This is a genomic window from Rhizobium glycinendophyticum, assembly GCF_006443685.1.
Classification (GTDB): Bacteria; Pseudomonadota; Alphaproteobacteria; order Rhizobiales; family Rhizobiaceae; genus Allorhizobium; species Allorhizobium glycinendophyticum.
The window spans coordinates 1,405,746-1,461,194 of record NZ_VFYP01000001.1; the positions used below are offsets into that span (position 1 = coordinate 1,405,746).

Sequence of the window (55,449 nt, forward strand, 5' to 3'; positions counted from 1 at the left end):
AGAGAAAGATAGAGGTAGGCGGCGAAATCTCGGTGCTGCATGCGTCAGTCCTGCAATAGGCGACCTTCAGGCCGCGGGCACCTCTGCCGGAAAGGGCTTACTCTGGCATCCGGTAGTCGACGATCTTGCCTTCGCGCACGATGTAGAGCTTGCCCGTTTCCGTCTGCTCCGCGCCGACGAGCGGCAGGAGTTTGGCGGCGACTTCGGACGGATGCGGCAGCGTTTCCGGGTCTTCGCCCGGCATCGCCTGGGCCCGCATGGCGGTGCGGGTGGCGCCCGGATCGACCGAGAGGATGCGCAGCGGCAGGCGCTGGGTTTCGGCAGCCCAGGTGCGGGCCAGCGCCTCAACGGCGGCCTTGGAGGCGGAGTAGGGGCCCCAGAAGGGTTTGCACTTGTGGGCGGCGCCGGAAGACAGGATCAGCACGCGGCCCTGGTCGGACTTGATCAGCAAAGGTTCCAGCGAACGGATCAGCCGCCAGGTGGCGTTGACGTTGATGTTCATCACCTTGTCGAAGACCTTGGCTTCGACATGGCCGATTGGCGAGATGACGCCGAGAACGCCAGCATTGAGCACCGCTATGTCGAGTTTGCCCCAGCGCTCGAAGATGTGACCACCGAGCTGGTCGATCGCCGCCATGTCGGCGAGGTCGAAAGGCACCAGCGTCGCCGATCCGCCGACGGCCTTGATGGCATCGTCGAGATCTTCCAGACCACCCACCGTGCGGGCGCAGGCGATCACATGGGCGCCGGCCTTGGCGAGTTCGATCGCGGTGAAATAGCCGATGCCGCGCGAGGCGCCGGTGACGAGCGCAATCCGGCCCTTGAGGTCGATGGTCATGGAAATTCCTGTCGTATGCTCTTTGGTCGTGGGGCTCAGCCGTTGGCGGCGAGCATGGATTCCTTGCGGCCCGGCTTCTCGCTCTCCTTGTCGACCAGACGGGTCGGATAGTCGCCGGTGAAGTAGTGATCGGTGAATTGCGGATTGGCCGGATCACGCGGCTTGCCGCCGACGGCCTTGTAGAGCCCGTCGATCGACAGGAAGGATAGTGAATCCGCTCCGATAAACTTCGCCATCGCCGCCTCGTCGGCATATTGATTGGCGAGCAATTTGTCGCGGTCGGGCGTGTCGATACCGTAAAAATCCGGATGGAAGATCATCGGGCTGGCAACACGGACATGCACTTCCTTTGCGCCCGCATCGCGGATCATCTGGACGATCTTCAGCGAGGTGGTGCCGCGCACGATGGAATCGTCCACCAGAACGACGCGCTTGCCCTCGATCATGGCCCGGTTGGCAGAATGCTTGAGCTTGACGCCGAAGGCGCGTATCTGCTGGGTCGGCTCGATGAAGGTGCGGCCGACATAATGGTTGCGGATGATGCCGTATTCGAAGGGAATGCCGCTCTGCTGGGCAAAGCCGAGGGCAGCCGGCGTGCCGCCATCGGGAACGGGCACGACGACATCGGCTTCAACGGGTGCTTCGAGCGCCAGATTCATGCCGGCATTCTTGCGGGTGGTGTAGACGTTACGACCAGCCACGACAGAGTCGGGACGGGCGAAATAGACATATTCGAACAGGCAGACTCGCTCCGGCTGCGGACGGGCCGGCATGCGGGATTCGATGGAGATCGAGCCGTCGGCCTGTGTCTCGCAGATGATCACTTCGCCATTTTTTACGTCGCGGACGAACTTGGCGCCGATGATGTCCAGCGCACAGGTCTCCGAACAGAAGATCGGCTTACCGTCGAGGTCGCCCATGACCAGCGGCCGGATGCCGATCGGGTCGCGGGCGGCGATCAGCTTGGTGCGGGTCAGCGCGATCATCGCATAGCCGCCCTCCATCTGGCGGATGGCGTCGATGAAACGGTCGGTGGTTGAGGCGTGGCGCGAGCGGGCGATGAGGTGCAGCACGACTTCGGTGTCCGAGGTCGACTGGCAGATCGCGCCGGTCGCGATGATCTGGCGGCGGAGCGTCAGCCCATTGGTGAAGTTGCCGTTATGGGCAATGGCGATGCCGCCTTCCTCAAGTTCCGCAAACAGCGGCTGCACGTTACGCAGAGCGACTTCGCCCGTCGTCGAGTAGCGGGTGTGGCCGATTGCCTGTGGGCCGGGCAGCTTCGCCAGCGTCACCGGGTTGGTGTAGTGGTCACCGACCAGGCCCATGTGCTTTTCGGTGTAGAACTGCCGCCCGTCGAAGGAGACGATACCGGCCGCTTCCTGGCCGCGATGCTGGAGCGCGTGAAGACCGAGCGCGGTCAGGGTCGCTGCATCCGGATGCCCCAGGATCCCGAAGACCCCGCATTCCTCGTGATACTTGTCGTCATGGCTGCCATACACGACATAAGAAGGGCTGAACTGCTTCATGGCGAGGGCCTTTGCTCCGGGGACAGATGCAACGATACTGGGCTTCTAACGGCTAAGCCGCCGGTCTGTCCCGATCCGGCGGCGTTGATATGGGTGTCGGTTCGCGCGGCGCCAAGGCCGCGCGATGAACAGTGTGTTCTTAAGGTGTCGCAGGCTGTGCCGGGGTGTCGTCGGACGGCGTCTGCTCCGAAGGTGCCTGCTCGGCCGGAGCGTTGTCACCGGCGGCGTCGGCCTGCGGCTCTTCACGGCCGAGAATGCGCTCGCGAATCTGCGGCTCGATGTCATCGGGCAGGACCGCTTCAAGCTTCAGGACCAGCGAATCCAGGAAAGGCTTGGACTTGGCATTGTTGACCCAGTCAGGACGCTGGCGAACGTCGATCAGCCAGTTCCAGAAGGCGACTGCGACGACCAGCAGAAGGAGCCCGCGAGCGGCGCCGAAGAGGAAGCCGAGGGTACGGTCAAGCGCGCCGATGCGGCTGTCGATGATGAAATCCGCGATGCGTGACGTGATGAAGGAGATCACGATCAGTGATACGATGAAGATGATGCCGGCCGAGCCTGCAAGTGCAATGCGATCATCGCTGGTGTAGTTCTTCACGTAAGGCAGGAGCAGCGGGTAAAGGTAGTAGGCGGCGGCAACGGAACCGGCCCAGCTCGCAATGGACAGCACTTCGCGGGAAAAGCCGCGCACCATCGCCAGCACCGCCGAAAACAAGACGACGCCGATGACGATACCGTCGAAAATCGTAATGGGCATAGACACCAACTCCAAGACTTAGCCGGACGGAACCGACCTGATTGTCACCGCGACACCGCCGGAACGCGTGGCTTCACGCGTCGGACCGGATCAACCATCCTCCTGATCCGTTGGCGCTTTCAGCCGGGAACCGGCGATCCGCGCCACAAGATCGGGAAGGCTGTCCACTTCCCTCCATTTGCCCGACGAACCCTTGGGAAGGTCCGGCGACGCAGCCGGCAAGACCGCAGCGGAGAAACCGAGCTTTTCCGCCTCTTTCAGCCTCTGGGCCGTGTGCGACACGGGCCGCACCGCCCCTGACAGGCTGACTTCGCCGAAATAGACGCAATCGGCCGGAAGGGCAATACCGGCGAGCGATGAAACCAGAGCGGAAGCGATGGCCATGTCCGCTGCAGGCTCGCTGATCCGGTAGCCGCCGGCAACATTGAGGTAGACATCATGTTGCCCAAGCCTGACCCCGCAATGCGCCTCCAATACCGCCAATATCATGGCAAGCCGTGACGAATCCCATCCGACAACCGCACGGCGCGGCGTCCCGAGCGAGGTCGCCGCCACCAGCGCCTGCACTTCCACCAGCACGGGACGGGTGCCCTCCATGCCGGCGAAGACAGCAGCACCCGGCGCTTTTTCGTTGCGCTCGCCGAGGAACAGTTCGGATGGATTGGCGACTTCGCGCAACCCCTTGTCCGACATTTCGAAGACGCCGATTTCATCGGTCGGCCCGAAGCGGTTCTTGACCGTGCGCAGGATGCGGTAGTGATGGCCGCGGTCACCCTCGAAATAAAGGACCGCATCGACCATGTGCTCGACGACACGCGGCCCGGCGATCTGGCCTTCCTTGGTGACGTGGCCGACGAGCACCATCGTGGCACCCGTCTGCTTGGCATAGCGGATCATCGCCTGCACGCCGGTGCGTACCTGGGTGACGGTGCCCGGCGCGCTGTCGGCCGTGTCGCTCCACAATGTCTGGATGGAATCGATGATGACCAGATCCGGCCGCTTGCCTTCCGAAATCGTGGCGAGGATGTCTTCGACATTGGTTTCCGCCGCCAGCAGCACGTCGGTATCGGCTGCGCCGAGGCGCTGCGCCCTGAGCCGAACCTGGGCGACCGCTTCTTCGCCCGAGACATAAATGACACGGTGGCCGCGCCGGGCGAGTGCGGCTGCCGCCTGCATCAGCAGCGTCGATTTGCCGATCCCCGGGTCGCCGCCGATCAGGACGGCGGAGCCCCGCACGAAACCGCCGCCGGTTGCCCTGTCGAGCTCGCTCATGCCGGTCGGGATGCGCGGCGCTTCCTCGATTTCCCCGGACAGCGAGGTGAGGGTGACCGGACGCCCCTTCTTCGGCATCTTGCCGGGACCCGAGCCGATCCCGCCCATCGGATCCTCTTCGACGATGGTGTTCCACTCGCCGCAGCCGTCACATTTGCCGGCCCAGCGGGAATGCACCGTGCCACAGTTCTGGCAGACGAATTGGGTTTTGGCTTTGGCCATTGAGTTCTCTGCCTCGTCCGGCGCCACTGACTGCGCCGTATATGATCCTGTTTTGTTCTGGTGTTATAGTCAGCACGTTCCTTGACTGCAAGCGGCACCTCGGCGCAATGCAGCCGGGTCGCCAGCGGCCAAATCTGGGACGGTCGCCGCCAGAAGCGGCCTCCCGTCCAACCCTCCCAGATTTGGCCGAGCGGCAGACGGTTGTCCTTGTTAGAGCGCGGGATGAACGGTGCTGCTGTTTCGATGCGTCCTCGGGGCAGTGACGATTGGCCCGGTTCGCCGACCCAGTGCTCTGATGACCCCGACACATGTCCTATGATTCGTCTGTCCCTGTTATTGATCGGCCGTGAGGCCTTTGCAGAAGAGTGGAGAACGCCGTTGGTGGCTGGTGCTCTGCTCGTGGTTGCTGCCGGCTTCATCACCGTAGACGTCGCCGGCGTGAGCCTGATCCTGCTGAAGGCGGTCGGGGCCTTTGTTGCCTTTCACGGCCTCTCGGGTCTCCGCACGGTCTGGCAGCAGAGGCTTCGGCAGAAGGGTTGTGCGTTGGTGCTGCGGCTCCTCTGCGCGATCGTTGGTCTGGTACTCGCCGCCGCGACGACCACCGATTCCGATTTCCTCCGGATGGCGGTCGCCGTCTTTCTCGGGCTGGATGGCCTGACCCGCATCCCCGTCATCGGCCTGGTGCGCTTCGAGGAATGGCCGGAGGCGGTCGGCATGGTGGCGCTTGAGCTCGTGCTGGCATTGATCCTCGCCACCGCCTGGTTCATTCCGGCGGATCGACACGTCGCGCTGCTTTTCGGCCTTGTTGCGGCAACGGCGGGCGCGACCCTCATGCGCTTTGCCCTGTTCTTGAGAACGACACCCGCCGGTCGATCGATCCATGCGTCGCCGCTCTTCTCCGACCGGGGCTGGAATCAGAGTGCTGTGGCCCGTCGGCAACCGGCGGAGACAAAGAGCCATGGTCACGGCCGCATGCGGGTCTGGATCTGGACCCCGGTGAGCGCAACCGAAGAACGGATTCCGGTTCCATTTATCGATTACTACCTGATGGCCTTCGACCGGCGTGGCAAGCCTTCCGCCGGCCACTCGGCGATCGAGGTCTCTCCCGATCTCTACATCAGCCTGTGGCCGGACAAGGAGATCCCTGCCAAGCTGCACCACTTCCCCAACCTCTTCTTCGCCGGCGAGACCAATGACAAGCCCGGCATGTTCCCCCCGAGTTATGCCTGGGAATGTGAGGACTGGATGCCTGCCGACCGGCATGTGGATTTCCAGCGCTTCAATTATCCGGCGCTATCCGCCTATTGGGAGAATTTCCGCGCTTCGCCGCGCTACAACGCGGGAGACCGCAACTGTGCGATTACCGTGGCCGGCGCCTTGGAGACGGCCATGGAGGGTACGCTGGCAACGGACCGCCCTTGGTGGCGCCTCGTGTCGCTCTTGCTGTCGCCGGCTATCATCCAGGCGGCCTTTCTGCGCTCTCGGGCACGGCATATGTGCTGGACGCCTGGCATGGTCCATGACTACGCCCAGGCCTTTCGCTGCCTCGTCGACGGTGAGGCGCGCGGCGGGATTGAACGCAACGAGGCGCAGAACGACGAGGCGCCCATCCGATCGAGGCCTTCGGTCGGGCGCGTGGCCTGACCTTCCGGCCTTCGATCTCAGTCGTCGCCCTCGATGTAGAGGCGCTCGTAGCGCAGCCCCAGTCCGGTCAGCATTTCATACCCGATCGTTCCGGCCGCCCGTGCCACATCGTCGAGCGGCATGGCCGGCCCGATCAATTCTACATAGTCACCGGCGCGGACGCCGTGCGCAGCGAGGTCGGTCACGTCGAAGATCGTCTGGTCCATGGTGACGCGGCCGACGACGGGGACGGGTTGGCCGGCGATTGCGCCGCGCGCACCGGCAAGGCCGGTCTGCCGCAGCGGAATGCCGGATCCGGAGAGATTGCGCAGATAGCCGTCGGCATAGCCGACGGAGGCGATCGCCAGCCGGCTGTCGCGGGTGAGCCTGTGGCTGGCGCCGTAGCTCACCGTCTCGCCGGCCTTGGCCTCGCGCACCTGGATGATCCGCGCTTCCGCCTTGATGACGCTGCGCATGGGGTTCTTCACGCCGTTGACGGCTTCGCCACCGTATAGGGCGATGCCGGGCCGGGTGAGGTCGAAATGGTAGTCGGCACCGAGGAAGGTGCCGGCAGACGCTGCCAGGCTTGAATCGACACCTTCGAAAGCGGCGCTAACCTGCCGGAAGGATTCGAGTTGTCGCCGGTTCATCGGTGAGGACGGATCGTCTCCACAGGCGAGATGGCTCATGACCAGCACGGGGTCGAGGCTCGCCGGACGTGAGACGTCGTCGGTAAGGGCAATGGCTTCGGCCATCGGCAGGCCGAGGCGATTGAAGCCGGTATCGACATGCAGTGCGCAAGGGTAGGGGCCGCGTTCCGACAGAAGCGCCATCCAGAAGGCGAGCTGCTCTTCCGAGGCGATGACCGGCACCAGATCGTTGTCGAAGAACACATCTTCCTGGCCCGGCCAGATGCCGGACAGAACGAAGATGCGGGCCTCCGGCGCGTAGGGTCTGAGGGTCACGCCTTCCGCCGGCACCGCGACGAAGAAGTCCCGCGCACCCGCCCGGTAGAGCACCTGGCCGACATCCTCGATCCCGAGGCCATAGGCATCGGCCTTGACCACGGCGGCGGCCCGCGCCTTGCCCGAGCGCCGTGCCATCTCGCGCCAATTGTCGGCGATGGCGGAAAGATCCACCGTGAGGCGAAGGGGCGCGGCCAGGAATTCGTCCGGGGCGTCGAGGATGTCGAATCTGTCTGTCATGAGGTCTTTGTATCTGCGGGGGCGTGATCGGTGGAACCTAGCACTTTTCTTCAAGACGAAAATGAGGCCGCCGGATATTATGCTGCTATGCACAGTGTTTCGCAGCAACAGGCGGCCGAAGCCAATCCGGTATCGCTGGTCGAGCGGACGCGCTTCTGGCGCGACGGCCGTTTTCGCGCGATGGAATGCCTGACGGCCTCCTTCATCACCCACGAATTCTCACCGCATTCGCACGATACCTTCTCCATCGGCGCGATCGAGCAGGGCTGCCAGGTGGCGAGCATTCGTGGCACCCGCGAACATACCGGGCCGGGCGCGCTCTACCTGATCAATCCGGGCGAGGTGCATGACGGCCAGCCGGGGCAGCCTGAAGGGTATCGCTACCGCATGATCTATCCGGACACCGAACTTCTGGTCGAGATCATCGAGGATGTGACGGGCAGGGCCTTTCACGGCAGCCCGAGCTTCGGCCGTCAGTTGCTGACGGATCCGGATCTGGCACGCGCCTTCAATCTGGCGCACCGGCGGCTGGAGGAGGAGGGCAGCAGTGCGCTGGAGGGCGAGGAGAGCATGTATTGCGTTCTCGCCACCATGTTCGCCCGCCACGGCAGTGACATCGTCCGCGCGCCCGATCACGGCGAGCCGCTCGCCATGCGCCGGGTGCGCGATTACATCGCCGAACATTTTGCCGAGGAGCTGGGTCTCGAAACCCTGGCCAAGGTCGCAGGTCTCAGCCGCGCCCACATGATCCGGGCCTTCCGCAAGCAGTATTTCATCACGCCGCATGCCTTCCAGACGGATCTGCGTATCCGCCATGCCCGCCATCTCCTGCGCTGCGGTGCGACGCCCTCGGATACGGCACTGGCCTGCGGTTTCGCCGATCAGGCGCATCTGACACGCCAGTTCAAGGCGCGCACTGGCCTGACGCCCGCCGTCTTTCGCGCCGGCTGACATCAGGCACTTTCCTTCAAGACGACGGACCTTTGAGCCGGCTAGATCCTCCGCCAACAGGAGGTCCCATGAAAGACTATGCATTCCGCCGCGAAGCCATTGACGGCTTTCGCGCCATTCTTCCCTTGATCATCGCCGCAGCCCCCATCGGCTTCGTCTTCGGCGCCGTGGCGACCGGCAACGGCTTGTCGCCGCTGGAGACGGTGCTGATGAGCGCGCTGGTCTTTGCCGGCGGTTCGCAATTCGTCGCCATGGATCTGTGGACCCATCCGGCATCTTGGACGGCGCTCGGCTTCGCAGCCCTGCTGGTCAATCTCCGCCACGTGCTGATGGGTGCCTCTCTGGAGCGCAGCCTCGGGCTCTTCCGCCCCTGGCAGAAGCTGCCGACACTCTTCGTCATGGCCGATGAGAATTGGGCCTTGGCGGAGGCGCGGGCGCGGACGACGGTGCTGACACCCGCCTACTATCTCGGGCTCGCCTTGCCCTTCTATCTCGGTTGGTTGGTATCGAGCCTCGCTGGCGCGCTCTTCGGTGCACTGATCGGCGACATCGCCGTCTACGGCCTGGATTTCGCCTTCCCCGCAGTCTTCATCGTCTTGCTGACCGGCTTCTGGAAGGGCAGGGAGACGGGGCTGGTGCTGGCCGCAAGCGGCCTTGCGGCCCTCACGGTGCACACACTGGTTCCAGGCGCCTGGTACATCGCCGCCGGTGCGCTCGCCGGCATCGGCGCAGCCTTCCTTCCGCTGGCGCAAAAGGAGCAGGCGGCATGAGCCTCGATCCCGCAACCCTCGCCGCGATCCTCGCCATGATGGCGGCCACGGTCTTCACACGCTTCTCCGGCGCATTCCTCGTGCGTCGCCTGAAACTCGGGCCCGGCGCCGAAAAGGCACTCGCCACCGTACCGCCTGCGGTGCTCATGGCCGTGGTCGCGCCGACGGCCTTTGCCACCGGCTGGCCGGAGACGATCGGCTGCCTGATCGTTGTCGTAGCGGCTTTGCGCCTTTCGCTGCTACCGGCGGCGGCGCTCGGCGTTGTTTCCGTGGCGCTCCTGCGCGCAGCCAGCATCTGAGGCGGATGTAGGAAGGGCGCCTTTCGGCGCCCTCGATCTCACGGCTCTTCGTACTGGATGAAACTCGGGTCGGCCAGATCCGCAAAGCGGGTGAATTCCGACTGGAAGGCGAGCTTCACGGTACCGGTCGGTCCGTGACGCTGCTTGGCGATGATCACGTCGGCCGTGCCCTTGACCTTGTCCATCAGCGCTTCCCATTCCGGATACTTCGGGTCGGACAGGTCGCGGGGCTCGAGGTTCTTCACGTAATACTCCTCGCGGAACACGAAGAGCACGACGTCGGCGTCCTGCTCGATCGAGCCCGATTCACGAAGGTCGGAGAGCTGCGGGCGCTTGTCTTCGCGGCTTTCGACCTGACGCGACAGCTGCGACAGCGCGATGATCGGCACATTGAGTTCCTTGCCGAGCGATTTCAAGCCGGTGGTGATCTGAGTAATTTCCTGCACGCGGTTTTCGCCCGACTTGCCGGCACCCGTCATCAGCTGGATATAGTCGACCACCAGGCAGTCGAGGCCGCGCTGGCGCTTCAGACGGCGGGCACGCGCCGAGAGCTGGGCGATCGAGATACCACCGGTCTGGTCGATGAACAGCGGCACCTTCTGCATGGTCTGAGAAAAACCGACCAACTTTTCGAACTCGTGTTCGGTGATTTCACCACGGCGGATCTTCGAGGAGGAGACTTCCGTCTGCTCGGACATGATACGGGTGGCGAGCTGTTCGGACGACATTTCGAGCGAGTAGAAGCCGACGACGCCGCCGTTCTTCGCCTTGAAGGAGCCATCGGGAAGAACTTCCGGCTCATAGGCAGCGGCAATGTTCCAGGCGATGTTGGTGGCGAGCGAGGTCTTGCCCATACCCGGACGTCCGGCGAGCACGATCAAGTCGGAGCGCTGCAGGCCGCCCATCTTCGAATCGAGTGAACTGATGCCGGTCGAGATACCCGAGAGGTTGCCGTCGCGCTCGAAGGCGGCGCCCGCCATGTCGACGGCCTGGGCGACGGCATCCGAGAAGGACTGGAAGCCGCCATCGTAGCGGCCGTTTTCGGCAAGTGCGAACAGGCGTCGCTCGGTGTCTTCGATCTGCGCCTGCGGCGGCATGTCGAGCGGCGCGTCATAGGCGATGTTGACCACGTCCTCGCCGATCTGGATCAGCGAACGGCGCAGCGCCAGGTCATAGATAGCGCGACCATAGTCTTCCGCATTGATGATCGTCACCGCTTCGGAAGCCAGCCGCGCGAGATATTGCGCCACGGTCAGGTCACCGACCTTCTGGTCGGCCGGCAGGAAGGTCTTGATGGTGACGGGGTTCGCCGTCTTGCCCATGCGGATGATTTCAGACGCGACCTCGAAGATCTTCCGGTGCAGCGGCTCGTAGAGGTGCTCGGCCTTGAGGAAGTCCGAGACGCGGTAATAGGCGTCGTTGTTGACCAGCAGCGCTCCCAGGAGAGCCTGTTCCGCCTCGATATTGTTCGGCGCTTCCCGGTAGAGCGGTTCGGGAGCCTGGGCTTGTGGGCGCGCAATGTTGCGAACGGCATCGATCATGGTGTCACAGGCTTCTTTATCGTTGGGAGCGTGGGATCAGGGTTTGGCGACCCCTGCTGCCACAGTCAACACGCGTCTCCCCATCACTCGTCTTTTTCCGCTTGTCCCCAGTTATCAACAGGCGGCCCCGAGCATCAGCGGGAAATGCTTGACGGGACAGATAGGCGAATCGCTTTGGCAGCCATGATTCTAAGGCATGGCAGCCATCGCTTCAAAACACTTGAAAAGATCAGGGCGCGGATTAGTTAGGTTTAATATAGATAGCGTCCTAATTATACCGAGAGATACCGAATGTCGCGTGCCACGCAAAACGAACAGCTGTTTGACGAGATGTCCGCGTTCAACCGCAAGCTCCGGGCCTTCTTTGATGCCGCCGTGCGTGAGGAGGGGCTGACACTCGCCCGTGCCCGCGCGCTCTTTGCCATCGCCCGGCGCGGACCGCTCACCCAGAAGGATCTGGCCGAAGAGCTGGAGATCGAGACGCCGACGCTGGTTCGCGTTCTCGACGGCATGGAAAAGCAGGATCTGATCCAGCGTACCGAGGATGCGACGGATCGCAGGGCAAAGCGGATCGACATGACGCCGGCCGGCCGGGACACCTTTAAACGTGTTCATGCGCTAGCGGGTGAATTGCGAGGCCAGATCGCTGAAGAGATCTCCGCAGAAGACATTGAGACTGCGCTCTCGGTTGTCCGCCGGCTGATGCGCAACATGCAGCAGTTGGACGCTGGGAAGGGGAAGTCATGAGCACTGTTGCCGAACCAAACGCCGCTACTGTCTCCCTGACTGAGGAGCAGACACCGGTCGCGCCACCTTCTCCGCCTCCGCCGAAGCCCCTCTGGCTCGCCGTAATCTACGTCGCATCCGGGCTGCTGCTGTTCATCACGCAGGGCATGGGCATGAACATCGTCAATGCCAATCTCTACCAGCTGCAGGGCGAATTTTCTGCCACGATCGCCGAGGCGGCCTGGCTGTCGGCTGCCTATATGGCGCCCTATGCCACGCTGTCGATCGCGCTCTTCAAGGTGAGGGCGCAATACGGTCTGCGGCCTTTCGCCGAATGGAGCATCCTTATCTTCGTTGTGGCCTCGCTGCTTAATCTGTTTGTGAGCGATTTGCATTCCGCACTCGTCGTCCGCTTCATCAGTGGTTGTGCGGCCGCCCCCATTTCCTCGCTCGGCTTCCTCTACGTGCTGGAGGCCTTCCCGGCGCACAGGAAGCTCAGCCAGGGGCTGAACGTCGCCCTCATGGGCACGCTGCTCGCGGCTCCGCTTGCCCGCATGGTATCCCCGACCCTGCTGCAGATTGATGGTTGGCATGCCCTCTATACGCTCGAACTCGGCCTCGCGCTGATCTCCATGGCCATCATCTATTCGCTGCCGCTCACACCTCCGCCGCGCGCCAAGGTGATCGAGCGCATGGACATCGTCTCCTATCTGCTGATGGCGATCGGCATCGGCTGTCTCGCCGTGTTCCTCACCCTCGGCCGGCTCTACTGGTGGTTTGAGACCTGGTGGCTCGGCGCGCTTCTCGCCTGCGCCATCGGCTTTATCACCCTGACGGCCCTGATCGAATCGCGGCGTACAAATCCGATGCTCGATTTTCGCTGGATCTTCTCGCGCGACAATCTGCACATGGCTGCCGTCCTTCTGGTCTTCCGCGCCGTGTCCTCTGAGCAGTCCTCGACCGCCGTCAGCTTCTTCCAGCAGATTGGTCTGCTGAATGACCAGCAATTCGTGCTCTGGTCACTCGTCCTGCTCGCCTCCATTGGCGGCGCGCTCTTCTGCCTGGTCCTGATGTCGTCGCGTTATGTCGAGACTGCCCATGTGATTGCGCTCGCGCTGATTGCCGGCGGTGCCTATCTCGACAGCCAGGCGACCAACCTGACGCGGCCGGAACAGATGTATGTGAGCCAGGGCATGATCGCCTTCGGCGCTGCGATGTTCCTGCCGCCGGTCATGGCCAAAGGCTTCGGTGGCGCGCTGCAGAAGGGCTTGCCCTATGTCGTCAACTTCATCGCCATTTTTCTCTTCACCCAGATCACGGGTTCGATGCTGATGACCTCGCTACTCGGCAGCTTCGTCACCATCCGCGAGAAGTTTCACTCGAACGTGCTGGTCGAAAACATCCTGTTGACCCGACCCGAGGTCGCCCAGCGGGTGAGCCAGCTGGCGGCTGCCTATCGCAAGGTCATCACGGATCCCGCCATCCTCAATGCGGAAGGCCTGACCCTCTTGTCTCAGCAGGTGACCCGCGAGGCTTACGTGCTCGCTTACACCGATACCTTTCTCTTGATCTCGGTCGTCACGACCGCAGCGCTCGCCGTGCTGCTCGTGCATCTCGCCTGGCGCTGGTTGCGGACGTCCCGCAGCGCCAAGATCGCGCTTTCCCCCCAATCCTGACGTCGAAACGGACCCACCGCCATGTTGAAGAAGATTTTCACCCCCGCCACCATCCTGATCATTCTCGGCGCAGTCCTTGGAACGTCCCTCGTCCTCTACGCTTGGCGCCTGCCACCCTTCGCCAGCTCGGTGGAGATGACGGACAATGCCTATGTTCGCGGTTATGTCACCACCATGAGCCCCCAGGTAAGCGGTTACGTCGTCGAGGTGCCGGTGAAAGATTACGAGGCGGTGGAGAAGGGTCAGTTGCTCGCCCGGATCGATGACCGCATCTACCGCCAGAAACTGGCACAGGCAGAGGCCGCACTCGCCACGCAGAAGGCTTCGCTGGACAATTCGCGTCAGCAGGAAAATGCGGCCAAGGCGCGGATTGCCTCCAGCGAGGCGGCCGTTGATTCCGCCGATGCCGATCTTCAGCAGGCACAGTCTCAGGCCGATAGACAGGATAGCCTGATCCGGAGCGGCGTCGTGACGACCAGCGCCCAGGAAGTGGCCCATGCGGCCCTCGACCGTGCCCGCGCTGCCATGGCACAGGCAAGGGCAGCCGTCGAAGTGAGCCGTCAGGACCTGCAGACGATCATCGTGAACAGGGGCTCGCTCGAAGCCGCCGTTGCCAATGCGGAAGCCTCGGTCGAACTGGCCAAGATCGACTTGTCCAACACAGAGATCCATGCGCCCCGCGAAGGCAAATTGGGGGAGGTCGGCGTGCGGGTCGGGCAGTATGTGGCAGCCGGTACCCAGCTGATGGCCGTCGTGCCGCCGGATGTCTGGATCATCGCCAATTTCAAGGAAACCCAGCTCGCCGGCATGCAGGTCGGCCAGCCGGTCGAGATCACCGTGGATGCTCTTGATCGCCATGTCCTGAAGGGACATGTGGAGCGCTTCTCGCCGGCAACCGGCTCGGAGTTTTCGGTAATCAAGGCCGACAATGCCAGCGGCAACTTCGTCAAGATCGCCCAGCGGGTCGGTGTGCGGGTAGCCATCGACACGACCCAGGAGGCGGCAGCCAGCCTGACGCCAGGCATGTCGGTCGTGGTGAAGATCGACAAGAGCCTCGATCCGGCCTGAGCCGGCAAGAGTTCAGACAAAAAAGCCCGGCCTTGCGGAAGCAAGGCCGGGCTTTTTGCATTCGCCTGGAAGGGCGAAAGACTGATTATTCGTCGTCGCCGTCGATGTCGGCTTCCGGATCGAAGAAGTCTTCCGGACGCAGAGCATCTTCGTCGATGCCGTAGATGGCGTCGGCCGAAGTGAGGTTTTCGCCCTTGAGCTGGCGTTCTGCTTCTTCAGCCGAACGGGCAACGTTGAGCTGAACCGAGATTTCGACTTCGGCATGCAGGTGGATGACAACCTGATGCAGGCCAATGGCCTTGATCGGGGTGTTCAGCTCGACCTGGTTACGGCCGATGTTGAAGCCTTCTGCAGCCAGGATCTCGACGACGTCGCGAGCAGCAACCGAGCCGTAGAGCTGGCCCGTTTCACCAGCCGAACGGACGACGATGAAGGACTTGCCGTCGAGAACGTCGGCAACCTTCTGGGCTTCCGACTTGCGCTCGAGGTTGCGGGCTTCGAGCGTGGCGCGCTCGGCTTCGAAACGGGCCTTGTTGGCAGCGTTGGCGCGCAGCGCCTTGCCCTGCGGCAGCAGGAAGTTACGTGCGAAGCCGTCGCGAACCTTGACGGTTTCGCCCATCTGGCCGAGCTTGGCGATGCGTTCAAGCAGAATGACGTCCATGATATTGTTCCTTTCAGTGGTCAATTCGGGTTGTCTGGAGTGTCTGATTTGGCCTTGGCGGCCGGTGTAAGCGCAACGGTCCGGCGGGTATCCGACAGGCCGATGATGAGCGGAATGATCAACGGCAGCAGCATGACCGTTGACAGATAGGCGAGCACGAGGGCCGGCAGGCGCCAGTCCTTGCCGCGCGTACGAAGATGCATGGAGGCAAAGCCGGCCATTAGGAAGCCCGCACCGAAGGTGCCACAGACGGTCGCACCCACCATCGCGGGAACGCCGCCGATGAAGCAGCCGATGATCCCGGCAAGGAAGATGAAGACGGCATTGCGGTTCATGCGCAGCGAAGAGGGGATGTCTTCGCGCGGGCGCTTGGCCCGGCCGGAGGCCGACACGATGCGCTGCGCGGCGTAATACATCAGGAACAGCAGCATGACCCAGGTGCCGCCCTGAATGATCGGCAGCAGCACCAGCATGGTGCGCTTCAGCTGTTCAAGAGCGGCGGGATCCGGAAGCATTGACGGATCCTGGCTGCTCATCGCCTGCGTCATCGCTTCAACCAGCTGGTCGGTGAACTCCGGCCCGAAGCCGATGATCACGCCAAGCGCAACGACGGCAAAGGTGACGAAGGCGCAGAGCTGCAGCAGAATGTCAGAGAGCGGATACCAGGCGATCAGATGATCGGGGCCACCGATCTCGGAGGCAGGACGGGCAAGGCTCGACAGATGGGCAAGCCAGCCGGCGGGCGCCAGCGTGAAGATCGCCATGCCGAAGGCGAACATCGGCGACATGCTGATCGTGCCGAGGAAGGCGGCGGTCAGGATGGCGGTGATCGAGGCGGTGTTGCCCCAGCCGAGGCCAACGATGAGTACGGGGAGGGCGGACGCTGCATAAAGGATGGAGGCGAGCGTCGGCTGCGCCGCAGCACCCAGCACGAGCAGGGCGGCGGTAATACCGGCAAGAAGGCCGGTCATCAGCAATTTCGCATCCAGTTTCTGCAAGGTCGCTGTCCTGCCGGTTGAAGCAGTTAGGGGAAGGTCGTCATGCCGTGTGGCAGGATTTCCCCAACATGGGTTTTTGCCTGAAGTCGCCGGACATTGAAGTCAGCGCCTGAAGGCGGTTGTTCCGATCCGCGCCCAACGCGGAAGGGATAACGACCCGCTGACTCTTAATCAGCGGGTCGTCAGATCAAATTACGCTACGACGTAAGGCAGCAGGCCGAGGAAACGGGCGCGCTTGATGGCCTGGGCCAGTTCGCGCTGCTTCTTCTGGGAAACTGCGGTGATACGCGAAGGAACGATCTTGCCGCGCTCGGAAATGTAGCGCTGCAGCAGACGGACGTCCTTGTAGTCGATCTTCGGAGCATTGGCGCCCGAGAAGGGGCAGGTCTTGCGACGACGATGGAAGGGACGACGTGCCTGAGAAGAGGATGCATCAGCCATTGTAAATTCTCCTGTTCTTCAGATTACGCGCGGTCTTCGCGCGGACGACGCTCGAAGCCACCTTCGCGCGGGCCACGGTCCGGACGCGGACCACGGTCGCCGAAGCCACCTTCGCGGCGCGGGCCACGATCGTCGCCGTCACGACGCGGACGGTCGTCACGGTCGCGCTTCTGCATCATGGCAGACGGGCCTTCTTCGTGGGCTTCAACAGCGATGGTCATGTAACGAAGGATGTCTTCGTTGATGCGCATCTGGCGTTCCATTTCGTGGATCGCTGCGCCCGGAGCTTCGATGTCCATCAGGGCGTAGTGCGCCTTGCGGTTCTTCTTGATGCGGTAGGTCAGGGACTTGAGGCCCCAGTTTTCTACGCGCCCGACCTTGCCACCGTTTGCTTCGATGACGCCCTTGTACTGTTCGACGAGGGCATCAACCTGCTGGGCGGACATATCCTGCCGGGCAAGGAATACATGTTCGTAAAGAGCCATGACAGCTTTGCCTTTCTTGCGGTTGTCGTCACCCGGATCCGGCGCTAAGCCTCAACGACTGCTCCTGTGCGGTATTGGCCGCGGCAAGAAAAGCGTTGTGTTCGAGACGGTCGAGAGCGGAGACACGGGAGACCGGAAACCCTTTTGGTTCCTGCTGCAAGCCTTGCGACCTGCCAGCCCTCCGTTCAGCCACCAGCCAGAGGACCGGGTGTTGTGAACGGCGCGCTTATACGCGTGTTTGGCGGAAAAGCAAGGGTGAGAGGTAACTTTTCCGCTTTCGGGGCAGGGATTGAGCTGCCCACAGATGTTCAATCTCATCTTTACCGGATGCTTACCGCGTTTGGCAGACCCGATTTCGGCATTGCAATGGCTCATGTAAGCTTTTCTCAATGCACGAATGTTAGCGTAACATGGAATTCGGCCCTGTGTGGGGCCTCGAGGAACGCAGCCTATGACGGTGATCAACAGCTTCTACCGCAATCCGAATGCGCTGAGCTACGCAACGCAGCTGTTTTCCGCGTCGTCTTCTGTGCGGACGGATGCTGCTGCCCCATCGTCATGGTCGCGGCAGGACGATGAGACGCCGTTTACCGAGACCACGGGTCAGAAGGCGCTCGCCCGGATCGTCGAGATCCTCTCATTGCGCGATGCCGCCGCAGAGGAAGGCGCTTCGGTCGACGAGACCCTCGGTTACATCACCGGCGGAACGGGCACGGAGGGCGAGGACAAGCTCACCTTCGACGCCAGATCCGTCTACAACATCGACGCGGGCGCGGGCGACGACACGTTGACCGCGAAAGCTGCGGCACTGGCGTCCATCTCCACGGGGACCGGCAATGACAGCCTGTCCGCGAGTGCCGGCATTATCGGCGACATTGATGCGGGCGAGGGCGATGACGAGTTGAAACTGTCCGGCCAACTTGTGATGAACGTGACGGGCGGTGACGGCAAGGATACGCTGACGGTCGCAGGTGAAGCGTTGATCGGCATCGACGGAGGTGCCGGCGACGACACCATGACGCTCGAAGGTACCCGCATCTTCGCCTCCGGCGGCACGGGTAACGATACGGTCAGCATCAAGCGCACCGATATGAAGTCCGACAATGCCGTCGCTGAATACGCTTTCGCTAAGGGCGACGGCGAGGACACGATCAATGTGAACGGCAGCCTGAAACTGCGCTTTGCCGGATATGATGAAAAGGACGTCAGCATCAGTGTGGACGGCAATACCCTGACCGCCACCTTTGCCGGAACGTCCGACCGCATTACGGTAACGCTCGACCAGGTTGCCTTGTCGGGCCAGGGGCTCACCTACGGCTTCGCCTACGATCAGGGGCGGACAGTGCTGACCATCGGCTGATACGACGTGAAAATGCCGGCCCCATAGGCGCCGGCACAGTCGATTTCAACAGACGATATCAGATCGGCATCGGATATTCGCGGTGGATCTTGGCGATCTCTGCGAGGATCTCTTCCGAAAGCGTCACGTCCGCCGCATTGATATTGACCTTCAACTGCTCCATCGTCGTCGCGCCGATAATGGCCGATGCCATGAATGGGCGCGTCAGGCAGAAGGCGACGGCGAAGGTCGAGGGATCGATGCCGTTCTTCTTGGCAAGCTCGACATAGGCGCGCGTCGGCGCTTCCTGCTGCGGCACGAGCCGTCCACCGATATCGCCATTGATCGATCCGCGCGAACCGGCCGGCTTCTGGCCGCCCAGATATTTGCCCGAGAGAATGCCACCGGCCAGCGGCGAATAGGCGAGGAGCCCGACATCCTCGTGATGCGACAGTTCGGCGAGATCCAGATCATAATGCCGGTAGAGCAGGTTGTATTCGTTCTGGATAGAGGCCACACGCGGCAGGCCCTTCTGCTCGGCGAGACTGAGATATTTCTGCGTGCCCCAGGTCGTCTCGTTCGACAGGCCGATCGCCCGGATCTTGCCGGCCTTCACACAGTCGCCGAGCGTATCGAGGATTTCGGCGATGTCGTGCTGCGCCTGGGCGCGGTCCTGCTTGTAAGGATTGTAGCTCCAGGCGCCGCGGAAGTGGAAATGCCCGCGGTTGGGCCAATGGATCTGATAGAGGTCGACATAGTCGGTCTTCAGCCGCTTGAGGCTCGCATCGAGCGCCTCGCGCAGCGACGCAGCCGTAATCGGGCTGCCCTCGCGGATATAGGGGCGGCCCGGGCCTGCCACCTTGGTGGCGAGCACCACCTGCTCGCGCTTGCCGGTCTTCTGCAGCCAGTTGCCGATGATGGCTTCGGTGTTGCCATAAGTTTCCTTGGAGAGAGGCGTGGTCGGATAGAGCTCGGCGGTGTCGAAGAAATTGACGCCACGCTCAAGGGAATAGTCCATCTGGGCAAAGGCTTCGGCTTCCGAATTCTGGGAGCCCCAGGTCATGGTGCCCAGGCAGATTTCGGAAACAAGGATATCGGTACGGCCGAGCCGGTTCATCTTCATGGGGGAAATGCCTCAACTAAAGGAAATAGGCCCGGGACGGGCTGGGGGAGATGCTGGAACAAAATAAGGGGAATTTGCCGCACTGCAAGATGGCGAAGCGGGCGAACAGGCTGTGATTTGCACCGCCGCCGCAAGGTTCAGCAGGCCTCCAAGGCTTGACTCGCAGGAGTGTATTGTGAATTGACAGGGAAAAACCCAAGGGAGAAACGCCCAATGACAGTCGCATTCACCTTCCCCGGCCAGGGCAGCCAGGCCGTTGGCATGGGCAAGGACCTTGCCGACAATTTCGCCGAAGCCCGCGCCGTCTTTCAGGAAGTCGATGATGCACTCGGCCAGAAACTGTCCGACATCATGTGGAACGGCCCCGAGGAAACACTGACCCTCACCGCCAATGCCCAGCCGGCCCTGATGGCCGTCTCGATGGCCGTGATCCGCGTTCTCGAAGCGAAGGGCCTGGATCTGAAGTCCAAGGTCTCCTTCGTTGCCGGCCATTCGCTCGGCGAATATTCCGCGCTCGCCGCCGCCGGCACCTTCTCGATCGCCGATACCGCGCGCCTTCTGCGCATCCGCGGCAATGCCATGCAGGCAGCCGTTCCCGTCGGCGCCGGTGCCATGGCCGCAATCATCGGTCTGGAGCACGGCGACGTGCAGGCGATCTGCGAGGCCGCTGCCGCTGAAGGTCCCTGCCAGATCGCCAATGACAATGGCGGCGGTCAGCTGGTCATCTCCGGCGGCAAGGCCGCCGTCGAGAAGGCGGCAGCGCTCGCCACCGAAAAGGGCGCCAAGCGCGCCATCATGCTGCCGGTGTCCGCACCCTTCCATTCCGCATTGATGGGACCGGCAGCTGACGCCATGCGCGAGGCGCTGGCGACCGTCGAGAAGCGCGATCCCTCTGTGCCGCTGGTCGCCAACGTTCTGGCAGCCCCGGTCACCTCGGCCTCGGAGATTGCCGATCTGCTCGTCCAGCAGGTCACCGGTCAGGTGCGCTGGCGCGAGACCGTGGAATGGTTCGGCGCCAATGGCGTCACCACGCTTTATGAAATCGGTGCCGGCAAGGTCCTGACGGGTCTCGCCCGCCGTATCGACAAGAATATCAGCGGCATCGCCGTCAACGGCCCGGCCGATATCGACGCGGCGCTTGCTGCACTCAACGGCTGATCGCCCCAACGCTCAACAAGGAGCTCGATCATGTTTGACCTGACCGGCCGCAAGGCTCTCGTCACCGGCGCAACCGGTGGCATCGGCGAAGAAATCGCCCGCATGCTGCACGCCCAGGGCGCCATCGTCGGCCTGCACGGCACGCGCGTCGAAAAGCTGGAAGCGCTGGCCGCAGAACTCGGCGACCGGGTCAAGATCTTCCCGGCCAACCTGTCGGACCGCGACGAGGTGAAGGCTCTCGGCGAAAAGGCCGAAGCCGAACTCGAAGGCGTCGACATCCTGGTCAACAATGCCGGCATCACCAAGGACGGTCTGTTCGTCCGCATGTCCGATGCCGACTGGGACAGCGTTCTCGAAGTCAACCTGACCGCCGTCTTCCGTCTGACGCGCGAGCTCACCCATCCGATGATGCGCCGCCGCTATGGTCGCATTATCAACATCACCTCGATCGTCGGCGTGACCGGCAATCCGGGCCAGGCCAACTACTGCGCCTCCAAGGCCGGCATGATCGGCTTTTCGAAGTCCCTCGCCCAGGAAATCGCGACCCGCAACGTGACCGTCAACTGCGTTGCACCGGGCTTTATCGAGAGCGCGATGACCGGCAAGTTGAACGACAAGCAGAAAGACGCCATCATGGGCGCCATTCCGATGAAGCGCATGGGCACCGGCGCGGAAGTTGCATCCGCTGTGCTTTACCTTGCCTCTTCGGAAGCAGCCTACATGACCGGCCAGACATTGCACGTCAACGGCGGCATGGCGATGATCTGATGACATGGGCCGGTTCGCCCCTTCTGCCAAAGCCTGTTGACCAAGGCGAGGGGGCGAATTTCTGGCTTTGCGGCGCGCGGAAAGCATGTTAAGCGGGCCATGACTGTGAGCAGTCGCTCCGTCTCATGAGCCGAAGTTTATGCTTTTATTTGCATAAACCGCTCTGGGTCAGGGCCGAACGGGTTTGCTGGTGACGCCATGCGCGCTTCACCAGTTGAAGACAGGGCAGGGATGCCATTACGGCTCCCTCTGATATTAAGAAGGTCGAGGAAACCGACATGAGCGATATCGCAGAACGCGTGAAGAAAATTGTAATTGATCATCTCGGCGTTGACGCTGAAAAGGTTGTCGAAGGCGCCAGCTTCATCGACGATCTGGGCGCTGACTCGCTCGACACCGTCGAACTCGTCATGGCCTTCGAAGAAGAATTCGGCGTTGAAATTCCTGACGACGCTGCTGACTCGATCCTGACGGTTGGCGACGCCGTAAAGTTCATCGAAAAGGCTCAGGCCTGATCGATCACAAGATTGCGGAAGGCGGGCGTTTGAGCCCGATCTATCCGCTTGGGCCCGCGTGAAGCGGGCCTTGTTGTATCTGGACCTTTGTTTACTCTGGACCTTTGTTGGCAATGACTTCGGTCGATGGATTGGGTGGGCTTCGCACGATGAGACGTGTCGTCATCACCGGTACCGGCATGGTATCGCCCCTGGGAGTTGGAACGGAACTGACCTGGCAGCGGCTTCTGGCCGGCCAGAGCGGTGCTCGCCGCGTGACGGAATTCGAGGTTGAGGATCTGCCGGCCAAGATTGCGTGCCGCATCCCGACCGAAGGCGAAGGCGCCTGGAACCCGGACGACTGGATGGAGCCGAAGGAGCAACGTAAGGTAGACCCCTTCATCATCTATGCGATGGCGGCCGCCGAAATGGCACTGAACGATGCCGACTGGCATCCCAAGACCGATGACGACCAGTGCGCGACGGGCGTTCTGATCGGATCCGGCATCGGCGGCCTCGAAGGCATCGTCGAGGCAGGCCACATCCTGCGCGACAAGGGCCCGCGTCGTCTGTCGCCCTTCTTCATCCCCGGCCGCCTGATCAATCTGGCCTCCGGTCAGGTCTCGATCCGCCACAAGCTGCGTGGTCCCAATCACTCCGTCGTCACGGCCTGCTCGACCGGTGCGCACGCAATCGGCGATGCCGCCCGTCTCGTCGCGCTCGGCGATGCCGACGTCATGGTGGCCGGCGGCACGGAATCCCCGATCAGCCGCATTTCGCTTGCCGGCTTTGCCGCCTGCAAGGCGCTGTCGACTGAGCGCAACGACGACCCGACGGCTGCCTCGCGTCCCTATGACAAGGACCGCGATGGCTTCGTTATGGGCGAGGGTGCCGGTATCGTGGTGCTCGAGGAGCTCGAACACGCCAAGGCGCGCGGTGCCAAGATCTATGCGGAAGTCGTCGGCTATGGCCTCTCTGGCGATGCTTTCCACATCACCGCTCCCTCTGAAGACGGCGACGGCGCATTCCGCTGCATGACCATGGCGCTAAAGCGTGCAGGTCTGACAGCCGCCGATATCGACTATATCAACGCCCACGGCACATCGACCATGGCCGACACGATCGAACTCGGCGCCGTCGAGCGTTTGGTCGGCGAGCACGCCTCGAAGATATCTATGTCCTCGACCAAGTCTGCCATCGGTCATCTTCTCGGTGCAGCCGGTGCCGTCGAGGCGATTTTCTCCACGCTTGCCATCCGCGACAACGTCGCGCCGCCGACACTTAATCTCGACAATCCGGATGTCGAGACGAAGATCGATCTCGTGCCGCACAAGGCGAGAAAGCGCGAAATCAACGTCGCCCTGTCGAATTCCTTCGGCTTTGGCGGCACCAATGCGTCGCTGGTGCTGAAGCGCTACGAAGCCTGATGACATCTGCGCCGGGTCGTGTTTCGCGGACCCGGTGCGCATCAGGTGGATGACGGCGCGGGCGCTCTTGCTCGTGACGCTGTTCTACGGATAGAAATCGTGGTGCACGACCGGCGCTTCGCGTCGGGCGCAGACCCCGATTTTTGCCGCATTGCTGGCTGACACAGCCGCGACAGAAAACAAAGAAGGATTGCCGGTGACCGACAACAGCCAGAACGGCGGTAGCCAGAACAGCGGTGTTCCCTTCGGTCGCGATGCCAACACTGGCACGGCTAAGGGACCGTTCATTCCGAAATCGCCGAATGATGCGCTGCGCCCCGAACGCGTGCCGCAGCCGCCGCGCCGGTCGCGCAAGGCGCGCAGTCAGCTTGTAATTTTCCTGAACTTCCTGATGACCATGGTGGTCTTCGTCTGTGTGGTGGCGGTCGCCGGATTTTATTACGTGATGGACGCCTATCAGCGCCCCGGACCGCTTGCCGTGAACACCAATTTTGTCGTGCGCGGTGGTGCGGGCCTGGCCGAGATCGCTAATAATCTCGAGCGCAACGGCGTGGTTTCCGATGCCCGCATCTATCGCTATGTCACCGCCACCTATCTGGATAAAGGCGCGACCCTGAAGGCCGGCGAATACGAGATCAAGGCTGGTTCTTCGATGAAGGACGTGACCGAGTTGCTCGAATCCGGCAAATCGATCCTCTATTCCGTCTCGATGCCGGAAGGCCTGACCGTCAAGCAAATGTTCCAGCGCCTCGCCGACGACACGGTTCTCGAAGGCGATTTGCCGTCCGAATTGCCGCCGGAAGGTTCTCTGCGCCCCGATACCTACAAGTTCACCCGTGGCACCAAGCGCGCCGAGATTGTGACGCAGATGGCAGCAGCCCAGGAAAAGCTGATCGACCAGATCTGGGAGCGCCGCGATCCCGACCTGCCGGTAAAGACACGCGAGGAATTCGTCACGCTGGCTTCTATCGTCGAGAAGGAAACAGGCAAGGACGACGAGCGCGCTCACGTCGCCTCCGTCTTCATCAACCGCCTGAAGAAGGGCATGCGCCTGCAGTCGGATCCGACGATCATCTATGGCCTCTTCGGTGGCGATGGAAAGCCGGCTGACCGGCCGATCTTCCAGTCCGACATCAAGAAGGAAACGCCCTACAACACCTATGTGATCAAGGGCCTGCCGCCGGGCCCGATTGCCAATCCGGGTCGCGCGGCGTTGGAAGCGGTTGCCCATCCATGGAAGACCGATGACCTCTACTTTGTTGCCGACGGCACGGGCGGTCATATCTTCGCGGCGACCCTTGCCGAACACAACGCCAATGTGAAGCGCTGGCGCAAGATGGAAGCCGAGCGCGCCCAGACGCCGCCCGCCACGCTCGACGTGGCGCCGGAAGTCGATCCGGGCACCGGCAATTGATAAGGGCCGAGGGGGCCGGACGATGACACTGCAATCCATGACGGGCTTTGCCCGTGTCGAAGGCACGTCGGGACGTTACCGATGGGCCTGGGAACTGCGCTCGGTGAACGGCAAGGGCCTCGACATCCGTTCGCGCCTGCCGCAGGGCCAGGAATATCTGGAAAACGATCTGCGCCGCCTTGTCGGCGAGCGCCTGACCCGCGGCAATCTCCAGATCGGTCTCTCGTTGTCGGTCAGCGAGAACCGCGTCGAAGCCGTGCTCAACCGTGATGCCTTGAACGCCGTGCTCGCATTGCGCGACCAACTCGGCCCCGATGTCCTCGATCCGGCGCCGCTCAGGCTTGATACGCTTCTGTCGATCCGCGGCCTGGTCGATATGCGTGAGGCGGAAGACGACGAGACTGCGGTGGCGAGCCGTGATGCCGATATCCTCGGAGGTTTGGGCGTGGCGGTGAATGCGCTTGCCGCCATGCGCGAGACGGAAGGGGCAGCGCTGCGCGCCATCCTTGAAGAGCAGATTTCCCGCATCGAAGCGCTCGCGCTGCAGATCGAGGCCGACCCCTCCCGTTCGCCGGACGAGATCGCCCGCAGGCTGGAAGTTCAACTCGCCGGCCTCATGGACACGACCTCCGGCCTCGACCGCGACCGCCTGCATCAGGAAATCGCGCTGATAGCGACCAAAGCCGATCTCCGTGAGGAGATTGACCGGCTCAAAGCGCATGTGACGGCCGCCCGCGAATTGTTGTCGGTGGGTGGCCCGGTCGGCCGTAAACTCGATTTCCTGGCGCAGGAATTTAACCGCGAATCAAATACTATCTGTTCCAAATCCAATGCCGTCGCGGTCACCGCCGCCGGCATCGAATTGAAGGTCGTCATCGACCAGTTCCGCGAACAGGTCCAGAATCTGGAGTAGTCCATGGCCGCTGCCGCCCCCACATCCGTCAAGATCGCAAGGCGCGGCCTGATGCTGGTGATATCGTCACCCTCCGGTGCCGGAAAATCGACGATCGCGCGGACCCTGATGGACCGCGACCAGCAGATCAGCCTGTCGGTCAGTGTGACCACGCGTCCGCGCCGCCAGAGCGAAATCGAAGGCGTGCATTACCACTTCGTCTCGCAGCGCGAGTTCGAGCGCCTGCGCGACAGCGACAGCCTCCTGGAATGGGCACAGGTCCACGGCAATTATTATGGCACCCCGCGCGAGGCGGTGGAAACCGCGATGGGCGAGGGCCGCGACATGCTCTTCGACATCGACTGGCAGGGCGCCCAGCAGTTGCAGGAAAAGATGTCGGCTGATGTGGTCTCGATCTTCATCCTGCCGCCGACCATGGCCGAACTGCAGTCGCGCCTGCATCGCCGCGCCGAGGATACTGAAGAGGTCATCCAGACCCGCCTCAACAATTCCCGCTCCGAGATCAAGCACTGGCGCGAATATGACTATGTCATCGTCAACGACGACCTGAATTCGGCCTTCGATGCCGTCCAGTCGATCGTCAAGGCCGAGCGCCTGCGCCGCGACCGCCGCCATGGCCTGTTCGACTTCGTCGAGGGGCTCATCGCCTGAGGCGAAGACATGCAACGAAAGGGCGGCCCGGTGATCCCGGCCGCCCTTCGTCGTTTCATGCAATCATTCGCCTCTTGGAAAACGCTGGCTCTCTTCGAGAATGTTGAGGTCCATGTGGTTGCGCATGTAGCGCTCCGACGCCTTCTGCAGCGGCTGGTAGTCCCACGGGAAATAGGCGCCGTTGCGAAGAGCCGTGTACACCACATGCCGTCTCGCCTGGCTTTCGCGTACGGCGGCGTCGAACTGCGCCAAGTCCCAACGTGAACTGGCTTCGTCCGCCAGTCGGTCGAAGATCGCCTGTGCCGCCGGTTCGGTCGCGAGATTCTGGAGCTCATAGGGGTCAGCCTCCAGATCCACGAGGATCGGGGCATCGGCCTGGCAGAGCGTCAGCTTGTAGCGCTCGTCCCGCAGCCCGACCATGGGGCTGACGGTCCCTTCCGCCGCATATTCCATCGGCACGATTGCGCGCCCACCGGTCCCGGTTGCGAGCGGCATCAGGTCTTCGCCATCGGTCCAGGGAGCGAGAGTCGACATGTCGATACCGGCAAGGCCTGCGACCGTGGGCGTCACGTCGAGTGTCGACACAGGCGTCGTTACCAGCCGTCCTGGGACGCCCGGAACGGACATCATCAGCGGCACACGAGCCGACCCCTCGAAAAAGTTCATCTTGAACCACAGACCGCGCTCACCCAGCATGTCGCCATGGTCGGAGACGAAAAGAATGACCGTGTTCTCGGCCATCCGCGTCCGTTCCAATACATCTAGGATCTCACCAATCTTGTCATCGACATAGGAGATATTGGCAAAATAGCCGCGCCGTGCCCGGCGGATGTGTTCGTCGGTGATGTCGAAGGCCGTGTGGTCGCAAGCGTCCATGAGGCGCTGCGAATGAGTATCCTGTTCGTCATAGGGAATGGCCGGAACCGTTGGATCGAGCGCGGGGCAGTCTTCATAGAGGTCCCAGTATTTGCGCCGCGCCACATAGGGGTCATGCGGATGGGTGAAACTCACCGTCAGGCACCACGGCCGATCGTCATGACCACGCGAAAGGTCGTAGAGCCGGCGCGTCGCATTGAAGGCCACCTCGTCGTCATACTCCATCTGGTTGGTGATTTCGGCGACACCGGCCCCGGTGACCGACCCCAGATTGTGATACCACCAGTCGATGCGCTCACCCGGCTTGCGGTAGTCGGGGGTCCAGCCGAAATCTGCGGGATAGATGTCGGTGGTCAGCCGCTCTTCGAAACCGTGCAACTGGTCCGGCCCGACGAAATGCATCTTGCCCGAAAGGCTGGTCTGGTAGCCGGCGGCGCGCAAATGGTGGGCAAAGGTCGGGATATCGGAGGCGAATTCGGCGGCATTGTCGTAGACGCGGGTGCGGCTCGGCAACTGGCCCGACATGAAAGAGGCGCGGGCCGGCGCGCAAAGCGGGCTGGCGGTATAGGCATTGGCGAACCGCACCGAACGCTGCGCAAGCGCTTTCAGATGCGGCGCGTGCAGGAAATCCGCCGGCCCATCGGGAAAGAAGGTGCCATTGAACTGATCCACCATCAGGATCAGGATATTGGGTCGCGCTGCCATGGATTTCCCTCTGGTCTGCTATTGTCTATGATGATTGAAGAACGACGGTTCGGTGCTGTGTAGCCGGAGTTTTTTGATGTTTGCCATAAAGGAATTTGATGTCTAATGGCTCTATCGATTTGGGCTGGATCCGGCTGCTCGTCGAGATATCCAGGCGGGGATCGCTCTCCGGTGCAGCGGAAGGCTTGGGCCTGACCCAGCCGGCTGTCAGCTACCAGGTGCGGCTGCTCGAACAGCGCTTTGGCGTCCCTCTCCTCAAGCGTCTGCACAGGGGTGTCAGGCTGACGGAGGAGGGGCGGCGGCTGCTGGTTATCGCTGAGCGCACGGTGCAGGAGGTCGACGCCCTACACCGCGACATCCGGCACACCCGCCGCCGCCCGGTCATTCGTCTGGCGACAGACTATGCCTTTTCCAGTCTCTGGCTCATTCCACGCATGCCGGGTTTCCGAAGGCAGTACCCAGAGATCGATCTTCAGATCGTCGCCGCCCAGCGTTTAACGCAGAACTGGCGGGAGCAGGCCGATCTGGCCGTGGCCTTCGGCGCGCGGCCCGATGTCGGCGAAGACGCCGTCTTGCTCATGCCTGAGCGGGTCGTGCCGGTCTGTGCGCCGGCCCTGCGCGACCGTCTCGAACGGGCGGACCTGGCCGACCTGCGCATGGATGTCCCACGCATCCACCTGGAAGCCGAAGTAGGCTCGCCCTGGCTGGACTGGCGCTCGTATGCCGTAGCCGCTGGCATGTCTGCAGGAAGTGGACAGTCCACCGGAGATCTGCGCTTCAACACCTATGCCATGGTGGTCCAGGCTGCCCTTGGAGGACAGGGGATCGCGCTCGGATGGCTCGGCGTCGTCGACCAGATGTTGGAGGCCGGGCTGCTCGTCATCAGCGGAAAGACTGTGGACGTTCCCGACCGTGGCTACTGGTTGCTGGGCAAGACAGGGGACGGCGCGGCAGCCCAGCTCGGCGGCTGGTTGCAGAATGAGACATCGGCGATGAGACGGCGCCCCGGCAATTTACCGCAATGCGGTGAAAACATCGATGGCTAAGTTACGTATGTTATTTGTAGCTAATAGTTAACCGCTTCGGGCTCATCCTTGGTCTACCGTTATAGTTGCGTGTCGCATCGACAGGCATCGGATGATCTGGAGACCCAAATGCGCTTGACCGATATCTCGGTGACCTGGCGTCTTGCATTTGCCCTCGCCATTCCACTGCTCGCCCTTGCAGGTCTGGCCTATGTTGAGATCGACAATACCTATGTCGCCTACGTCAACGCCCGCGAACTCGGGGTGGTCAGCAGGGACCTCGGCATTATCGGTGACCTGGTTCATATTCTGCAGTCCGAGCGTGCCGAGGCGGTAGGGCTTCTTGCTACGAAGGGGGCGCGGCATCGCACGGAACTAACAAGTGCCCGTAGCGCAGTCGACAGCAATCTGGAACTCATTGCCCGCGTCAGGGCGGATATACGGGCAGAAGGCGATCCGACGCTGACGCGCCACGAGCAGTCGCTTGAGCAGGGACTGGCCGATCTCACGACCGTCCGTTCCAGGATCGATGCGTTCGGGATCTCTCAGAGCGAAGCCTTCACCTACTACACGGCTGTCGTCCGAAATCTGATGAACATTTCGCAGGAATTCTCGCTCGATGCCGGCGCGCGGGGCGTCGTGGGCAAGATGATGGCGTACAGCCTGTTGATGAACGCCAAGGAAGTTGCAGGTCAGGAACGCAATCTCGGCCACAGCTTCATTGCCGACGGCAAGTTCAACGAGGCGCATTACCTCGACTTCATCGGCATGTTCGGGTCTCAGAAGTCGCTCATCAGCCAGTATCTGGACCTCGTTCCCGAAGATGACCGAGAGCGCTATGCGGCATCTCTTCATACGCCGGATGCCGAGGCAGTCGAAAAGATCCGCGCTGCGATGATGAAGGCGGGGCTGGCAGCGGATCTCACTGGCTTTGACGAGCAGGAATGGCTTGAACGTTCAGCCAAACGCATAGAGCGGCTGAAGGAACTGGAAAACGAGACGCTGGCTACAATCATTGCCGACAGCCAGACCATCGCCGATGGCGAATACCACCACCTGCTGAAGGTGGCCGGCATCACTGGCGGTGTTCTGACGCTGGCATTCTTCCTCGCCGTGTCCCTGTCGTTGACAGTGGTACGCCCACTTCGTCGTCTCACGGCCACCATGCAGCGGCTGGCAGCCGGCGAAATTGAGGTGGATCTCATCCAATCCGACAGCAAGGACGAAATCGGCCAGATGGGCTCCGCCGTCAGTCGCTACATCGCGCTGGCCAAGGAACGTATGTTGAAGGAGATCGCGGAGCAGGAGGAAGCCGAACGGATCAAGCGTCTTGCGGAAAAGGCGGCGGAAGAAGAGCGTGCCGCCCGGGCCGCCGAGATTGCCTTCGCGGTCGAGCAACTCGGCAAGGGGCTGGATGCTCTTTCGACGGGAGAGATTGGATTCCGCCTCCAAATCCCGTTCTCCGACACCCTGGACGCTCTGCGCACGAATTTCAACGGCTCCATGGACCGTCTCTGCGGCATCATGGCGACCATCCGCGAGAGCACGGGCAACCTCCATGGCGGCTCGCACGAACTGCAAATAGCAACGGACGATCTGGCGCGCCGCACCGAGCGCCAGGCCGCGGCCCTTGAAGAAGCGGCAGCCTCGATCAACGAGATCACCTCAGCGCTCGGCAGCGCCGCCAAGCGTGCCGACGAAGCGGGCAGCCTGGTGAAGGAGGCAACTCATACGGCCCAGCATTCCGGCTCGGTGGTCGGCGAAACCGTGACCGCCATGCACCATATCGAACAGTCCTCGGGCCAGATCGGGCAGATTATCGGTGTGATCGATGAGATCGCCTTCCAGACCAATCTTCTGGCCTTGAATGCGGGCGTCGAAGCGGCCCGTGCCGGCGAAAGCGGCCGTGGGTTTGCCGTGGTCGCCCAGGAGGTCCGCGAACTTGCGCAACGTTCAGCCACCGCCGCCCGTGAAATCAAGGCGCTGATTTCCCGCTCCACCCAGGAAGTCGCAGCCGGTGTTCGCCTCGTGCATGAGACCGGGGAAACCTTGCGAGGGATCGAAGACTTTGTCCAGAAGATCAACGAGCGGGTGACGGCCATCGTCTCCTCCGCCCATGAGCAGAAGGCGGCGCTGGAGGAGATCAGTCACGCGGTGAGCCAGATGGACCAGGTGACGCAACAGAATGCGGCGATGGTGGAACAGGCGAGTGCTGCGACCTCAAGCGTTGCGACGGAAGCCGATCGTCTGAATGCCCAGATTGCCATGTTCCGGCTGCCGAACGAGCGAGCAGCATCCTCATCCAACCGTCATGCGGCGTAGAGCGTCTCCTCAGAGGAGATTGGCGAGGCGGCAGAACTCGTCGACGCTGAGCGTTTCCGCGCGCCGTTGAGGGTCGATTTCGGCGCGGGCAAGCAGAGCCTCGCCGCCGATCGATTTGACACTCTGCCGCAGCATCTTGCGCCGCTGCCCGAAGGCTGCGGTTGTCACGCGCTCCAGCTTGGCAGGATCGCAGGGCAGGGGATTGAGGCGCGGCTCTAGATGAACGACGGTAGAGGTCACCTTGGGTGGTGGGGTGAATGCCTGGGGCGGGATATCGAACGCCATGTGCGCTTCCGTGCGCCAACCGCAGAGAACGCCCAGACGGCCGTAATGATTGTCGTCCTCGCGGGCCACAATCCGCTGGCCGACCTCCTTCTGGAACATCAGCGTCAGCGAAGACCAAAAGGGCGGCCACTGGCGCGGCAAGAGCCAGTTGACCAGCAATTGGGTGCCGACATTGTAGGGGAGGTTGGCAATGATCTTGACGGGTTTGCCGTTTGCCAGCGCCTCGAAATCGGTCTTCAGCGCATCACCCTCGATGACCTCGAGCCGACCCGGATAATGGGCCTGGACTTCGGCCAGAGCCGCAAGGCAGCGCGCGTCCCGTTCGACAGCGATCACCTTGGCGGCACCGAGCGCCAGGATCGCGCGCGTCAGACCGCCCGGGCCCGGGCCGATCTCGAACACGGTTGCCCCTTCGAGCGAGCCGGCTGTCCGAGCCACTTTCTGGGTCAGATTGAGGTCGAGGATGAAATTCTGGCCAAGCGATTTCTTCGCGTCGAGCCCATGCCGTGCGATCACGTCGCGGAGGGGCGGCAGCCCGTCGAGTGCGGCCATCAGACGGATTCTTTCGAGGATTGGCTCATTGCATCTGCCACCCTGAGCGCCGCAACGAGACTTTGCTCGCGGGCGAGCCCGGTGCCGGCGAGACCGAAGGCGGTGCCGTGGTCGGGCGAGGTGCGAATGAAGGGCAAACCGAGGGTGACATTGACGCTGTCGTCGAAACCCAGGGCCTTTGCCGGGATCAGTGCCTGGTCGTGATACATGCAGATCGCGACGTCATAGCGGCCGCGCGCCTCGTCGTGGAACATGGTGTCGGCCGGCAAGGGGCCAAAAGCATCAATGCCCTCGTCGCGCAGACGGCGAATGGCAGGCATGATCACATCCTGGTCTTCAAGGCCGATCGCCCCATCTTCACCGGCATGCGGATTGAGCCCTGCAACGGCTAGACGAGGACTGGAGAGGCCAAACCGGCGGCTGAGATCGTTCGCCACGATCCGGCCGGTCTCGACGATAAGGCTTTCCGTCAGCGCTTCCGGCACATCCTTGATTGGAATGTGAATGGTGACCGGAACCGCGCGGAGCTTTGGCCCTGCCAGCATCATCACCGGCTTGACTGTCTGGCCGGTTGCCCGCTGTGCGAGATCTGCGAGAAATTCTGTATGGCCCGGAAAGCCGAAGCCAGCTTCGTAGAGCACGGACTTGGCGATGGGATTGGTGACGACCGCGCGCGTGCGTCCCCCAAGGGTCAGCGCAACTGCCGTCTCGATTGCAGAGATCGTGCCGCGCGCATTGGCGACATGGGGCTTGCCGGCAAGCACGTCTGTGCCGGTGGCGATGGGCAAGACCGGAAGCTTGTCCGCAAACAGCGCTGCTGCGCCCTCTGCATCTGTCTCCCCGATCGCAACGTCAAGATCGAGCACACGTGCCCGGACCTTCAGCACCTCGGGATCACCGACATAGAGAAAGGCCGGCAGTCCCAACGCCGTCCGCCGTGCGAAAGCCTGAAGTGCAATGTCGGGCCCGATACCGGCGGGATCGCCTTGGCTCAGCGCAAGCGGAAGAACGGCGTCGGTCATGTCTCGGCCTTCTGCCTTACTGCATTACGATCTGGGCCTTAGAGCGGAGATCTTCCAGATACTTGGCCGCATTCGGGTTTTCCCCGTCCTTCTTTTCCTTGCCGATATCCTCGGCACGGAAAACGATTTCTGCAGCAACGTCGTCCGAGACCTGGCGCTGGTTGCAAATCGCGAGATATTCCACCCCACGCTCTGTGACGCGGGTCGCCGTTGTTCCGCCACTCGCTTTTTCGATCAGAGGCTTCCATTCGGGCGGCAGTTCCGGCTCAAGCACCCGGCCCAGATTGCGGATCGACACGTCGAGATAATTCTTGGCAAACTGCATCGCCTGATCGCAGCCCGGGAAAGAGGCGCGGGACTTTTCGGCCTCCGCCTTGCGCTTGCCGACAATACCCTTCTTCGACGCGGGAACGACGAAGATCACCTGCTTCAGCATGTATTCTGTGGTGACAGGCTTCTGCTTGTTTTCGAGCAGGCGTGTGACCAGGTCCTGGTTCGAGAGCTTGCTGCCCGCGCCTGCCCCATAACGGGCATTCACGAGGCGTGGCCAGCTCATCGATACGGCGATGAAGGCTTTGAAATGCGCGGCGGTGACTCCTGCACGGTCAAGGATCGTGTTGAGCTGCTCGACCGACATCTTGTTGGACGCGGCGAAGCGGGCGAAAGACGCATCGACGTCCGCCGTGCTGACCGACATGCCGACACGGGCGATTTCGTCGCGCTTCAGGACTTCGTCGACCAGTTCTTGCTTGGCCATCTTCTGCAGATTGCCGGTCTTGCGCTGCAGGCGCAGGAAGGCCACACGATGGGCAAGGTCTCCACTCGTGATCGCGGTCTTGTTGACCACCGCGACAACCGAGGTCGCAGCCATGGCCTGGCTGCCGAGGGGCGCCGGGGACACGCTGAGCGACAAAGCAATGACGCCGGCGACCAAAAGGCTGATGCCGTTTTTCGCTTGAGCCATCTCACATCCTTTCTCCGGACAAACAGGAATTTGCCGGACGTTCTTCATCATACGGATCTTAAACTGCCGCATGGTTTGTACAATCCATGCGGCAAAACAATGACTCTGCGCGAAGCCGCCGAGATCAGTTGGCCGAGACGTCGCTGAGCTTTACCTCGCCGAGCGTACGGAACACCAGCCTGCCGCCGATCGTCCAGTCGTTCGCGGTCTCGTCGTCCGGGTCGGTCTTGTCCGAGTAGAAGAGCGACAGCGTCGTGCATTCGTCCGCATACGAGATCCCGACGCTGCGCCGGTTGAAGGCATTCGAGTCGATATCGTAGTTGACCGAACCGAAGACCGACCAGGACTGATTCAGCTTGATCGTTGAGCTGGATGCGATCGTCTGGTTATTGTCGTCGAAACTGTATTCCGGACGGGCAGCGACCTGGGAGAAAGTAACGCTCGTCGAGAGACGGTCGTTCGCATAGGTCGCATTCAAGTCCGTCCGCCGAAGCGCCAGGGTCTTCTCGTCCAGCCGAACGCCGGTGCTGAGCGACAGGCCCATGGGCAGCTCGATGCCCGCCGAAGCGACGAAGTCCGAGACGTCGGTTTCGAGGCCGGAGTCGGAGCCGACGGCCAGTAGGTCGTCGGTCGCATAGGAGTTCAGACCGGCCAGATGATAGGACTGGCCCATAACGGCGCGAAGCCCGATGCCGTTGTCGAGGCTACCCGTATAACGCAAGCCGACATTGGCGCGCGTGCCACCTTCGACCCGGTCGAAGCCCGAGAACTTGTTGCGCGAGAACAGGTTGCTCGCATCGAAGACAAGGCTCTGGGCATCTTCATTGGGAAGTTCGCCGGCCAGTTGTTCGTCATTGCGGGCATAGATCTGGGCGATCGGCTCGATGATGTGCGTGCTGTTGCCCATCGTCACGAGCCAAGGATAGCGCAGCTCGACGCCAGCGGTCAGCATGTAACGGGTCGGAGCATCGTCGGAGGTGAAGTTGCCTGTGTAATCTGTAGGCGCGTCCATGGCGAGACCGTAGACATCGCCGCGCGCTGCCAGCAATGGTGTGATCTGCAGGCCACCCGGACCGTCAATGGTCCGCTCCCACTCCAGTTCGCCCGTCAAGCGGTTCATGTTGCCTTTCAGGCCACGATAAAGGTCGTTTCCGGGGACCCCATCCGTGTTAACTGCCTCCTCGGAGAAGCGCGAAAGGGACGTGAAGTTCATCGTGCCCGACAACTGCCCCCCGGCAACGAGCTCCGGTGCATAATAGCTGTAGTCGATGACCGGCAAGACGGTCGCCTGCTTCTTCTCGGCCGTATCGTTGATGTCGGCATCCTGCACGTCGAAATAATAGCCGCGCATGTCGAAGAAGTTCCGATCACCTTTGCCGGTCAGATAGACCGTATTGGTGTTCGTCGAATTGTTGAGGCCTTCGATCGCATAGGTACGCGCAAAGTTGTTGTCCGACTGGAACATGACATCCCAGCCGAAGCTCCAGCGCGGGTTGATCTTGAAATCACCCTTGGAGGCAATCAGCCCACGGACGTCCTGCGCAGAGTCACTGGTGTTTGCAGTGAACGCTTCACTGTCCATCTGGCTAATGCCGGCGACGCGCAAGTTTGCTTCGCCCTTTTCGAACCGCTGGCGGATCTCACCCTCCAGCAGAAGACCCTGCTTGGTGAAGCCCGTGGCAGTCACCGTCGCATCACGGTCGGGCGCAATGGCGATGTAGTACGGGACAGCAATGCCGAAGCCGACATTTTCGCCCGACTTGAATTCCGGGAACAAAAAGCCGGACTTCCGCTTTACCGTATTGTCGGGAACTTCGATGAAAGGAAGCGTCGCGAGCGAGTGGCCGAAGAGCTCGAACCGTGCCTTTTCCAGTCGCACCGTATGCTTCTTGCCGTCCTGGATAACCCGTTCAGCCTTCACCTGCCAGATCGGAGGACGAGAGGGATTTTCCGCGCAGGGCAGGCAAGCCGTATAGACGCCCTTGTGCAGGATCATCTGGGTTCCGCCGACGCGCTCCGCGCTTTCGGCGACAAGACGGGTGTTGTCGTTGGTTTCGACACGCAACGACTTGAGGAAGCCGTCGGAGAAGTTGTCGGTAACGTCGAGCGAGTCCGCATAGATGCGGTTGCCGGTCGGCTCCACCAGTTCGATATTGCCGGCGGCCGTGACGCGCCCGGTCTTCTGGTCGTAGACGACCTGACGGGCGACCATCTGGTAGCCGTTGTAATTGATCTGCACCGCACCGCTCGCCACGACGCGTTCGGCGTCGCGGTCGTAGAGCAGTTCATTGGCTGCGAGGAGGAGTTTCGCGTCTTCAGGCATTGCTTCGGAACCGGTACCCGGCACCGACAGGCTTTGTGCATGCACGACGGGCGCAGGGAGCGACAAAGCGCACACAGCGACACCGGTCAGCAGGGCTACGGTGAGCCTCCTGATATTCGCGCGGTCTTTTACCGCCACTAACCATCCTCCTTGTGAAGCAGAATCGTTGCCCCCAATGCCATCGCTACGACAACTGGTACCCAGGCCGCAACATACGGCGGCATGACGCCGCTGCTTCCGAATGCCCTGACGAGCACTGTCACAACATAAAGCACGAAGCCTGACAATATTCCACCGAGAATCACCGACCTGGATTGGTTGATCCGGCTGAATTTGAGGGAAACGGTTGCGGCGATCAGTGTCATTGCAATCATCAGGAACGGCAATGACAAGAGCGAGTGAAACTGCGTTTCGAGCGCATGGGGCGACAGGCCGAATGACCGGGCGACCTCAATTTTTCGAAAAAGATCATAAAAAGCAACACTATCCGGCTGGACCAGTCGCTGCTGTACGAATTCGGCATTCAGGTTGGTCGGCACCCGCGTCTCGGCCAGCCTCTTCTGGATCTCGCCGGGACGGTTCTCCGTCACGTCGGTAAGAAGCCAGTAACCATCTTTCAACGTCGCTGTGCGTGCATCCTGCCGAAGGACGATTCGGCCCTCCTTGTCGAAATGCAACAGCACGGCGTCCATGAGCAGCGTTCCGTCCTCCAGAACGGTGTTGGCGCCGATGGCCACATCCACATCGCCGCTGCTTTGGCGAAGCCACGGAATGGGGGCGGGTTTGCTTCGGTCCGCCGTCTCGCGCCAGTCGGACTGGATTTGCGCACTCTGCCGCTGCCCCCAGGCAGCAAGCGGGTTGATGATCAGCGTCGTAGCGAGCCCGATCAAGGCCGCCCCGATCAGGAACGGCGCCATGAACTGCCAGACCGAAATGCCGGCCGCTCGGGCCACGACAAGTTCGGATTTGCGATTGAAGCTGATCAGCGTCGCCATGCCGACGAAAAGGCCGATGAAGGGAACCGTCTGCTGCAGGATAAGCGGCAGGCGTAGTGCCGTCAGGAATAGGACGCCGCCAAGTGAATATCCGGGCAGACCGTCGAAGCGCCCAGAGGTTTCCGTGAAGTCGATGAGGTAGGTAATGCCGATGACGCCGAGGAAGAACCACAGCGCCGTCATCATGTAGCGGCGGAAGAAGTAGAGGCCGAGGGTGCGGATCATGCAGCACTCCCCGCATTGGGGCCCATGCGCTTGCGAGCGGCCGAAACGGCGTTGCCTACCATTCGCGACACGGGGGATGGAAGAGCCGGCCGTTTGTCGGCCATCAGGTAGAACAGGGACGCGCCACCGGCGACGAGGGGGACGGCATACTGCGTGAGCACGAAACTTGCATCGCGCTCCGCGAGAGTTGTCGCGTAATTGTGCATCCAGAACATCGTCAGCGCCATGATCAGGGCCGACACCATGGGGTGCAGATGGGCCTCGCGATGCGAGCGCGCATCGCCGCAGAACATCAGTGAAATCAGCGTCACGACGATCGGAAACAGTGCGGAGCTGATGCGGCGGTGATACTCGGCCCGGTAGTCGCCCGGTTTGCGCTTGAATTCCGCATCCATGGGGTCTGGATCGAACAATTCTGTCAGCGACTTGTCCTTGGCACCGTAGCGGGTCTGGCCGCGCTGTTCGGACAATTCCGAGAGGTCGAAGGCATAGCGGTCGAAGCGGATGACGGTCACGTCGCCGGTCGGCGCCTTCCGCTGCACTTCGCCATCCTGCATGATCAGCGTCTTGCCGCTTTCGTCGACGGCGCCTTCCCGAGCGTAATAGATCATCTGCGAACTGGGATCGCGGGAATCGGCGATCAGAAGGCCCTTCAGGCCGCGGCCGGACTGCCGCTGAGTTATCTGCACATAGAGCCCGTCTTCGATCTTGCGGAATGTCTTTTCCTCAATGACCGACGACAGGAGGTCCGCATACGCCGTGGATATCATCGTGCGGACACTCACCCGCATCGCTGGCTCCACATAGCTCACCATGAAGAAGGAAAAGACCGTGAGCCCGATGCCGAGCAGGATCAGCGGCCGGCGAATCGTCGAGCGCGATGCTCCGGCCGCGTCGACCACGGCAAGTTCGGAATCATTGTTCATCGTCGTCAGCGTCTGGGTGATCCCGATCACCAGCGCAAACGGCAGCACCGTCGAAACCAGCGTCGGCAGGATCATCGTCGCGAGCTTCATGAAAGAGCCGACCGACTGGCCGCTGTCTGTCACGAGGTTGATACGCTGCAATACCTGCGTGGTCCAGATGATCGCCAGCACCGGCATAAGGGCCGTGAGGAACATCAGGACGACACGTCGCAGGATGTATTGTTCGAGTATCTTCATGCGGTTCCCTGGCGCCCCTGCAAAAACGCGCGAAGGGCCGATGACGAGCTTCTCTACGACGCTTGCGGCGATTTGGCGACGGACGAGCGAGATTTTCCCCTGCTTCGAGTTCCGTTTTTTTGGTCAACCGCGACAAAACGGACACGCTGTCGGAAATCGTCCGCCCCTAGTCGCTCAGCATTTGGAGCAGCAAAGCCGTTGAACTCCGCATTCCGGGGACTGCGACAACAAAGAACAGCGACTGTCTTGCCATCGTGATCGAAAAGACCATGATCGGTTCCTTCATTTACACAGACGCCAGGATTGATTTTCATGTCGATAAAACTCGCCATCTCCTTCTCTAAGTCGCAGCCCGTGATCGAAGGGCTCGCGATTGCATTGAAGACGGCTGAGGCTGAAACCCCCTCAGGAATGACAGATGCAGATCCGGCGGGCATCTATGCAAGGGCTGCCAAGGTCGCCAACTTTTCGGGTAAGGCTTCCTCAGTGCTCGACATCGTCGCGCCGCACGGCTCGGCTGCCGATCGCCTTGTTGTCTTAGGGTTGGGCAAGGCAGAGAATTTGACGGCACATGACTGGCTGAAGGCGGGCGGCAGCGCCACCGCAAACCTCAAGGGTGCCGACGACCTCACCGTCTTCCTCGACGTACCGGGACTGGCTATAACGCCCAAGTCCGCCGCCGATTTTGCGCTTGGCATGCTGCTGCGTGCCTACAAGTTCGACACCTACAAGACAAAGAAGAAGGGCGACGACGAAGAGGCAAAGGCCGACAAGACGGTCAAGGTCACCATTGTCACGGCCGACGCATCCGGTGCCAAGAAAGCCTTTGCCGAGGCCCGTGCGATCGCTGACGGGGTCGTGTTGGCGCGTGATCTCGTCAATGAACCCGCCAATGTTCTCGGCCCGCTCGAATTCGCCGCGAAGGCCAAGGAACTGGAAGAACTCGGGGTCGAGATCGAGATCCTGACCGAAAAGGAGATGAAGAAGCTTGGCATGGGCGCGCTTCTTGGCGTCGCCCAGGGTTCGGTTCGCCCGCCGCGTCTCGTCGTCATGCAGTGGAAGGGCGGCAAGTCGAAGGACAAACCGATCGCCTTCATCGGCAAGGGTGTCGTCTTCGACACCGGCGGGATCTCGATCAAGCCAGCCGGCGGCATGGAGGACATGAAGGGTGACATGGGTGGCGCTGCGGCCGTCACCGGCCTCATGCATGTGCTTGCCGCCCGCAAGGCCAAGGCGAACGTCGTCGGCATCATCGGCCTCGTTGAAAACATGCCCGACGGCAATGCCCAGCGTCCCGGTGACATCGTCACCTCGATGTCGGGCCAGACGATTGAGGTCATAAACACCGATGCGGAAGGCCGCCTCGTGCTTTGCGACGCGCTTTGGTACTGCAACGAGCGTTTCGAACCTGCTTTCATGATCAATCTCGCGACGCTGACCGGTGCCATTCTGGTGGCGCTGGGCAACCTGCATGCCGGCCTCTTCTCAAACGACGACGTGTTGTCCGAGAAGCTGCTGGCCGCTGGAATGGCCACCAATGAGCGTCTGTGGCGCATGCCGCTTGGCAAGGACTACGACAAGATGATCGATTCCAAGTTCGCCGACATGAAGAACACCGGCGGCCGCCATGCCGGCTCCATCACCGCTGCCCAATTCCTCAAGCGTTTCGTCAAGGACACCCCCTGGGCGCATCTCGACATCGCCGGCACGGCCATGGGCTCGCCGAACGACGAGATCAACCAGTCCTGGGGCTCCGGCTACGGCGTGCGCCTGCTCGACGAACTGGTCCGGGCGAATTACGAAGCCTGACCGGGGTCAAGGAAACACGCGTGGCTGAAGTCCTCTTCTACCATCTGACCGAATCGAAACTGGAAGACGCGCTCCCGCCGCTCCTCGAAAAGAGCGTGGAGCGCGGCTGGACGGTCGCTGTGCAGACCCGCGATCCGGAGCGGCGTGATGCGCTCGATGCCCATCTCTGGGTCTACCGGGACGACAGTTTTCTGCCGCACGGAACCGACGAGGGGGCGTCGCCGGCCCGGCAGCCGGTGCTGCTCACGGTGCAGCCGGACAATCTGAACGCCGCCAGCGTCCGCTTCCTGGTCGATGGCGCCGAGGCCCCAGACAGGCTGGACTACGAACGCGTCGTCTTCGTTTTCGACGGCTATGATGCCACCCAGCTTGAGGCGGCGCGCGGGCAGTGGAAGAAGCTGAAGGCGGAGGGCCACAGCCTGACCTATTGGCAGCAGACGCCGGAAGGCCGGTGGGAGAAAAAAGCCTGATTCGGCCCAGTCTCCACCGGCTCGCCTCTTCTGTCAGGCCCTCATGATCGTCTGGCGCAAGAAGCTGTAGCCCATGGCCGTGCGTCTTGCCATTTCGGCCGAGTTGCCAGCGCCGCCATGGCCGCCGGAGCCATATTCGTGGAACAGCGGGGTGTGGCCTTCGACTTCCAGCCGCATCGCAAATCGCCGCGCATGCGACGGATGCACCCGGTCGTCATTTGTCGAGCTTTCGATGTAAAGCGGTGGATAGGCTTTCTCGGCAGCCGGCTTGACCTGATGGAGTGGGGAGTAGTCGAGGAGAAAAGCGCGATCGGCTTCAACGTCCGGATTGCCATATTCGTCCATCCAGGCCCGTCCGGCAGGAAACATGTGAAAACGCGTCATGTCGATGACAGGTACGCGGCACCAGACGGCGCCGAAATCCTCGGGATAACGCGTCGCCATGACGCCGGTCAGCAGGCCGCCATTGCTGGCACCGGTGCAGGCGATCCGGGATGGCTTTGAATAGCCGCGCTTCACCAGATCGCGGGCAATGGCCACGAAATCCTCGAAAGCCTTGTGGCGACCTTGGCGCTTGGCGGTTGTGTGCCATTGGGGACCGAGCTCCGCGCCGCCGCGGATATAGGCCTGCACATAAGCGCCACCCAGTTCGAGAAACCGGCCGGTGATGCCCGAATAATGCGGCGCAAGCGAAGCGCCAAAACCGCCATAGCCATAGATCAGCACCGGCAATTCGCCCATCGTCCACGTTTTCGGCAGCACCAGATGATAGGGCACCCTGGTGCCATCCTCCGATGTCGCCTCCAGCAGTTGGCTCGTCATGCCGTCTGCATCGAAGAAGGCGGGCGAGGTCTCCTGCGGCTGAAGAACCAGAGGGTCATCAGTCGGTCGACGGTCCTGATCGGAGAGGGCGAGCATGTAGCGGGTGGGGGGCACCAAGAAGCCGGAGCCGATCACCGAGAGCGTATCGTCGCCCCGATGCAGGTCGGCATAGAGCGGCGTGAAATACAGCGCTTCGATGCCCTCGGGCAGTTCGATCCGTTGCGGCTCCGCGTCCTCGCGTGTCAGGTCCAGCGCATAAAGCGATGGAGAGAGGCGGTCATCGACGGAATAGACCGCCCAGTGGCGCAGCAGCGTGAAATGATGGACCGCGCGTCCCGGTGCGGGGCTGACCAGGATGCGGCGCCGAGAGGCCAGCGGCTCATGACCGAACGGTGTGAGTTCCTGCAGGACCAAGCTGCCACTCGGCACTTGCTCGTCGTTCTTGGCAAGCCAGAGGACATGGCTGTGGTTGATGTCAAAGCCAATCTCCTGCGGCAACGGCAGGCGACGGGCAACGCCATTGGTGTCCTCCACATGGAGGCTGAGCTTTCCGATCTCGTGGTTCGTCATGAAAACGCGGATCTGCCGCGTATCCGGCCCGTCATGACCGCCTAGCTTAGGATCGATGACGAAGCCATAGCCGGTGACGTCGCTCGGGTCTGCCTCGAACAGGATCTCGGCCTCGGCTGGCGTCTGGCCGCGTCGCAGGCGCCGTCCAACCCGGGGCCAGCCGGATTGCGTGGCGGAAAACGCATCGATCGAGCCGAAATAGGCAATTTCGTCACCGCTGAGCCACGCCGCCTGCGCCCGGACCGCCGGCGTATCGAAGCCGCCGTCGACGATCTGTTTGGTTTCGAGATCGAACTCCAGGAAGCGCGTCAGGTCCGAGCCGCCGTCGGAGAGGCGAAACAAGACGCGCGTCGGTTCGAAGGGGCAGGTGACGCAGCCGCCGAAGATCCAGCGCTTGCCTTCGCTGCCGCAGAACGCATCGACGTCGAAAACCGTTTCCCATAGGGCATCGGCACGCGGCACAAGTTCCGCCGGAAGCCGGCGCAGAACACCGAGCGGATTATCCCGCGATCGGTTGAAATCGAAAAGCCAGTCGCCGCGCCGGGTGGGAACGATCAGCCTGTCCTGTCGCTCCATCATCGCCTGAAGAGCGGCCGCATCGGCTTCCATCTCCCGCGTCGTCAGGGTCTCTTGCGACCGGGTATTGCGGGCGGCGACGAAGGCCAGCGTCTGCGGATCGTCGTCCTTTTCGAGAAAGAGATCCATGGCGCTGCTCCTCTGCATTGTCGTGTGTGTGTGGTCAGGCGAGGTCGGTGCGGCGGAAATCCTCGCCCACATAGAGGAGGGCGGCACCGGCGGCCTTGGCACCTGCATAGGAAAAACAGTCGCCGAAATTGAGGCGGGCCGGATGCCGGCCCTTGGCATAGCGGGAGAACGCATCAAGGGCGACGCGTGCCGTGTCGCTGTTCGCGTAGAGGATGTCGGCGTTCAGTTCCGTGAGAAAATCTTCGACAAGTGCATATGCCTCTTCAACGGTCTTCCTAGTCCGGGACGAGATCACCACGGTAGTTTCATGGATGACCGTTGCCGATGTGGAAAAGGGGTTGGCGAGAAGGCCATCCGATCGAGAATATCCTGACGTCGCGGCGCGTCCGTCAGAATTTCCACCAGCGCCGAACTATCGATGAACATCGTTATCGCCCCACATTTCGTCGAGAAAAGCCTTCTCGTCGAAGGGTTCCAGCGTGTCGTAGGCGGGCATGTTGTGTCGGGCCCGGAGCTTCTCCAACCGCTCCGCCAGCGGGCGGCGCTGCTCTTCCTCATGCACGACGCGCTCCAGCGCCTGGCGGATCGCATCCGTCTTGATTGGGGCCTTGAGGATTTTCTGCGCCTGTTCGGCGAGCTGGTTCACCCGTTCATCGCGCACGTAAAGCGGCATGGCGTCACTATACGCCAGCAAAATAGTGTATATGCAGGGTTACACAAGGATGGCGCCGATCAGCCGGCCATGCCCTCTTCATATTCGGCGGAGAGCTCCAGCCATTGCTCTTCCGCCGCCGACAGTTTCGCCGCCGCTTCGCCGCGCTGCTTGGCTTTTTCGGCCGCCTTCGCGGGGGTCTTCTCGTAGAGCACCGGGTCGGCGAGCTCCTTGTCGAGCGCCTGAATCAAAGTCTCCAGCTTCTTTGTCAAAGCCTCGACTTCATTTATCTTTTTCTTCAGCGGCGCAAGGCTTGCCCGTTTGTCGGCCGCCGCCTTCCGCTGCTCGGCCTTGTTGACCTGGTCGCCACCGGACGTCTCTGCCTTGTCCTTTTCAACCGGCTTCTTTCCGGAGGCGATGATCAGGCTGCGATACTCTTCCATGTCGCCGTCGAAGCTGGTGACGGTGCCGTTGTTGACCAGCCACAGCCTGTCCACGGTCGCCTCGATCAGATGGCGATCATGGGAAATCAGGATGACAGCGCCCTCGTAGTCGTTGAGGGCCTCGATCAGCGCCTTGCGGCTGTCGATGTCGAGATGGTTGGTCGGTTCGTCGAGGATCAGGAGGTTCGGCGCGTGGAAAGCCGCGAGCCCCATCAGCAGGCGTGCCTTTTCACCGCCCGAAAGGTCCTTGGCGGCCGTATCCATCTTTTCCGTCGCCAGCCCCATCTGCGCGACGCGGGCGCGGACCTTGGCTTCCGGCTCCTGCGGCATAAGGCGGCGCACATGATCGACCGGGCTCTCGTTGGGGATCAGGTCGTCCAGCTGATGCTGCGCGAAGAAGCCGATCTTCAGTGTCGAGGCCGTCTTCAGCTGCCCGGCCTGGGCTTCCAGGCGGCCGGAGATGAATTTGGCAAAGGTCGACTTGCCGTTGCCGTTCGAGCCGAGCAGCGCGATGCGGTCGTCGTTGTCGATCCTGAGATTGAGGTTTTTCAGGATCGGCTTGCCGGGCTCGTAACCGACGACGCCGCTGGCGATAGCAACGATCGGGGAGGCGGGCTGCTTCTCCGGCTTGGGAAAGGTGATCGGGTTGACATGGTCCTCGATCACGGCGGCGACCGTGCCCATGCGCTCCAGCGCCTTGATGCGGCTCTGCGCCTGCTTGGCTTTGGTGGCCTTGGCACGGAAACGGTCGATGAAGCTTTGCAGATGCTTGCGCGCGGCGTCGTTCTTCGCCTTGGCCTTCATCTGCAGCTCGTCGTTCTCGGCCTTCTGCCGCTCGAAGCTGTCATAGCCGCCGCGATAGAAGGTCAGCTTCTTCTGGTCGAGATGGATGATCGAGTTGACGGCGGTGTTCAAGAGGTCGCGGTCATGGCTGATGATGATGACGGTGTGCGGATAGCGCCGCACATAGTCCTCCAGCCACAGCGTGCCTTCGAGATCGAGATAGTTGGTCGGTTCGTCGAGCAGCAGCAAGTCCGGTTCGGAAAACAGGACGGCCGCCAGCGCCACGCGCATGCGCCAGCCGCCGGAAAAGGACGAGGCCGGACGCTGCTGCGCTTCGTGACCGAAGCCGAGACCGGAAAGGATCGTTGCGGCACGCGCTTCGGCAGAGTGAGCGCCGATATCGGCAAGCCGCGTCTGGATTTCGGCAATGCGATGCGGATCGGTGGCGGTCTCAGCTTCGAGGAGGAGGGCGGCGCGCTCCTTGTCGGCGGCGAGCACGATCGAGATCAGCGAGTCCTCGGTGCCCGGCGCTTCCTGCGCCACTTGGCCGATCCTGGCATTCTTCGGAATCGATATGCTTCCGCTTTCGGCCGAGAGGTCGCCGGTGATGATGCGGAACAGCGTCGACTTGCCCGCGCCGTTCTTGCCGACGAGGCCGGCTTTGGTGCCGGCCGGCAGGGCGACGGTCGCGTGGTCGATGAGAAGTCTGCCGGCAATGCGGGCGGAGATGTCGTTGATCGTGATCATGACTGGCTTTTGGCCGAAAGCCTTGGTCCTGACAAGACCTGAGCATTCGAAGCGGCGCAAATCCGCTGTCCTGTGCGAAACAGCCGCCGTCTCCTGATCTGCCTAAGGTCTGTACGCGACCGGATTACGGCGCAAACAGGTATGGGAGAAAATCATGCGATTTTGGACGATGCTATCGACGGCTCTTCTGACGGGTCAACTCATTGCGCCTGTCACGCTTATGGCAAATGACGATTTTACCTACTGGGCTGTCAGTGACGACATACTTCAGGCTGCTACACTGGATTACTGGACGCAGGAGAGGAGGCAGAAGGCGATCGCAGCGCAGACGAATGTCTCCACCGGCCGGGCGTCCCTGGGCATTGGTCGACGGTCGATGCTCAACGATGCGGAAACGGCACCGATCGGAGAGGCTCCTTATAAGTTCGGCGGCAAACTGTTCTACACGCGTGACGGCATAGACTACGAGGCGAGCGCGCAATTCGCCGCAGCCGACAACATCGTCATCGGTGCGGCGCACGGCCTCTGGATGGACAACAAGGTGGCCAGCAACATCCTGTTTGTTCAGGGCTATGACAACGGCGGTGGCGTCGATTACCCGATCGACGTTGCGGCGGTTCTGACGGAATGGACCCGCGTGGCCAGCAATCCTCCGTCTCTCCAGGTTGACCAGTATGATTAAGCGGTCATGCGGACTACGAAAGCCTCGGCGGTCGGCCGCTATGAGTTGGGCACAGCGGGTGTCGGCACCAAGGTGACGATCATTGGCTATCCGTTTCGGCTCGAAGGTGGAAACTACATGTATCGGGAGACAGCGACCATCGAGGTCAAGGCTGGTTCAGTCTATGATGCCCGACCTCATCCCATGCACGGTGGCGGCGCCAGCGGTGTTGGTTGGTTTTTAGGGACCGAGGAGCCCTACACCTTGATCGGCGTCGTCGCTGCCGGGGAGCCGAATTCTGTCGATGGCCCTGCCTTCACACCGCAATCTCGTCTGCAGCCTATGAGATCGTGTTCCAGGGGGTGACAGACATGGCGGTCCGCTTCACGCAGAACAACCAGTTCGTCGCCGCGTAACCTGAGTGCGACCGGTCGGCGCCGGCCCTTCCATTGAAGGACTTACGCGACCTGACGCTGACCTGGCTTGTGGCCGATGATCGGCTGGCGCGGATTGAGCCGGGCGAGTTGGGTGGCGGTCTTGGCGAGCGACAGCCAATGTAACGGGTCCGTTGCCTCATGTGCCATCACATGGCCGAGCGCCAGCGGCAAACCACCGAGCTCGGAACCGGTATCGCTTGCAAAGACCAGATTGTTCTCCGCCGTGTTGAAAAGCCGCTCGGCGATGATGTGAGCGTCACCGGCGTCGATGTCGTCGAAGACGAAGGCGAAAGTGTCCGCCTCGATGCGCGCGATATAATCGTGCTTCTTGATCGCCTTGCGGAAAATCCTGGCCAGTCCCTTCACCAGCTTGACCGCCGCTTCGTCGCCATACTGGTGATGCAGGTGTGCCAGATCGCAGATCTCGATCAGCACCAGCGCACTTGTGCGGGCAGCTGTGCTGCGCGCATGGGTCTCCTCGAGCGTTTGCAGGAAGGCCGCGCGGTTCGGCAAACCCGTCAGGCGGTCGCGCATTGTCAGGGCCTTGGCCGCCTGCATGGCCCGATCCGCCGTTTCCAGTGTGTTTAGCCCTTCGGCTACCTCATGGGCCAGCAGAGTCTCCGCCTGGACCATTTCCCTGGCAATCGATGCCAGGAGGTCCAGTTCGCCCAACAGTTGTTCGATTCCGACATCGGCTTCGGCGCGGATGGACGTTGCAGCCGTCTCGACGGAGCGGGCAAAGCTACGCTTCTGGCCGAGTCCCAGTGCCAGCTTGGCCTTGATCGACGAAAGAGCCTTGAGTGCCTCCGTCTGCAGTCTTTCGGCAGTCGCCCCGCAATGGCCGGGAAGCCGATGCTTGAGACCAAGTTGATCGAGCGCATGCTGGCTGGGCTTTGGGCCGAGTGTCGTAAAGTCTTGACCGAGGTCCGGATTGCCGCCGCTCAGGGCCTCGAACACAAGTTCGAAATTTCGGGGCAGGGCGGCGATGTCTTGGCGCAACATCACAGCCACGATCTTCTGCAAGGCATCCGCGCCCGGTTTTCCGGCGCGATGCTGTCCGCCTGTGATGTTGTCCTGCATGGATGCCCCTCTTGCCTCAGTCCCCCAGGTTCAGGCGACAAAGGTCATGCAGAACCTTTGGCAAATGGTTTATGTCGAGGCGCAAGAGGGAAATGCGGTTAATTGATGGTGTGCACGAGCCTGAAGGACGTTTCTACGGTGCAGTGAAATACCGCCGCAGACCTGATATTTGTCATTTACCGAATATTAGCCCACCCGAAACCATAATGAGGTGGATAAACGCCTGCCTTGGTCGCTCTCCTGACGTGCGGGTAGGCTGGGTCGCTAAAACCGGAAAGCGAACGATAATAGATGCCTGCCCCCGGGATGACCATCTCTGCCTATTTCGCTTTTTCTTTTGTTCTTCTCGCTGCCGTGATTGCACGTCCGACGGGCGCGTTCATGCTTGTGGTGACTGACCCGAAGCTAAGCGCGGAGGGCAATATGGCAGTCATCGCGAAAGCCGGTGGACGTTTCGTCTGGGCGGGCAGAGCACCCTGGATATCTGTTGCTCAATCGGACGAACCCGGCTTCGCCGAAAGGCTCTTCGATGCCGGAGCATACCTTGTGCTGAACCATGACTTGGCAGTTGGCTGTCGTGAAGGAAAATGACATGAACGAATTACAAAATCTGCGCGCGAAGGCCTCTGTGGGCCTCCAGACTCTTCTGTGGATCAACTTTGCGCTGATCGTTCTCTCAAACAGTCTGCGCGCTGAAGGCGTGGATTGGTTTGCGATCGGAGCAACACTGTTGATGTTGGCGCCAGTGACGCTCGTGTGGCTGAAAGACCGGACCGGACAGGCCACACGGATCATGACGTCGATGGCCCTTGCAATGACGGTGTCGATCCTCGTCTATTCGTTCTCCGGTAGCCCTTTGCAGATCGACATGCATATGTACTTCTTCGCGACCCTTGCAGTCTGCGCGGCTTGGATCGACTGGCGAGCCATTGTGGCGTTTGCAGGCTTTGTGGCCGTGCATCACCTGGCGGTTTACTTCGTGATGCCGTTGGCGGTTTTCCCGGGTGAATCCGACTTTTCGCGCGTCATTCTGCACGCGGTCGTACTCATTCTCCAGTCCGGCGTTTTGATTGCCCTGACCTTCGCGGTTGTTCGTGCATTCGAAGCCTCTGACAAGGCCGTCGAAACGGCCAATGTCGCCCGGCAGGAAGCCTCGGCCATGGCCGATCTCGCCAGACAGGCAGATGCAACGGCCGCAGACGAGCGGTTGCATCACGAGGCCGAGAAGGCCAAGGAGGCGGAGGCGGTGCAATTTGCCGTCTCTGAGTTGGGTGCGGTTCTGTCGCGTCTCGCGGATGGCGACCTGTCCTGCCGCATTGCCAAACCCTTCCCAGGCAAGCTCGACGAGTTGCGCAGTTCCTTCAATACATCGGTCGAAAACCTCGAAGCTGTTGTCGGACAGGTCGGCGAGGTCGCGAAGGTCATCCGGCTTGGCACGTCCCAGATCGCTGACGCAAACCAGGACCTCTCCTCGCGCAGCGAAAGACAGGCCGCGTCGATCGAGGAGACGGCGAGTGCGCTGTCAGGTGTCGCCACAACGGTCAGACAGACGGCTCAGGTCGCGGATTCCGTTGGCCGCATGGTTGATCAGGCCCGCAACGGTGCAGAGCGTTCGGGTTCGATCGTGACCGACGCCGTCTCTGCCATGAGCCGCATCGAGAATTCGTCCCGCGAAATCAGCCAGATCATCGGCGTGATCGATGAAATTGCCTTCCAGACCAATCTTCTGGCTTTGAATGCTGGCGTGGAAGCGGCCCGCGCAGGCGAAGCCGGGAAGGGCTTTGCCGTCGTCGCCCAGGAGGTGCGTGAACTGGCCCAGCGTTCGGCCAATGCGGCCAAGGAGATCAAGACGCTGATCAACGCGTCGGGTGAGCAGGTCCGTCACGGCGTCTCCCTTGTCGATCAGGCAGGCGAAGCGCTGAGTACGATTGCGCAGGAAGTCAATTCGATCAGTGAGCAGGTAGCCAAGATCGTTGCAACGACCCGCGAGCAGTCCGCCGGCCTCTCCGAGATTGATGCCGCGATCGGTCATATCGACCGGAACACCCAGCAGAATGCTGCCATGGTCGAGGAGTCCACCGCTGCGATCCAGCAACTGGTTCATGAAACTGGCACGCTGGAATCTTTGATGGCGCGCTTCTCGCTCCAACGTGGCGGGCCGACCGCACGACGCGCCGCTTGACGGCAGACAGCGATATCAGCTTCGAAGCCGCACGGGCATTCCGTGCGGCTTCTTCTGTTCTCAAAGCCAGGCTCGCCCTTCGCTCCGCAAGAAGTAGATCAGGTCGATGGCGAGGCTTGGCTTGCCCATTCCGGTCAAGCCCGCATGCACTTGGCCACGATGATGGGTCTGATGGTTGAACATGTGGCTGAGGGCAGGGGATAGCCGTTGCTGGACGAGTTCCGAGGAGGTGAGCGGCGTGTAGGAGATCGGCCCCTCCAGCTGCGCTGGCGTCAGGTTGTCCACATAGGCGATAATCCGCCCATCCTCCTCCACCCGCGCCTCCCGCAACTCGGCAAAGCCGGTACAGGGGCGCTCGTCGAGGGTGGAAGGTCGCGGGCCCGCGCCGATGAAACGGTACAGCCAGACACGGTCGGCCGTCAGGATGTGGCTGAGTGTGCCGAAGATCGATCCGAAGAAGGCGCCGGTGTCGCGGTGCAGCTCGTCTTCGGACAATGTGGCCGCAGCGTCATAGACGAGGCTGTTCGCCCAGCGGTTATAGGCCGCCATCATCTTGAGATGTTCCATTGCATCCTCCCGTTCAAACCGTCGCCCTGCCAGGCCTCGGTATTCATAGCAGTGGCTTGCACAAGCAGGGCTTATGGATCCCATGAAATTTGCTGATTTGCCACGCAGGCCCTAATGGTCTTGTGTGGGGTAAATGAAACGAGGTCCTTCATGTCTCTGACGCTCTATTCTCTCTGCGGAACCGATCCGAACCGCCCCTTTTCTCCGCATTGCTGGAAGATCGTGATGGCACTTCATCACAAGGGGTTGGCCTTCGAAGAGAGGCCGTTACCCTTCACGGAAATCCCGAAGGCAGAAGAGGGATTCTCGAAGACGGTGCCGATCGTCAGGGACGGGGATCGGCTGGTCTCCGACAGCTTCCAGATCGCGCTTTATCTCGAAGAGGCGTATCCCGATCATCCCAGCCTGTTCGGCGGCGAGGGCGGAAAGGCGGCGGCTCGCCTGGTCGAAGGTTATGCCCAGCATATCGTCCATCCGGTGATTACCCGGATCGCCGTCTACGACATCCACCAGATGCTAGGCCCTTCTGACCAGGACTATTTCCGCAATAGCCGCGAGAAGCGCCTCGGCAAAACGCTCGAAGAAGTCCATGCCGAGCGGGCGTCCGCCATTGCAGCGCTTCCCGCCCAGCTGCAGCCCCTGCGTCACATGCTCGGCTTCCAGCCCTTCATCGGGGGGCAGACGCCGCTCTTTGCCGATTACATCCTGTTCGGCGCGCTGCAGTGGCTGCGGATCACCACTGGATCCATCCATCTCCCCGATGGCGACCCGGTCGTGGGTTGGTTTGAGCGTTGCCTGGAACTGCATGAGGGCGCCGGCCGTCAGGTGGCCTGACGGTCGCAGCCTCTAACGGCCGTAGCGCAATGAGATGGAAGCCTTGGCCAGCGCATGGGCATTGGTCATGAAGCCGATTAACGCACCACTTGCCGTGGAATCGAGATCGAGCTTCGCGGTGTCGAGAGCGGTCACCGTGAACACATAAGTGTGGGTCTGTCCCTCTGGCGGGCATGCCCCGAGGAAACCGGCATAGCCGGCATCCGCACGGCTCTGGATCGAACCGGCGGGCGCTCCTGCCTCGGGCGAGATTCCGCCCTGAAGTGCCGTGACGTCCGCCGGAATGTTGAACAGGACCCAGTGCCAGAAGCCGGAGCCGGTCGGCGCATCGGGATCATAGAGCGAGACGGCGAAGCTTTTCGTGCCCTCGGGGGCGTTGGTCCAGGAAAGGGCGGGCGAGATGTTCTGACCGCTGCAGCCGAAGCTGTTGGCGACCTGTGCCTCGGGAAGCTTGCCGCCATCGCGGAGGTCGGGGCTGGAAAGGGTAAACTCCGCCGCCTGCGCCTGTGTGGCGAGAATGGCAAGGGTCAGGAGAGCGGCGGTAAATGTTTGTCTGGCCATATTGGGCTCCATGAATGTCTGCGAGCCCAATCTAACCGCTCCGCTATTCGGCTGCGGCCCCGATGCGATCATCTTCAGCTCCAATGCGCGCAAATTCCGCTGCCGGAATGCGGATGTCGCGCGGGGAGAGCCCGAAGCGTTCGCGGAAACGCGCGGCAAACTTGGAGGCGGATTCGTAGCCAACCTCCAGCGCCACCCGGTTGATCGGCAACTCGGTCGCCTGGAGCAGGCCGACGGCCCGGGTCATGCGCATATCGGCGATGATGTCGGTGAGGTTGGTCCTGGCGGAGGCAAGCTTGCGACGAAGCGTGGCTTCACTGACGCCGAGTGACGAGGCCACGCGCTCCGCAGTCCAGTCGCTCGCCAGGTCGCGGCCGATCAGGGCGCGAACGCGGTCGTGCAGGCTCTCGTAGCCACTGGCGCGCAGGCTGAGCCCCAGCCCGTCCAGACGCAGGATGATCTCACCGAGCATGTGACGGCGGAGCCGTTCGGCCTCACCGGCCTTTGTCAGGCAGTGGGCAGCCCGTTCTAGGGCTGTCTGGAACTCGGCATCCGGAAGAAATGTTGCGGCGTCGCGCAATGGCGCAAGCTGCGCATTCGCATAGGCATTGACGAGATCGGGCGAAAACATGAAGGCTTCCGCTTGATAATCGCCATCGGCGACGACCTCGTTAATGACGGTCCATTCCCCGTTGATCGGTAGGACGATCGCGGTTCCCGGTCCCGCCTCGAGACCGATCCTGCTCGAAGAAACGCGCTTTAAGCCCTGGCGCACGATGATCAGGCCGGGCTGGTCGGCGCGCAGCCGTCGGAATGTGCCGGAACTCGCCTGGATGATATAGCAATGGGCGCCGATGCCAGGGGCGGCATGGGTGAAGCGCGCGATGCGGCCTGAAATGCTCTCGATCACTGCGACCTCTCCTCGGGGGCTTGAGCGCCGTGCCATCGGCGCTGTTGATTATGACGTGGGCGTGAAATTCGTCCATCCCCCTTGTCTTCGTGATTCGGGCCTTGTAGATACCGCCCACTTTCCCTTCAGACACCAAACAAGGATGAGACAGATGGCGATTGAACGCACCTTCTCGATGATCAAGCCGGACGCAACCAAGCGCAACCTCACGGGCGCCATCACCAAGATGCTGGAAGACGCAGGCCTGCGCGTCGTAGCCTCCAAGCGCGTCTGGATGAGCAAGCGCGAAGCAGAAGGCTTCTACGCCGTTCACAAGGAACGCCCCTTCTTCGGCGAGCTCGTCGAAGGCATGACTTCCGGCCCGACCGTCGTTCAGGTTCTCGAAGGCGAGAACGCCATCCTGAAGAACCGCGAAATCATGGGCGCCACCAACCCGGCCAACGCCGATGAAGGCACCATTCGCAAGACCCACGCTCTCTCCATCGGCGAGAACTCGGTTCACGGTTCGGACGCTCCGGAAACCGCTGCCCAGGAAATCAAGTACTGGTTCTCCGACACCGAAATCGTCGGCTGAATCAGGCTCTGAGGTTTTTGCCTCAGTCCATTGATGCGATTCACGAAACCGGGGCGGAGACGTCCCGGTTTTTTCCGTGCCTCGACCTAGATCCTCGCCCGAATGCCTGCAGACTTTGGTCAGGCGAGCGGGCTCCGGCACGGCTAGACTGCGGCCTCCAGTCCCCCAAGCGAGGTCCTCCGTCGTGCTCCCCATTCGCGCTCTGTCTTTGCTCGTCTCTCTCATGTCTATTGCCGCGTCCGGCGCCGCACTGGCCGATCCGATCGGCCTCGCCAGCCAGTTTACCGGGCCGGATCAGCGGCTGGAAATCGTCAACGGCGGCCCGTTCCAGGATCTTGCCATCATGACCGACCGGAACGAGGAGTCGGCCGGCCAGCGCTGGCAGGTCACCTCGGAAGGGCAATGGGTGCGGATCCGCAACGAGGCCATCGGCGACACCATGTGCCTGGATGTCGTCAACGGCGGCGATCCCGCCTATATGGTCCAGATGCGCCCTTGCGGAAACTATTCCGGTCAGTTGTGGCAGATCTCCGCCTCGGACGAGCACATGCGCTTCACGACACAATTTCTCGGAAGCCGTTACTGCCTCGACATCGTCAATGGCGGCATGCTGGACCGTTATGCGCAGATGCGACCCTGCGGCGACTATTCCGGTCAGTTGTGGACCCTGGTCAATTGACGGCAGCCTGGTCCGACGGGGGTGACGGGCAGTCTGCTCCCTGGGCATAATCCCGTGTACCGTCGGCTTTGAAGACCTCCGGATTGGGCGTGTAGATCGGCCCGACCACCAGCGGCTTGCTGGGCATGATCGTCTGATCAAGCGTCGAGGTCAGCGTCGTGTCGATTGCCTGGAGGCGTTTTCCCTCCTTGTCGACCACCCGGATTGAGATCGCGTACGGTTTGCCCTTGACGATGCAATGGACGGGCGGGCTTTCCAGCGCCACCTTTTCCCAGAAGGGAAAGATCTTCGTGCGCGTCTCGATCGGTGCGCCGCCGGCCGGATTTTCGAATTTCGTGACGGCGAAACTCTCGTCCGGCAGCGGTCCGTTGCGGGCAAGGGTGATCACATAGGTTGCCTGCGCCACGCGGTAGTTGAAGATGAAGACCTTGCCACTGACCTTCAACGGCTCCTTCACGTCTTCGCGCTGGCACGCCGACAGGACCGCAAGGACCGCACAGGCTGCAAGGCTCAGCAGCTTCGTTCGTGCCATCATGGCAGGGGCTCCGTCTTTTTCCGTTTGTAGTGTCGGCTGGCTTTGACCCGGTTGCCGCAGATGGCCATGTCGCACCAGGTGCGGCTGCGGTTCTTGCTGCGATCGAGAAACAGCCATCCGCAATGGCCGCAGATCTTCAGGCGCTCCGGGTCTGGCTCGCACACCAGTCTCAAGGCCGAGCGCGCCGTCGCATGATCGAGGGATTGCCCGTCGCTCGTAGTTCGTAATGTCGAGGCGATCCGCTCCAGCAGGTCCGCGAGCGCCAACCTGTCCTCGGCCCCCAGAATTCGGCTGCGGAAATAGCGGTCGATCGCCTCACGCAGTTGGAGAAATTCGCCGCGATGCTCCTCTGGGACGGGCCGTAAGTCCGGGAAGTCCTGCCGCTCGGCAGACAGCCGGACGGCGGCCTCTGGGAAGGCGCGGAAATGCTCAGCAACAGCAAACCGGTCGCGCCGCCCCTCGGTATCGTGCCGGAGGATCACGCTGTTGGCGACGTCAAGCGCCAGCGCGCCGCCGACGAAACGATGAGGTGTCCACGTAAAGGTCATTCTCACAATATAACTGGTAAAAACCGTTTTGCCAGTTATAAACGAACGTGGAGGGTTGATGGCTTACTTGCTGCAGC

The 55,449-nt window shown here is 61.8% G+C and carries 55 protein-coding genes and 1 pseudogene (2 of these 56 running past the window's edge); 27 read left to right on the top strand and 29 right to left on the bottom strand.

All coding sequences use genetic code 11. The features are described 5' to 3' along the window. From FJQ55_RS06835 to radA, 5 genes are all read right to left on the bottom strand, one after another. On the bottom strand, positions 1-41 hold the beginning of the coding sequence (locus tag FJQ55_RS06835) for a DMT family transporter (protein ID WP_140826892.1). The gene continues 838 nt to the left of window position 1, outside the view; the window shows 41 of its 879 coding nt (coding positions 1-41); its start codon is at positions 39-41; its stop codon lies beyond the left edge, outside the window. A gap of 56 nt (positions 42-97) precedes the next feature. After that, positions 98-838 carry an SDR family NAD(P)-dependent oxidoreductase gene (locus tag FJQ55_RS06840; protein WP_140826893.1) on the bottom strand — a complete coding sequence of 247 codons (741 nt, stop codon included), beginning with the start codon at positions 836-838 and terminating at the stop codon, positions 98-100. A gap of 35 nt (positions 839-873) precedes the next feature. Then, positions 874-2,364 carry an amidophosphoribosyltransferase gene (gene purF, locus FJQ55_RS06845; RefSeq protein ID WP_140826894.1) on the bottom strand — a complete coding sequence of 497 codons (1,491 nt, stop codon included), beginning with the start codon at positions 2,362-2,364 and terminating at the stop codon, positions 874-876. A gap of 139 nt (positions 2,365-2,503) precedes the next feature. Beyond that, complete coding sequence (locus FJQ55_RS06850; protein WP_140826895.1) at positions 2,504-3,121, bottom strand: CvpA family protein; 618 nt, start codon at positions 3,119-3,121, stop codon at positions 2,504-2,506. Positions 3,122-3,211: 90 nt separating this feature from the next. Beyond that, on the bottom strand, positions 3,212-4,615 hold the full coding sequence (radA, locus tag FJQ55_RS06855) for a DNA repair protein RadA (protein ID WP_140826896.1): 1,404 nt from the start codon (positions 4,613-4,615) through the stop codon (positions 3,212-3,214). A gap of 378 nt (positions 4,616-4,993) precedes the next feature. Here radA and FJQ55_RS06860 point away from each other — a divergent pair, with 378 nt between their 5' ends. After that, on the top strand, positions 4,994-6,259 hold the full coding sequence (locus FJQ55_RS06860) for a hypothetical protein (RefSeq protein ID WP_140826897.1): 1,266 nt from the start codon (positions 4,994-4,996) through the stop codon (positions 6,257-6,259). A 17-nt stretch (positions 6,260-6,276) separates the two neighbouring features. On the opposite strand, the gene alr is transcribed toward FJQ55_RS06860, so the two are convergent. Beyond that, positions 6,277-7,443: an alanine racemase gene (alr, locus tag FJQ55_RS06865; protein ID WP_140826898.1), complete on the bottom strand. Its 1,167-nt coding sequence runs from the start codon at positions 7,441-7,443 to the stop codon at positions 6,277-6,279. Positions 7,444-7,530: 87 nt separating this feature from the next. On the opposite strand from alr, the gene FJQ55_RS06870 reads away from it, so the two are divergent. The 3 genes from FJQ55_RS06870 (at position 7,531) to FJQ55_RS06880 (ending at position 9,463) form a co-directional block, all read left to right on the top strand. Beyond that, a complete protein-coding gene (locus FJQ55_RS06870; protein WP_140826899.1) occupies positions 7,531-8,394 on the top strand; it encodes an AraC family transcriptional regulator in 864 nt (287 codons plus the stop codon). A gap of 68 nt (positions 8,395-8,462) precedes the next feature. Further along, positions 8,463-9,164, top strand: coding sequence for an AzlC family ABC transporter permease (locus tag FJQ55_RS06875; protein ID WP_140826900.1), 702 nt, complete (start codon positions 8,463-8,465; stop codon positions 9,162-9,164). Then, the gene (locus tag FJQ55_RS06880) at positions 9,161-9,463 is read left to right on the top strand and encodes an AzlD family protein (protein ID WP_140826901.1); all 303 of its coding nucleotides are present in this window, start codon (positions 9,161-9,163) and stop codon (positions 9,461-9,463) included. Before FJQ55_RS06875 ends, FJQ55_RS06880 begins: the two co-directional genes overlap by 4 nt. Before the next feature lie 38 nt (positions 9,464-9,501). Here the strand turns inward: FJQ55_RS06880 and FJQ55_RS06885 are convergent, their stop codons facing one another. Then, positions 9,502-11,004: a replicative DNA helicase gene (locus FJQ55_RS06885; RefSeq protein ID WP_140826902.1), complete on the bottom strand. Its 1,503-nt coding sequence runs from the start codon at positions 11,002-11,004 to the stop codon at positions 9,502-9,504. 291 nt (positions 11,005-11,295) lie between these two features. Between FJQ55_RS06885 and FJQ55_RS06890 the strand changes: the two genes are divergently transcribed. From FJQ55_RS06890 to FJQ55_RS06900, 3 genes are read left to right on the top strand one after another with little or no spacing between them, the layout of a single operon-like run. Beyond that, positions 11,296-11,751 carry a MarR family winged helix-turn-helix transcriptional regulator gene (locus tag FJQ55_RS06890; RefSeq protein WP_140826903.1) on the top strand — a complete coding sequence of 152 codons (456 nt, stop codon included), beginning with the start codon at positions 11,296-11,298 and terminating at the stop codon, positions 11,749-11,751. Further along, on the top strand, positions 11,748-13,406 hold the full coding sequence (locus FJQ55_RS06895) for an MFS transporter (RefSeq protein ID WP_140826904.1): 1,659 nt from the start codon (positions 11,748-11,750) through the stop codon (positions 13,404-13,406). The genes FJQ55_RS06890 and FJQ55_RS06895 overlap by 4 nt, the downstream gene beginning before the upstream one ends. 21 nt (positions 13,407-13,427) lie before the next feature. Next, positions 13,428-14,474: an HlyD family secretion protein gene (locus FJQ55_RS06900; RefSeq protein ID WP_140826905.1), complete on the top strand. Its 1,047-nt coding sequence runs from the start codon at positions 13,428-13,430 to the stop codon at positions 14,472-14,474. Between the two features lie 85 nt (positions 14,475-14,559). On the opposite strand, the gene rplI is transcribed toward FJQ55_RS06900, so the two are convergent. From rplI to rpsF, 4 genes are all read right to left on the bottom strand, one after another. Beyond that, a complete protein-coding gene (gene rplI / locus FJQ55_RS06905; protein ID WP_140826906.1) occupies positions 14,560-15,135 on the bottom strand; it encodes a 50S ribosomal protein L9 in 576 nt (191 codons plus the stop codon). 20 nt (positions 15,136-15,155) lie between these two features. Continuing rightward, on the bottom strand, positions 15,156-16,133 hold the full coding sequence (locus FJQ55_RS06910) for a DUF2232 domain-containing protein (RefSeq protein WP_140826907.1): 978 nt from the start codon (positions 16,131-16,133) through the stop codon (positions 15,156-15,158). Between the two features lie 192 nt (positions 16,134-16,325). After that, a complete protein-coding gene (rpsR, locus tag FJQ55_RS06915) occupies positions 16,326-16,574 on the bottom strand; it encodes a 30S ribosomal protein S18 (protein ID WP_003502063.1) in 249 nt (82 codons plus the stop codon). A 23-nt stretch (positions 16,575-16,597) separates the two neighbouring features. Then, positions 16,598-17,059 carry a 30S ribosomal protein S6 gene (gene rpsF, locus FJQ55_RS06920; RefSeq protein WP_062274970.1) on the bottom strand — a complete coding sequence of 154 codons (462 nt, stop codon included), beginning with the start codon at positions 17,057-17,059 and terminating at the stop codon, positions 16,598-16,600. A gap of 451 nt (positions 17,060-17,510) precedes the next feature. On the opposite strand from rpsF, the gene FJQ55_RS06930 reads away from it, so the two are divergent. Next, entirely contained in the window at positions 17,511-18,419 is a 909-nt protein-coding gene (locus FJQ55_RS06930) for an RTX toxin (protein WP_140826908.1), read from the top strand. 58 nt (positions 18,420-18,477) lie between these two features. On the opposite strand, the gene FJQ55_RS06935 is transcribed toward FJQ55_RS06930, so the two are convergent. Further along, positions 18,478-19,521 carry an aldo/keto reductase gene (locus tag FJQ55_RS06935; protein ID WP_140826909.1) on the bottom strand — a complete coding sequence of 348 codons (1,044 nt, stop codon included), beginning with the start codon at positions 19,519-19,521 and terminating at the stop codon, positions 18,478-18,480. Between the two features lie 213 nt (positions 19,522-19,734). Between FJQ55_RS06935 and fabD the strand changes: the two genes are divergently transcribed. The 7 genes from fabD to gmk all read left to right on the top strand — a co-directional run bounded on the left by fabD (position 19,735) and on the right by gmk (position 26,346). Beyond that, positions 19,735-20,679 (top strand): ACP S-malonyltransferase, encoded by a 945-nt coding sequence (fabD, locus tag FJQ55_RS06940; RefSeq protein ID WP_140826910.1) that lies wholly within the window; start codon positions 19,735-19,737, stop codon positions 20,677-20,679. A gap of 30 nt (positions 20,680-20,709) precedes the next feature. Further along, positions 20,710-21,447 carry a 3-oxoacyl-[acyl-carrier-protein] reductase gene (gene fabG / locus FJQ55_RS06945; RefSeq protein WP_140826911.1) on the top strand — a complete coding sequence of 246 codons (738 nt, stop codon included), beginning with the start codon at positions 20,710-20,712 and terminating at the stop codon, positions 21,445-21,447. Positions 21,448-21,725: 278 nt separating this feature from the next. Beyond that, positions 21,726-21,962 (top strand): acyl carrier protein, encoded by a 237-nt coding sequence (locus FJQ55_RS06950; protein ID WP_027507378.1) that lies wholly within the window; start codon positions 21,726-21,728, stop codon positions 21,960-21,962. 149 nt (positions 21,963-22,111) lie between these two features. Next, a complete protein-coding gene (gene fabF, locus FJQ55_RS06955) occupies positions 22,112-23,368 on the top strand; it encodes a beta-ketoacyl-ACP synthase II (RefSeq protein WP_140826912.1) in 1,257 nt (418 codons plus the stop codon). Between the two features lie 286 nt (positions 23,369-23,654). Then, positions 23,655-24,782, top strand: coding sequence for an endolytic transglycosylase MltG (gene mltG, locus FJQ55_RS06960; RefSeq protein WP_246085127.1), 1,128 nt, complete (start codon positions 23,655-23,657; stop codon positions 24,780-24,782). Between the two features lie 22 nt (positions 24,783-24,804). Then, complete coding sequence (locus tag FJQ55_RS06965) at positions 24,805-25,695, top strand: YicC/YloC family endoribonuclease (RefSeq protein ID WP_140826914.1); 891 nt, start codon at positions 24,805-24,807, stop codon at positions 25,693-25,695. A gap of 3 nt (positions 25,696-25,698) precedes the next feature. Then, on the top strand, positions 25,699-26,346 hold the full coding sequence (gene gmk, locus FJQ55_RS06970) for a guanylate kinase (protein WP_140826915.1): 648 nt from the start codon (positions 25,699-25,701) through the stop codon (positions 26,344-26,346). A gap of 63 nt (positions 26,347-26,409) precedes the next feature. On the opposite strand, the gene betC is transcribed toward gmk, so the two are convergent. Beyond that, positions 26,410-27,927 carry a choline-sulfatase gene (gene betC / locus FJQ55_RS06975; protein WP_140826916.1) on the bottom strand — a complete coding sequence of 506 codons (1,518 nt, stop codon included), beginning with the start codon at positions 27,925-27,927 and terminating at the stop codon, positions 26,410-26,412. A gap of 98 nt (positions 27,928-28,025) precedes the next feature. Here betC and FJQ55_RS06980 point away from each other — a divergent pair, with 98 nt between their 5' ends. Together FJQ55_RS06980 and FJQ55_RS06985 are read left to right on the top strand one after the other, a co-directional pair. Next, the gene (locus FJQ55_RS06980) at positions 28,026-28,973 is read left to right on the top strand and encodes a LysR substrate-binding domain-containing protein (RefSeq protein ID WP_140826917.1); all 948 of its coding nucleotides are present in this window, start codon (positions 28,026-28,028) and stop codon (positions 28,971-28,973) included. 108 nt (positions 28,974-29,081) lie between these two features. Next, positions 29,082-31,274, top strand: coding sequence for a methyl-accepting chemotaxis protein (locus FJQ55_RS06985; RefSeq protein ID WP_140826918.1), 2,193 nt, complete (start codon positions 29,082-29,084; stop codon positions 31,272-31,274). A gap of 9 nt (positions 31,275-31,283) precedes the next feature. On the opposite strand, the gene rsmA is transcribed toward FJQ55_RS06985, so the two are convergent. The 6 genes from rsmA to lptF form a co-directional block, all read right to left on the bottom strand. After that, a complete protein-coding gene (gene rsmA / locus FJQ55_RS06990; RefSeq protein WP_140826919.1) occupies positions 31,284-32,111 on the bottom strand; it encodes a 16S rRNA (adenine(1518)-N(6)/adenine(1519)-N(6))-dimethyltransferase RsmA in 828 nt (275 codons plus the stop codon). Beyond that, positions 32,111-33,133 (bottom strand): 4-hydroxythreonine-4-phosphate dehydrogenase PdxA, encoded by a 1,023-nt coding sequence (pdxA, locus tag FJQ55_RS06995; RefSeq protein WP_140826920.1) that lies wholly within the window; start codon positions 33,131-33,133, stop codon positions 32,111-32,113. Before pdxA ends, rsmA begins: the two co-directional genes overlap by 1 nt. A 16-nt stretch (positions 33,134-33,149) precedes the next feature. Continuing rightward, entirely contained in the window at positions 33,150-34,097 is a 948-nt protein-coding gene (locus tag FJQ55_RS07000; RefSeq protein ID WP_140826921.1) for a SurA N-terminal domain-containing protein, read from the bottom strand. A gap of 124 nt (positions 34,098-34,221) precedes the next feature. Further along, positions 34,222-36,558 (bottom strand): LPS-assembly protein LptD, encoded by a 2,337-nt coding sequence (locus tag FJQ55_RS07005; RefSeq protein ID WP_425467506.1) that lies wholly within the window; start codon positions 36,556-36,558, stop codon positions 34,222-34,224. Continuing rightward, a complete protein-coding gene (gene lptG, locus FJQ55_RS07010) occupies positions 36,558-37,640 on the bottom strand; it encodes an LPS export ABC transporter permease LptG (RefSeq protein ID WP_140826922.1) in 1,083 nt (360 codons plus the stop codon). Before lptG ends, FJQ55_RS07005 begins: the two co-directional genes overlap by 1 nt. Continuing rightward, complete coding sequence (gene lptF, locus FJQ55_RS07015) at positions 37,637-38,803, bottom strand: LPS export ABC transporter permease LptF (protein ID WP_140826923.1); 1,167 nt, start codon at positions 38,801-38,803, stop codon at positions 37,637-37,639. The genes lptG and lptF overlap by 4 nt, the downstream gene beginning before the upstream one ends. Positions 38,804-39,115: 312 nt before the next feature. Here lptF and FJQ55_RS07020 point away from each other — a divergent pair, with 312 nt between their 5' ends. Both FJQ55_RS07020 and FJQ55_RS07025 read left to right on the top strand, forming a co-directional pair. Continuing rightward, a complete protein-coding gene (locus FJQ55_RS07020; protein ID WP_140826924.1) occupies positions 39,116-40,612 on the top strand; it encodes a leucyl aminopeptidase in 1,497 nt (498 codons plus the stop codon). A 20-nt stretch (positions 40,613-40,632) separates the two neighbouring features. After that, a complete protein-coding gene (locus FJQ55_RS07025; protein ID WP_140826925.1) occupies positions 40,633-41,082 on the top strand; it encodes a DNA polymerase III subunit chi in 450 nt (149 codons plus the stop codon). A gap of 33 nt (positions 41,083-41,115) precedes the next feature. Here FJQ55_RS07025 and FJQ55_RS07030 read toward each other — a convergent pair whose 3' ends face one another. The 4 genes and pseudogenes from FJQ55_RS07030 to FJQ55_RS07045 all read right to left on the bottom strand — a co-directional run bounded on the left by FJQ55_RS07030 (position 41,116) and on the right by FJQ55_RS07045 (position 45,804). After that, the gene (locus FJQ55_RS07030) at positions 41,116-43,179 is read right to left on the bottom strand and encodes a prolyl oligopeptidase family serine peptidase (protein ID WP_140826926.1); all 2,064 of its coding nucleotides are present in this window, start codon (positions 43,177-43,179) and stop codon (positions 41,116-41,118) included. A 34-nt stretch (positions 43,180-43,213) separates the two neighbouring features. Next, positions 43,214-43,516: pseudogene (locus tag FJQ55_RS07035) on the bottom strand (PIN domain-containing protein); the annotation flags it as partial. A 75-nt stretch (positions 43,517-43,591) separates the two neighbouring features. Continuing rightward, entirely contained in the window at positions 43,592-43,852 is a 261-nt protein-coding gene (locus FJQ55_RS07040; protein WP_140826928.1) for a type II toxin-antitoxin system VapB family antitoxin, read from the bottom strand. 59 nt (positions 43,853-43,911) lie between these two features. Then, complete coding sequence (locus tag FJQ55_RS07045; RefSeq protein ID WP_140826929.1) at positions 43,912-45,804, bottom strand: ABC-F family ATP-binding cassette domain-containing protein; 1,893 nt, start codon at positions 45,802-45,804, stop codon at positions 43,912-43,914. Positions 45,805-45,958: 154 nt separating this feature from the next. On the opposite strand from FJQ55_RS07045, the gene FJQ55_RS07050 reads away from it, so the two are divergent. Next, on the top strand, positions 45,959-46,486 hold the full coding sequence (locus FJQ55_RS07050) for a hypothetical protein (RefSeq protein ID WP_140826930.1): 528 nt from the start codon (positions 45,959-45,961) through the stop codon (positions 46,484-46,486). A gap of 6 nt (positions 46,487-46,492) precedes the next feature. Further along, positions 46,493-46,831: a hypothetical protein gene (locus FJQ55_RS07055; protein ID WP_140826931.1), complete on the top strand. Its 339-nt coding sequence runs from the start codon at positions 46,493-46,495 to the stop codon at positions 46,829-46,831. A 92-nt stretch (positions 46,832-46,923) separates the two neighbouring features. Here the strand turns inward: FJQ55_RS07055 and FJQ55_RS07060 are convergent, their stop codons facing one another. Beyond that, complete coding sequence (locus tag FJQ55_RS07060; protein WP_140826932.1) at positions 46,924-47,982, bottom strand: GGDEF domain-containing protein; 1,059 nt, start codon at positions 47,980-47,982, stop codon at positions 46,924-46,926. Positions 47,983-48,288: 306 nt separating this feature from the next. On the opposite strand from FJQ55_RS07060, the gene FJQ55_RS07065 reads away from it, so the two are divergent. Together FJQ55_RS07065 and FJQ55_RS23960 are read left to right on the top strand one after the other, a co-directional pair. Continuing rightward, positions 48,289-48,573 (top strand): hypothetical protein, encoded by a 285-nt coding sequence (locus FJQ55_RS07065; RefSeq protein ID WP_140826933.1) that lies wholly within the window; start codon positions 48,289-48,291, stop codon positions 48,571-48,573. Position 48,574: 1 nt separating this feature from the next. Further along, a complete protein-coding gene (locus FJQ55_RS23960; protein WP_425467507.1) occupies positions 48,575-50,164 on the top strand; it encodes a methyl-accepting chemotaxis protein in 1,590 nt (529 codons plus the stop codon). A 60-nt stretch (positions 50,165-50,224) separates the two neighbouring features. Here FJQ55_RS23960 and FJQ55_RS07075 read toward each other — a convergent pair whose 3' ends face one another. Beyond that, the gene (locus FJQ55_RS07075) at positions 50,225-50,731 is read right to left on the bottom strand and encodes a DinB family protein (RefSeq protein WP_140826935.1); all 507 of its coding nucleotides are present in this window, start codon (positions 50,729-50,731) and stop codon (positions 50,225-50,227) included. A 150-nt stretch (positions 50,732-50,881) separates the two neighbouring features. Between FJQ55_RS07075 and FJQ55_RS07080 the strand changes: the two genes are divergently transcribed. After that, positions 50,882-51,565, top strand: coding sequence for a glutathione S-transferase family protein (locus tag FJQ55_RS07080; RefSeq protein WP_140826936.1), 684 nt, complete (start codon positions 50,882-50,884; stop codon positions 51,563-51,565). A 12-nt stretch (positions 51,566-51,577) separates the two neighbouring features. On the opposite strand, the gene FJQ55_RS07085 is transcribed toward FJQ55_RS07080, so the two are convergent. After that, positions 51,578-52,126, bottom strand: coding sequence for a YbhB/YbcL family Raf kinase inhibitor-like protein (locus FJQ55_RS07085; protein ID WP_140826937.1), 549 nt, complete (start codon positions 52,124-52,126; stop codon positions 51,578-51,580). A gap of 43 nt (positions 52,127-52,169) precedes the next feature. Further along, positions 52,170-53,036: an AraC family transcriptional regulator gene (locus FJQ55_RS07090; protein WP_161596964.1), complete on the bottom strand. Its 867-nt coding sequence runs from the start codon at positions 53,034-53,036 to the stop codon at positions 52,170-52,172. 151 nt (positions 53,037-53,187) lie between these two features. On the opposite strand from FJQ55_RS07090, the gene ndk reads away from it, so the two are divergent. Next, a complete protein-coding gene (gene ndk / locus FJQ55_RS07095) occupies positions 53,188-53,610 on the top strand; it encodes a nucleoside-diphosphate kinase (protein ID WP_062274915.1) in 423 nt (140 codons plus the stop codon). A gap of 223 nt (positions 53,611-53,833) precedes the next feature. After that, complete coding sequence (locus tag FJQ55_RS07100) at positions 53,834-54,289, top strand: RICIN domain-containing protein (protein ID WP_140826939.1); 456 nt, start codon at positions 53,834-53,836, stop codon at positions 54,287-54,289. Here the strand turns inward: FJQ55_RS07100 and FJQ55_RS07105 are convergent. Next, positions 54,282-54,821 (bottom strand): hypothetical protein, encoded by a 540-nt coding sequence (locus FJQ55_RS07105; protein ID WP_140829151.1) that lies wholly within the window; start codon positions 54,819-54,821, stop codon positions 54,282-54,284. The genes FJQ55_RS07100 and FJQ55_RS07105 overlap by 8 nt on opposite strands. Continuing rightward, positions 54,821-55,372, bottom strand: a complete 552-nt coding sequence (locus tag FJQ55_RS07110; protein ID WP_140826940.1) for a CGNR zinc finger domain-containing protein — start codon at positions 55,370-55,372, stop codon at positions 54,821-54,823. The genes FJQ55_RS07105 and FJQ55_RS07110 overlap by 1 nt, the downstream gene beginning before the upstream one ends. Positions 55,373-55,430: 58 nt before the next feature. Between FJQ55_RS07110 and FJQ55_RS07115 the strand changes: the two genes are divergently transcribed. Continuing rightward, positions 55,431-55,449, top strand: partial view of a branched-chain amino acid ABC transporter permease gene (locus tag FJQ55_RS07115; RefSeq protein ID WP_140826941.1) — the 5' end (the start) only. It continues 878 nt past the right edge of the window; 19 of the gene's 897 nt are visible here — the first part of the coding sequence; it begins with the start codon at positions 55,431-55,433; its stop codon lies beyond the right edge, outside the window.

Bases quoted from the DNA above. Each gene is read 5' to 3' on its own strand.
- FJQ55_RS06840 (WP_140826893.1), bottom strand. From the start codon at position 838: ATGACCATCGACCTCAAGGGCCGGATTGCGCTCGTCACCGGCGCCTCG.
- purF (WP_140826894.1), bottom strand. From the start codon at position 2,364: ATGAAGCAGTTCAGCCCTTCTTATGTCGTGTATGGCAGCCATGACGAC.
- FJQ55_RS06850 (WP_140826895.1), bottom strand. From the start codon at position 3,121: ATGCCCATTACGATTTTCGACGGTATCGTCATCGGCGTCGTCTTGTTT.
- radA (WP_140826896.1), bottom strand. From the start codon at position 4,615: ATGGCCAAAGCCAAAACCCAATTCGTCTGCCAGAACTGTGGCACGGTG.
- alr (WP_140826898.1), bottom strand. From the start codon at position 7,443: ATGACAGACAGATTCGACATCCTCGACGCCCCGGACGAATTCCTGGCC.
- FJQ55_RS06870 (WP_140826899.1), top strand. From the start codon at position 7,531: ATGCACAGTGTTTCGCAGCAACAGGCGGCCGAAGCCAATCCGGTATCG.
- FJQ55_RS06875 (WP_140826900.1), top strand. From the start codon at position 8,463: ATGAAAGACTATGCATTCCGCCGCGAAGCCATTGACGGCTTTCGCGCC.
- FJQ55_RS06880 (WP_140826901.1), top strand. From the start codon at position 9,161: ATGAGCCTCGATCCCGCAACCCTCGCCGCGATCCTCGCCATGATGGCG.
- FJQ55_RS06885 (WP_140826902.1), bottom strand. From the start codon at position 11,004: ATGATCGATGCCGTTCGCAACATTGCGCGCCCACAAGCCCAGGCTCCC.
- FJQ55_RS06890 (WP_140826903.1), top strand. From the start codon at position 11,296: ATGTCGCGTGCCACGCAAAACGAACAGCTGTTTGACGAGATGTCCGCG.
- FJQ55_RS06895 (WP_140826904.1), top strand. From the start codon at position 11,748: ATGAGCACTGTTGCCGAACCAAACGCCGCTACTGTCTCCCTGACTGAG.
- FJQ55_RS06900 (WP_140826905.1), top strand. From the start codon at position 13,428: ATGTTGAAGAAGATTTTCACCCCCGCCACCATCCTGATCATTCTCGGC.
- rplI (WP_140826906.1), bottom strand. From the start codon at position 15,135: ATGGACGTCATTCTGCTTGAACGCATCGCCAAGCTCGGCCAGATGGGC.
- rpsR (WP_003502063.1), bottom strand. From the start codon at position 16,574: ATGGCTGATGCATCCTCTTCTCAGGCACGTCGTCCCTTCCATCGTCGT.
- rpsF (WP_062274970.1), bottom strand. From the start codon at position 17,059: ATGGCTCTTTACGAACATGTATTCCTTGCCCGGCAGGATATGTCCGCC.
- FJQ55_RS06930 (WP_140826908.1), top strand. From the start codon at position 17,511: ATGACGGTGATCAACAGCTTCTACCGCAATCCGAATGCGCTGAGCTAC.
- FJQ55_RS06935 (WP_140826909.1), bottom strand. From the start codon at position 19,521: ATGAAGATGAACCGGCTCGGCCGTACCGATATCCTTGTTTCCGAAATC.
- fabD (WP_140826910.1), top strand. From the start codon at position 19,735: ATGACAGTCGCATTCACCTTCCCCGGCCAGGGCAGCCAGGCCGTTGGC.
- fabG (WP_140826911.1), top strand. From the start codon at position 20,710: ATGTTTGACCTGACCGGCCGCAAGGCTCTCGTCACCGGCGCAACCGGT.
- FJQ55_RS06950 (WP_027507378.1), top strand. From the start codon at position 21,726: ATGAGCGATATCGCAGAACGCGTGAAGAAAATTGTAATTGATCATCTC.
- fabF (WP_140826912.1), top strand. From the start codon at position 22,112: ATGAGACGTGTCGTCATCACCGGTACCGGCATGGTATCGCCCCTGGGA.
- FJQ55_RS06965 (WP_140826914.1), top strand. From the start codon at position 24,805: ATGACACTGCAATCCATGACGGGCTTTGCCCGTGTCGAAGGCACGTCG.
- gmk (WP_140826915.1), top strand. From the start codon at position 25,699: ATGGCCGCTGCCGCCCCCACATCCGTCAAGATCGCAAGGCGCGGCCTG.
- betC (WP_140826916.1), bottom strand. From the start codon at position 27,927: ATGGCAGCGCGACCCAATATCCTGATCCTGATGGTGGATCAGTTCAAT.
- FJQ55_RS06980 (WP_140826917.1), top strand. From the start codon at position 28,026: ATGTCTAATGGCTCTATCGATTTGGGCTGGATCCGGCTGCTCGTCGAG.
- FJQ55_RS06985 (WP_140826918.1), top strand. From the start codon at position 29,082: ATGCGCTTGACCGATATCTCGGTGACCTGGCGTCTTGCATTTGCCCTC.
- rsmA (WP_140826919.1), bottom strand. From the start codon at position 32,111: ATGGCCGCACTCGACGGGCTGCCGCCCCTCCGCGACGTGATCGCACGG.
- pdxA (WP_140826920.1), bottom strand. From the start codon at position 33,133: ATGACCGACGCCGTTCTTCCGCTTGCGCTGAGCCAAGGCGATCCCGCC.
- FJQ55_RS07000 (WP_140826921.1), bottom strand. From the start codon at position 34,097: ATGGCTCAAGCGAAAAACGGCATCAGCCTTTTGGTCGCCGGCGTCATT.
- lptG (WP_140826922.1), bottom strand. From the start codon at position 37,640: ATGATCCGCACCCTCGGCCTCTACTTCTTCCGCCGCTACATGATGACG.
- lptF (WP_140826923.1), bottom strand. From the start codon at position 38,803: ATGAAGATACTCGAACAATACATCCTGCGACGTGTCGTCCTGATGTTC.
- FJQ55_RS07020 (WP_140826924.1), top strand. From the start codon at position 39,116: ATGTCGATAAAACTCGCCATCTCCTTCTCTAAGTCGCAGCCCGTGATC.
- FJQ55_RS07030 (WP_140826926.1), bottom strand. From the start codon at position 43,179: ATGGATCTCTTTCTCGAAAAGGACGACGATCCGCAGACGCTGGCCTTC.
- FJQ55_RS07040 (WP_140826928.1), bottom strand. From the start codon at position 43,852: ATGCCGCTTTACGTGCGCGATGAACGGGTGAACCAGCTCGCCGAACAG.
- FJQ55_RS07045 (WP_140826929.1), bottom strand. From the start codon at position 45,804: ATGATCACGATCAACGACATCTCCGCCCGCATTGCCGGCAGACTTCTC.
- FJQ55_RS07050 (WP_140826930.1), top strand. From the start codon at position 45,959: ATGCGATTTTGGACGATGCTATCGACGGCTCTTCTGACGGGTCAACTC.
- FJQ55_RS07055 (WP_140826931.1), top strand. From the start codon at position 46,493: ATGCGGACTACGAAAGCCTCGGCGGTCGGCCGCTATGAGTTGGGCACA.
- FJQ55_RS07060 (WP_140826932.1), bottom strand. From the start codon at position 47,982: ATGCAGGACAACATCACAGGCGGACAGCATCGCGCCGGAAAACCGGGC.
- FJQ55_RS07065 (WP_140826933.1), top strand. From the start codon at position 48,289: ATGACCATCTCTGCCTATTTCGCTTTTTCTTTTGTTCTTCTCGCTGCC.
- FJQ55_RS23960 (WP_425467507.1), top strand. From the start codon at position 48,575: ATGAACGAATTACAAAATCTGCGCGCGAAGGCCTCTGTGGGCCTCCAG.
- FJQ55_RS07075 (WP_140826935.1), bottom strand. From the start codon at position 50,731: ATGGAACATCTCAAGATGATGGCGGCCTATAACCGCTGGGCGAACAGC.
- FJQ55_RS07080 (WP_140826936.1), top strand. From the start codon at position 50,882: ATGTCTCTGACGCTCTATTCTCTCTGCGGAACCGATCCGAACCGCCCC.
- FJQ55_RS07085 (WP_140826937.1), bottom strand. From the start codon at position 52,126: ATGGCCAGACAAACATTTACCGCCGCTCTCCTGACCCTTGCCATTCTC.
- ndk (WP_062274915.1), top strand. From the start codon at position 53,188: ATGGCGATTGAACGCACCTTCTCGATGATCAAGCCGGACGCAACCAAG.
- FJQ55_RS07100 (WP_140826939.1), top strand. From the start codon at position 53,834: ATGTCTATTGCCGCGTCCGGCGCCGCACTGGCCGATCCGATCGGCCTC.
- FJQ55_RS07105 (WP_140829151.1), bottom strand. From the start codon at position 54,821: ATGGCACGAACGAAGCTGCTGAGCCTTGCAGCCTGTGCGGTCCTTGCG.
- FJQ55_RS07110 (WP_140826940.1), bottom strand. From the start codon at position 55,372: ATGACCTTTACGTGGACACCTCATCGTTTCGTCGGCGGCGCGCTGGCG.